The sequence below is a fragment of the Nonomuraea sp. NPDC050643 genome (assembly GCF_040654715.1).
Lineage (GTDB): Bacteria > Actinomycetota > Actinomycetes > Streptosporangiales > Streptosporangiaceae > Nonomuraea.
Map to the genome: position 1 here is coordinate 1 of NZ_JBFAIM010000020.1, position 55,229 is coordinate 55,229.

Annotated in this window: 59 protein-coding genes and 2 pseudogenes (1 of these 61 running past the window's edge); 22 read left to right on the top strand and 39 right to left on the bottom strand. The window is 70.8% G+C overall.

Going from position 1 to position 55,229, the window contains the following annotated elements; translation table 11 throughout:
* The 3 genes from AB0I15_RS26715 to AB0I15_RS26725 all read left to right on the top strand — a co-directional run.
* Nucleotides 1-192, top strand: a 192-nt coding sequence (locus AB0I15_RS26715; protein ID WP_358100903.1) for a cytochrome P450, incomplete at its 5' end; no start/stop codon positions are given.
* 250 nt (nt 193-442) lie between these two features.
* Complete coding sequence (locus tag AB0I15_RS26720; protein WP_358100906.1) at nt 443-1,489, top strand: sulfite oxidase; 1,047 nt, start codon at nt 443-445, stop codon at nt 1,487-1,489.
* A gap of 143 nt (nt 1,490-1,632) precedes the next feature.
* Nucleotides 1,633-3,246 carry a wax ester/triacylglycerol synthase family O-acyltransferase gene (locus AB0I15_RS26725; RefSeq protein ID WP_358100909.1) on the top strand — a complete coding sequence of 538 codons (1,614 nt, stop codon included), beginning with the start codon at nt 1,633-1,635 and terminating at the stop codon, nt 3,244-3,246.
* Here AB0I15_RS26725 and AB0I15_RS26730 read toward each other — a convergent pair.
* Nucleotides 3,184-3,729 (bottom strand): TetR/AcrR family transcriptional regulator, encoded by a 546-nt coding sequence (locus tag AB0I15_RS26730; RefSeq protein WP_358100911.1) that lies wholly within the window; start codon nt 3,727-3,729, stop codon nt 3,184-3,186. The genes AB0I15_RS26725 and AB0I15_RS26730 overlap by 63 nt on opposite strands.
* A 151-nt stretch (nt 3,730-3,880) precedes the next feature.
* Between AB0I15_RS26730 and AB0I15_RS26735 the strand changes: the two genes are divergently transcribed.
* Nucleotides 3,881-4,453 carry a helix-turn-helix domain-containing protein gene (locus tag AB0I15_RS26735; protein ID WP_358100914.1) on the top strand — a complete coding sequence of 191 codons (573 nt, stop codon included), beginning with the start codon at nt 3,881-3,883 and terminating at the stop codon, nt 4,451-4,453.
* Complete coding sequence (locus tag AB0I15_RS26740) at nt 4,450-5,964, top strand: MFS transporter (RefSeq protein ID WP_358100917.1); 1,515 nt, start codon at nt 4,450-4,452, stop codon at nt 5,962-5,964. Before AB0I15_RS26735 ends, AB0I15_RS26740 begins: the two co-directional genes overlap by 4 nt.
* 8 nt (nt 5,965-5,972) lie before the next feature.
* Here the strand turns inward: AB0I15_RS26740 and AB0I15_RS26745 are convergent, their stop codons facing one another.
* The gene (locus AB0I15_RS26745) at nt 5,973-6,407 is read right to left on the bottom strand and encodes a helix-turn-helix domain-containing protein (protein ID WP_358100920.1); all 435 of its coding nucleotides are present in this window, start codon (nt 6,405-6,407) and stop codon (nt 5,973-5,975) included.
* 140 nt (nt 6,408-6,547) lie between these two features.
* Here AB0I15_RS26745 and AB0I15_RS26750 point away from each other — a divergent pair.
* Nucleotides 6,548-6,886, top strand: a pseudogene (locus AB0I15_RS26750) (STAS domain-containing protein); the annotation flags it as partial.
* A 107-nt stretch (nt 6,887-6,993) separates the two neighbouring features.
* On the opposite strand, the gene AB0I15_RS26755 reads toward AB0I15_RS26750, so the two are convergent.
* On the bottom strand, nt 6,994-7,923 hold the full coding sequence (locus tag AB0I15_RS26755) for an aldo/keto reductase (protein WP_358100923.1): 930 nt from the start codon (nt 7,921-7,923) through the stop codon (nt 6,994-6,996).
* 35 nt (nt 7,924-7,958) lie between these two features.
* On the opposite strand from AB0I15_RS26755, the gene AB0I15_RS26760 reads away from it, so the two are divergent.
* Entirely contained in the window at nt 7,959-8,897 is a 939-nt protein-coding gene (locus AB0I15_RS26760) for an alpha/beta hydrolase family protein (protein ID WP_358100926.1), read from the top strand.
* Between the two features lie 6 nt (nt 8,898-8,903).
* Here the strand turns inward: AB0I15_RS26760 and AB0I15_RS26765 are convergent, their stop codons facing one another.
* A complete protein-coding gene (locus tag AB0I15_RS26765; protein ID WP_358100929.1) occupies nt 8,904-9,962 on the bottom strand; it encodes a polyprenyl synthetase family protein in 1,059 nt (352 codons plus the stop codon).
* A 175-nt stretch (nt 9,963-10,137) separates the two neighbouring features.
* Between AB0I15_RS26765 and AB0I15_RS26770 the strand changes: the two genes are divergently transcribed.
* The 8 genes from AB0I15_RS26770 (at nt 10,138) to AB0I15_RS26805 (ending at nt 18,145) form a co-directional block, all read left to right on the top strand.
* Entirely contained in the window at nt 10,138-11,427 is a 1,290-nt protein-coding gene (locus AB0I15_RS26770) for a cytochrome P450 (protein WP_358100932.1), read from the top strand.
* Nucleotides 11,424-12,263, top strand: a complete 840-nt coding sequence (locus tag AB0I15_RS26775; RefSeq protein ID WP_358100935.1) for a terpene synthase family protein — start codon at nt 11,424-11,426, stop codon at nt 12,261-12,263. Before AB0I15_RS26770 ends, AB0I15_RS26775 begins: the two co-directional genes overlap by 4 nt.
* Nucleotides 12,260-13,780 carry a prenyltransferase/squalene oxidase repeat-containing protein gene (locus tag AB0I15_RS26780; protein ID WP_358100938.1) on the top strand — a complete coding sequence of 507 codons (1,521 nt, stop codon included), beginning with the start codon at nt 12,260-12,262 and terminating at the stop codon, nt 13,778-13,780. Before AB0I15_RS26775 ends, AB0I15_RS26780 begins: the two co-directional genes overlap by 4 nt.
* Before the next feature lie 196 nt (nt 13,781-13,976).
* The gene (locus tag AB0I15_RS26785) at nt 13,977-16,328 is read left to right on the top strand and encodes a nitrate- and nitrite sensing domain-containing protein (RefSeq protein ID WP_358100941.1); all 2,352 of its coding nucleotides are present in this window, start codon (nt 13,977-13,979) and stop codon (nt 16,326-16,328) included.
* A complete protein-coding gene (locus AB0I15_RS26790) occupies nt 16,325-16,744 on the top strand; it encodes a roadblock/LC7 domain-containing protein (RefSeq protein ID WP_358100944.1) in 420 nt (139 codons plus the stop codon). Before AB0I15_RS26785 ends, AB0I15_RS26790 begins: the two co-directional genes overlap by 4 nt.
* On the top strand, nt 16,741-17,112 hold the full coding sequence (locus AB0I15_RS26795) for a DUF742 domain-containing protein (protein ID WP_358100946.1): 372 nt from the start codon (nt 16,741-16,743) through the stop codon (nt 17,110-17,112). The genes AB0I15_RS26790 and AB0I15_RS26795 overlap by 4 nt, the downstream gene beginning before the upstream one ends.
* Nucleotides 17,093-17,680 carry an ATP/GTP-binding protein gene (locus AB0I15_RS26800; protein ID WP_358100949.1) on the top strand — a complete coding sequence of 196 codons (588 nt, stop codon included), beginning with the start codon at nt 17,093-17,095 and terminating at the stop codon, nt 17,678-17,680. Before AB0I15_RS26795 ends, AB0I15_RS26800 begins: the two co-directional genes overlap by 20 nt.
* A gap of 63 nt (nt 17,681-17,743) precedes the next feature.
* Nucleotides 17,744-18,145 carry a hypothetical protein gene (locus tag AB0I15_RS26805; RefSeq protein WP_358101406.1) on the top strand — a complete coding sequence of 134 codons (402 nt, stop codon included), beginning with the start codon at nt 17,744-17,746 and terminating at the stop codon, nt 18,143-18,145.
* Here AB0I15_RS26805 and AB0I15_RS26810 read toward each other — a convergent pair.
* Nucleotides 18,111-18,833: a DUF6882 domain-containing protein gene (locus tag AB0I15_RS26810; protein WP_358100952.1), complete on the bottom strand. Its 723-nt coding sequence runs from the start codon at nt 18,831-18,833 to the stop codon at nt 18,111-18,113. The genes AB0I15_RS26805 and AB0I15_RS26810 overlap by 35 nt on opposite strands.
* A gap of 33 nt (nt 18,834-18,866) precedes the next feature.
* Complete coding sequence (locus AB0I15_RS26815; protein ID WP_358100956.1) at nt 18,867-19,394, bottom strand: hypothetical protein; 528 nt, start codon at nt 19,392-19,394, stop codon at nt 18,867-18,869.
* A 143-nt stretch (nt 19,395-19,537) separates the two neighbouring features.
* On the opposite strand from AB0I15_RS26815, the gene AB0I15_RS26820 reads away from it, so the two are divergent.
* Nucleotides 19,538-20,041 carry a 2'-5' RNA ligase family protein gene (locus tag AB0I15_RS26820; protein ID WP_358100959.1) on the top strand — a complete coding sequence of 168 codons (504 nt, stop codon included), beginning with the start codon at nt 19,538-19,540 and terminating at the stop codon, nt 20,039-20,041.
* Between the two features lie 43 nt (nt 20,042-20,084).
* On the opposite strand, the gene AB0I15_RS26825 is transcribed toward AB0I15_RS26820, so the two are convergent.
* Nucleotides 20,085-20,789 carry a TioE family transcriptional regulator gene (locus AB0I15_RS26825; RefSeq protein WP_358100962.1) on the bottom strand — a complete coding sequence of 235 codons (705 nt, stop codon included), beginning with the start codon at nt 20,787-20,789 and terminating at the stop codon, nt 20,085-20,087.
* Nucleotides 20,790-20,878: 89 nt separating this feature from the next.
* Between AB0I15_RS26825 and AB0I15_RS26830 the strand changes: the two genes are divergently transcribed.
* Nucleotides 20,879-22,141, top strand: coding sequence for an erythromycin esterase family protein (locus AB0I15_RS26830; RefSeq protein ID WP_358100965.1), 1,263 nt, complete (start codon nt 20,879-20,881; stop codon nt 22,139-22,141).
* Here the strand turns inward: AB0I15_RS26830 and AB0I15_RS26835 are convergent.
* From AB0I15_RS26835 to AB0I15_RS26905, 15 genes and pseudogenes are all read right to left on the bottom strand, one after another.
* Nucleotides 22,112-23,029, bottom strand: a complete 918-nt coding sequence (locus tag AB0I15_RS26835) for an NAD(P)-dependent oxidoreductase (RefSeq protein WP_358100968.1) — start codon at nt 23,027-23,029, stop codon at nt 22,112-22,114. The two genes, AB0I15_RS26830 and AB0I15_RS26835, sit on opposite strands and share 30 nt — an antisense overlap.
* Nucleotides 23,030-23,209: 180 nt before the next feature.
* A complete protein-coding gene (locus tag AB0I15_RS26840) occupies nt 23,210-23,482 on the bottom strand; it encodes a hypothetical protein (protein WP_358100971.1) in 273 nt (90 codons plus the stop codon).
* A 380-nt stretch (nt 23,483-23,862) separates the two neighbouring features.
* Complete coding sequence (locus AB0I15_RS26845) at nt 23,863-24,252, bottom strand: hypothetical protein (protein WP_358100974.1); 390 nt, start codon at nt 24,250-24,252, stop codon at nt 23,863-23,865.
* A complete protein-coding gene (locus AB0I15_RS26850; RefSeq protein WP_358101423.1) occupies nt 24,249-24,497 on the bottom strand; it encodes a hypothetical protein in 249 nt (82 codons plus the stop codon). The genes AB0I15_RS26845 and AB0I15_RS26850 overlap by 4 nt, the downstream gene beginning before the upstream one ends.
* The gene (locus AB0I15_RS26855) at nt 24,457-24,861 is read right to left on the bottom strand and encodes a hypothetical protein (RefSeq protein WP_358101426.1); all 405 of its coding nucleotides are present in this window, start codon (nt 24,859-24,861) and stop codon (nt 24,457-24,459) included. The genes AB0I15_RS26850 and AB0I15_RS26855 overlap by 41 nt, the downstream gene beginning before the upstream one ends.
* Nucleotides 24,862-24,913: 52 nt before the next feature.
* A pseudogene (locus AB0I15_RS26860) lies at nt 24,914-25,438 on the bottom strand (ROK family protein); the annotation flags it as partial.
* A gap of 27 nt (nt 25,439-25,465) precedes the next feature.
* On the bottom strand, nt 25,466-26,509 hold the full coding sequence (locus AB0I15_RS26865; RefSeq protein ID WP_358100977.1) for a LacI family DNA-binding transcriptional regulator: 1,044 nt from the start codon (nt 26,507-26,509) through the stop codon (nt 25,466-25,468).
* Nucleotides 26,506-28,353: an MBL fold metallo-hydrolase gene (locus tag AB0I15_RS26870; protein ID WP_358100980.1), complete on the bottom strand. Its 1,848-nt coding sequence runs from the start codon at nt 28,351-28,353 to the stop codon at nt 26,506-26,508. The genes AB0I15_RS26865 and AB0I15_RS26870 overlap by 4 nt, the downstream gene beginning before the upstream one ends.
* 112 nt (nt 28,354-28,465) lie before the next feature.
* Complete coding sequence (locus tag AB0I15_RS26875) at nt 28,466-28,873, bottom strand: hypothetical protein (protein ID WP_358100983.1); 408 nt, start codon at nt 28,871-28,873, stop codon at nt 28,466-28,468.
* Between the two features lie 167 nt (nt 28,874-29,040).
* A complete protein-coding gene (locus tag AB0I15_RS26880) occupies nt 29,041-30,639 on the bottom strand; it encodes a cation acetate symporter (RefSeq protein ID WP_358101409.1) in 1,599 nt (532 codons plus the stop codon).
* 17 nt (nt 30,640-30,656) lie between these two features.
* Nucleotides 30,657-30,986, bottom strand: coding sequence for a DUF485 domain-containing protein (locus tag AB0I15_RS26885; protein WP_358100986.1), 330 nt, complete (start codon nt 30,984-30,986; stop codon nt 30,657-30,659).
* A gap of 165 nt (nt 30,987-31,151) precedes the next feature.
* Nucleotides 31,152-31,976: a carbohydrate ABC transporter permease gene (locus AB0I15_RS26890; RefSeq protein WP_358100989.1), complete on the bottom strand. Its 825-nt coding sequence runs from the start codon at nt 31,974-31,976 to the stop codon at nt 31,152-31,154.
* Nucleotides 31,973-32,866 (bottom strand): sugar ABC transporter permease, encoded by an 894-nt coding sequence (locus AB0I15_RS26895; RefSeq protein WP_358100991.1) that lies wholly within the window; start codon nt 32,864-32,866, stop codon nt 31,973-31,975. Before AB0I15_RS26895 ends, AB0I15_RS26890 begins: the two co-directional genes overlap by 4 nt.
* Nucleotides 32,863-34,119 (bottom strand): sugar ABC transporter substrate-binding protein, encoded by a 1,257-nt coding sequence (locus AB0I15_RS26900; protein WP_358100994.1) that lies wholly within the window; start codon nt 34,117-34,119, stop codon nt 32,863-32,865. Before AB0I15_RS26900 ends, AB0I15_RS26895 begins: the two co-directional genes overlap by 4 nt.
* 49 nt (nt 34,120-34,168) lie before the next feature.
* Entirely contained in the window at nt 34,169-35,335 is a 1,167-nt protein-coding gene (locus AB0I15_RS26905; RefSeq protein ID WP_358100997.1) for a PLP-dependent aspartate aminotransferase family protein, read from the bottom strand.
* Nucleotides 35,336-35,346: 11 nt separating this feature from the next.
* Here AB0I15_RS26905 and AB0I15_RS26910 point away from each other — a divergent pair, with 11 nt between their 5' ends.
* Nucleotides 35,347-36,348 (top strand): LacI family DNA-binding transcriptional regulator, encoded by a 1,002-nt coding sequence (locus AB0I15_RS26910; protein WP_358101000.1) that lies wholly within the window; start codon nt 35,347-35,349, stop codon nt 36,346-36,348.
* A gap of 70 nt (nt 36,349-36,418) precedes the next feature.
* On the opposite strand, the gene AB0I15_RS26915 is transcribed toward AB0I15_RS26910, so the two are convergent.
* The 10 genes from AB0I15_RS26915 to AB0I15_RS26960 all read right to left on the bottom strand — a co-directional run bounded on the left by AB0I15_RS26915 (nt 36,419) and on the right by AB0I15_RS26960 (nt 43,240).
* Entirely contained in the window at nt 36,419-37,906 is a 1,488-nt protein-coding gene (locus AB0I15_RS26915; protein ID WP_358101003.1) for a cation acetate symporter, read from the bottom strand.
* 40 nt (nt 37,907-37,946) lie between these two features.
* Nucleotides 37,947-38,399 (bottom strand): hypothetical protein, encoded by a 453-nt coding sequence (locus AB0I15_RS26920; RefSeq protein ID WP_358101005.1) that lies wholly within the window; start codon nt 38,397-38,399, stop codon nt 37,947-37,949.
* Nucleotides 38,396-39,145 carry a LytTR family DNA-binding domain-containing protein gene (locus AB0I15_RS26925; protein WP_358101008.1) on the bottom strand — a complete coding sequence of 250 codons (750 nt, stop codon included), beginning with the start codon at nt 39,143-39,145 and terminating at the stop codon, nt 38,396-38,398. The genes AB0I15_RS26920 and AB0I15_RS26925 overlap by 4 nt, the downstream gene beginning before the upstream one ends.
* Before the next feature lie 33 nt (nt 39,146-39,178).
* Nucleotides 39,179-40,357 carry a histidine kinase gene (locus tag AB0I15_RS26930; RefSeq protein ID WP_358101011.1) on the bottom strand — a complete coding sequence of 393 codons (1,179 nt, stop codon included), beginning with the start codon at nt 40,355-40,357 and terminating at the stop codon, nt 39,179-39,181.
* A 16-nt stretch (nt 40,358-40,373) separates the two neighbouring features.
* A complete protein-coding gene (locus AB0I15_RS26935) occupies nt 40,374-40,778 on the bottom strand; it encodes an HIT family protein (RefSeq protein WP_358101014.1) in 405 nt (134 codons plus the stop codon).
* Entirely contained in the window at nt 40,775-41,482 is a 708-nt protein-coding gene (locus AB0I15_RS26940) for a DUF1838 family protein (RefSeq protein ID WP_358101017.1), read from the bottom strand. Before AB0I15_RS26940 ends, AB0I15_RS26935 begins: the two co-directional genes overlap by 4 nt.
* A 9-nt stretch (nt 41,483-41,491) precedes the next feature.
* Entirely contained in the window at nt 41,492-41,923 is a 432-nt protein-coding gene (locus AB0I15_RS26945; RefSeq protein WP_358101020.1) for a protease inhibitor I42 family protein, read from the bottom strand.
* A 71-nt stretch (nt 41,924-41,994) separates the two neighbouring features.
* Nucleotides 41,995-42,636: a DUF3618 domain-containing protein gene (locus AB0I15_RS26950; RefSeq protein ID WP_358101023.1), complete on the bottom strand. Its 642-nt coding sequence runs from the start codon at nt 42,634-42,636 to the stop codon at nt 41,995-41,997.
* Entirely contained in the window at nt 42,633-43,013 is a 381-nt protein-coding gene (locus AB0I15_RS26955) for a phage holin family protein (RefSeq protein ID WP_358101026.1), read from the bottom strand. The genes AB0I15_RS26950 and AB0I15_RS26955 overlap by 4 nt, the downstream gene beginning before the upstream one ends.
* 62 nt (nt 43,014-43,075) lie before the next feature.
* Entirely contained in the window at nt 43,076-43,240 is a 165-nt protein-coding gene (locus AB0I15_RS26960; RefSeq protein WP_358101029.1) for a hypothetical protein, read from the bottom strand.
* Between the two features lie 56 nt (nt 43,241-43,296).
* Between AB0I15_RS26960 and AB0I15_RS26965 the strand changes: the two genes are divergently transcribed.
* Nucleotides 43,297-43,869, top strand: coding sequence for an SRPBCC domain-containing protein (locus tag AB0I15_RS26965; RefSeq protein ID WP_358101412.1), 573 nt, complete (start codon nt 43,297-43,299; stop codon nt 43,867-43,869).
* Here AB0I15_RS26965 and AB0I15_RS26970 read toward each other — a convergent pair.
* On the bottom strand, nt 43,814-44,596 hold the full coding sequence (locus AB0I15_RS26970; RefSeq protein WP_358101032.1) for a methyltransferase domain-containing protein: 783 nt from the start codon (nt 44,594-44,596) through the stop codon (nt 43,814-43,816). The two genes, AB0I15_RS26965 and AB0I15_RS26970, sit on opposite strands and share 56 nt — an antisense overlap.
* An 83-nt stretch (nt 44,597-44,679) precedes the next feature.
* Between AB0I15_RS26970 and AB0I15_RS26975 the strand changes: the two genes are divergently transcribed.
* From AB0I15_RS26975 to AB0I15_RS26985, 3 genes are all read left to right on the top strand, one after another.
* Complete coding sequence (locus AB0I15_RS26975; RefSeq protein WP_358101035.1) at nt 44,680-47,685, top strand: DEAD/DEAH box helicase; 3,006 nt, start codon at nt 44,680-44,682, stop codon at nt 47,683-47,685.
* A 2-nt stretch (nt 47,686-47,687) separates the two neighbouring features.
* A complete protein-coding gene (locus AB0I15_RS26980) occupies nt 47,688-48,458 on the top strand; it encodes an SWIM zinc finger family protein (protein ID WP_358101038.1) in 771 nt (256 codons plus the stop codon).
* A gap of 95 nt (nt 48,459-48,553) precedes the next feature.
* Nucleotides 48,554-48,997, top strand: a complete 444-nt coding sequence (locus AB0I15_RS26985) for a hypothetical protein (RefSeq protein ID WP_358101041.1) — start codon at nt 48,554-48,556, stop codon at nt 48,995-48,997.
* On the opposite strand, the gene AB0I15_RS26990 is transcribed toward AB0I15_RS26985, so the two are convergent.
* The 6 genes from AB0I15_RS26990 to frdA all read right to left on the bottom strand — a co-directional run.
* Nucleotides 48,998-49,936, bottom strand: coding sequence for a diacylglycerol kinase family protein (locus tag AB0I15_RS26990; protein WP_358101044.1), 939 nt, complete (start codon nt 49,934-49,936; stop codon nt 48,998-49,000).
* A gap of 48 nt (nt 49,937-49,984) precedes the next feature.
* On the bottom strand, nt 49,985-52,639 hold the full coding sequence (locus AB0I15_RS26995; RefSeq protein WP_358101048.1) for an immune inhibitor A domain-containing protein: 2,655 nt from the start codon (nt 52,637-52,639) through the stop codon (nt 49,985-49,987).
* Between the two features lie 212 nt (nt 52,640-52,851).
* A complete protein-coding gene (gene frdD / locus AB0I15_RS27000) occupies nt 52,852-53,193 on the bottom strand; it encodes a fumarate reductase subunit FrdD (protein WP_358101051.1) in 342 nt (113 codons plus the stop codon).
* Nucleotides 53,190-53,600, bottom strand: coding sequence for a hypothetical protein (locus tag AB0I15_RS27005; RefSeq protein WP_358101054.1), 411 nt, complete (start codon nt 53,598-53,600; stop codon nt 53,190-53,192). Before AB0I15_RS27005 ends, frdD begins: the two co-directional genes overlap by 4 nt.
* Nucleotides 53,597-54,358 carry a succinate dehydrogenase iron-sulfur subunit gene (gene sdhB, locus AB0I15_RS27010; RefSeq protein ID WP_358101057.1) on the bottom strand — a complete coding sequence of 254 codons (762 nt, stop codon included), beginning with the start codon at nt 54,356-54,358 and terminating at the stop codon, nt 53,597-53,599. Before sdhB ends, AB0I15_RS27005 begins: the two co-directional genes overlap by 4 nt.
* Nucleotides 54,351-55,229 carry the 3' portion of a fumarate reductase (quinol) flavoprotein subunit gene (frdA, locus tag AB0I15_RS27015; protein ID WP_358101059.1) on the bottom strand. 855 nt of this gene lie beyond the right edge of the window, so only the last 879 of its 1,734 coding nucleotides appear in the window; its start codon lies off the right edge, out of view — the gene reads right to left on this strand; it ends in the stop codon at nt 54,351-54,353. The genes sdhB and frdA overlap by 8 nt, the downstream gene beginning before the upstream one ends.

Sequence of the window (55,229 nt, forward strand, 5' to 3'; positions counted from 1 at the left end):
GCCTTCAGCCACGGCATCCACCAGTGCCTGGGCCAGCAACTCGCCCGCGTCGAACTGCGCGTCGCACTCCCCGCGCTGCTCAACCGCTTCCCCACCCTGCGCCTGGCCGTCCCCGCCGACGAGGTCGCCCTGCGCCCGGAGACCGCCGACATCTACGGGGTCAAGAGCCTCCCGGTCACCTGGGACACCTGATCGCCCCAACCCGGAGAGCATCCGCGGCACGGCGGCCGGGGGTTCGGGATGGCGGCGCGCGCCTGCCGTGGCCCGGAACCCCACTGCCCCTTTCCCTCGTACGCGGGCCGCCCTCCGGGTAGGGGTCGGGTAGCGGCATGGAACGTTCCCTCGCCGATCACCCGGATTTCGGCAAGGAAGCGTGCGCCGGGACAGCGAAAGGAGATTAAATGGTTTCCAGGTAGGAAATAGGTACTAGGAGGTGATGTCCATGAAGCAGGTCATGGCGACGATCATCAAGCCGCTGCCCGATCATCTGTTCAGGGTGCACGGCAACAGCGCCGAGATGCGCTGGGAAGCCATGTCCGGGGTCGGCTACCACACCCCCACCGACCGGTTCTTCGTACGGAACCACACCGTCACCCCGCTCATCGACGTCACCACCTGGCGGCTGCGGATCCACGGCGCCGGAGTGCGATGTCCGCGCGACTTCGGCTACGAGGAGTTGCGCGCCATGCCGTCGCGGACGTTCGACGTGGCGATCGAGTGCGCGGGCAACGGCCGCCGCTTCTACCGGACTCAGCAGCACGACGGCGCGCCCGGCACGCAGTGGGGGCTCGGCGCGATCGGCGTGGCCCGGTGGCGAGGGGTGCCGCTGAAATACCTGCTCAAGCAGGTCGGTGTGTCGCCCTCGGCCGTGGACGTGCTGCCCACCGGACTCGACGAGCCGTTCGAGGACTACGGCCACGTACGCCGGCCGCTGCCCCTCGACAAGGCCATGGACGACGTCCTCGTCGCCTACGAAATGAACGGCGAACCGCTTCCGCCCGATCATGGATTCCCGGTGCGACTGGTGGTGCCGGGGTGGGTGGGAATTGCCTCGATCAAATGGCTCGGCGACATAGAAATTTCAACGAAGAAGCTCCTCACCCCCTGGAACAGGGTCTTTTACCCGGACGTCACGACGCAACCGGTGAAGAGCGCTTTCGAGCTCGCCTGGAATGCGCGCCTCCCCGTCACGGGCCCGCACATCCTGCGGGGGCGCTCCTGGTCGGGGCGGGGACGGATCGTCCGGGTCGAGGTCAGCTTCGACGGCGGACTGAGCTGGCGTCAGGCAGAACATCACGGACAGCACCTGGTCAGCGCGTGGCTGCCCTGGCACATAGCATGGGCGCCCCGCCATACGGGAGCCCGCGTCCTCATGGCACGCGCCACCGACGAGACCGGCGTCACCCAGCCCCTGACCACGCCCCGAAACCCCTTCGGATATCATTTCGACGCGGTCGTGCAACACCCCATTCACGTTGTCAATGGATAGGATAATGTCACCGATCCCGGCTGGGCCGGCCATTCCCTAAACGCCGGTACGGTCGGCCGGAATTCATCTGAAAGACTCGCGCAGAAACCTTCCGGAAATCCCCCCGTGTGATGCTGCCCAGACCACGGGAAAAAGGAGAGCCGATGCGCCAGCTGACCGCACTCGACGCCCAGTTCCTCAATGTCGAGACGGCGACCACCGCCGCGCACGTCGCCGGGCTGGCGCTCCTCGACTCGGCGGAGGGTTCGGTCAACAGGGACGCGCTGGCGCAGCTCCTGCTGGAGCGCGTCCATCTGTCGCCCGCGCTCAGCCTGCGGCTGGCGCAGGTGCCGCTCGGCCTGGACCACCCCTACTGGGCGGCCGATCCCGATTTCGACATCGACAACCACCTGTTCGAGATGACCTTGCCCGCGCCGGGCGACGACTGGCAGCTCGCCGAGGCGGTAGCGGAACTGCACGCCCGCCGGCTCGACCGTGCGCACCCGCTGTGGGAGATGCACCTGATCCACGGGCTGCCCGACGGCCTGGTGGCGGTCTACACCAAGGTGCACCACGCCGCCATCGACGGCATCTCGGGTGCGGAGACCCTCGCCACCCTGCTCGACCTCACCCCGGACGGCCATCTCGAGCGCAGAAGACTCCACGGCGCCCGCACGACCGCCAGGGCCGATCAGGCGGCGGAACCGTGCATCCTCGCCCAGGGCGATGAGCGGCCTTCGAGCGGAGGCGCCGAAGAGATCGGTCATGGGCCCGGCGGTGCCGCCGCTCCCGTTCCGAGGCGGGCCGGCGATGACGCTCCGGGCCTGTTCGGGATGCTGACCGGCGCCGCCGTACGCACGGCGACCCATCCCGTGCGCGCCGCGCACTCGGTCGTCAAGGCGGCGGGAGACCTCGACGCCATCCCGCTGGTCGCGAGCCTGCCCGGGGCGAAGCTGATCGCCAGGGCGGCCCGCGTGGTCACCCGCGACCAGCACCGGCGAACCGAGCTGCCCAGCCTGGCCGTCCCCCGCACCCCGTTCAACGGGCCCATCAGCGCCCGCCGTCACCTGTCGTTCGGCTCGCTGTCCCTCAAGGACGTCAAGAACGTCGCCAAGGCCAACGGCATGAGCGTCAACGACGTCGTCATGACCCTCTGCACGTCCGCCCTGCGCTCGTGGTTGCGGGAGCGGGACGCGCTGCCCGAGGAGCCGCTGATCGTGGCCGTTCCGGTCGCGGTCCGTACGGCGAAGGCCAAGGACCTGGTCGGGAACCAGATCTCCGCCATGGTCACCCCCATGCCCACGAACGTGCCCGACCCCAAGGAGCGCCTGCGGGCCGTCGCGAACGCCATGAGCCGGGCCAAACGGCGCTTCGCGCTGGCCCCCGCCACCTGGCTGAGCGAGTTGTGCTCGCTGCTGCCCGCCCCGGTCACGAGCCTGGCCACGCCGGCGATCTTCCGGCTGGCGGGGGTGGCGTTCCCGCCGATCAACCTGATCATCAGCAATGTGCCGGGGCCGCAGTTCCCGTTGTACCTGTGCGGTGGCAGGGTGTTGTCGTATTACCCGCTGTCGGTCCTGACGGACATGAGCGGCGGCGTCAACATCACCTGCTTCTCCTACGACGGCATGCTCGACTTCGGCATCGTGGCCTGCCCTGACCGGATGGACGACGTGTGGGGGCTGCTGCGCCACCTGCGTACGGCGCTCGATGAGCTGCTAGACGAGCGAGTGGGCGATGAGTTCCGCGACCGCGTCGGGGTCGATCTGGTGACCGGTTAACTGGCAGAGGTTCTCCTGGTAGAGCAGGACGGCGGCGAACGTGGCCGCCGCCACCTCCAGCCTGGCCGCGTCGCCGCGCGCCCCGGGCAGGGCCAGCTCGAGTGCGAACCTGGCGCGGCTGATCAGCTCACCGTTGAGGCGGCCCAGGCGCTCCTTGACCGAGCCGTGCGTGTCGGCCTCGCGGAACAGGATGCGCCGCATCGCCGGTGAGGCCCGCAGTGGCAACCCGCGGGCGAGGCGGGACAGCGTTCCGGCGGGGTCGCCGGGCACCGCGTCGATCTCGTGCCCCTCCTCGACCAGCGTGCGCTCGTCGACGAGGGCGACCAGGACGTCGATCTTTCGGGGAAAGTAGTGAAAGATCAGCCCCTTGGGGACTTCGGCCAGTCTGGCGATGACCGCGGTCGGGGTGGCCTCATAGCCGCCGCCCGCGAACAACTCCTCCGCCGCATCCAGGATGCGCGTGCGCGCGTCACCGATCACCACAGCTCGCACCCTAGCGCCACCAGCGACTTCCTCACCATGACGAGACGGCGAGAGCCCCGTGCCGAAAAGGGGCCGGACAACAAACCGGGCGAGTCGACCATGTAGCATATGAGACGAAAATGTCGCAAACGATACGAGGGTGTGCAGACGAATGACCAGCCGCGAGCAGATCATGAAGGCGGCGATCCAGCACCTCAACGAGAACCCGATCGCCTCCATGGCCCAGTTGGCCGAAGCCGTCGGCATCAGCCGGGCGACCCTTCACCGCCAGTTCAGCAACCGTGACGAGCTCATGCTCGCCCTGGGCCACCGCGCCCACGACAAGTGGGAGCAGGTCCAAAGCAGCACGGGCATGGTCGAGGCGACCGGCTCCGCGGACCCGGCGGTGATCGAGCGGACGTTGCGGGCGCTGATGACCGGCCTGATCGAGGTGGCCGACGAGTACGGGTTCGGCCTGACCGACTACGCCATGGCCGTACACCCTGAGCTGCAGCGTCGCGTCGACGAACTGGAGGAGCGGGAGATCGCGTTCTACGCCGCCGCCCAGCGTGCCGGACTGCTGCGGTCCGACATGCCCGCCCGCTGGGTGAGCAACGTCGTGTACGGCCTGCTCGTGAGCGTGCGCGAGAGCCTGCGGCGTGGGGACGTCGCGCGCCGCGACGTGTCACGGCTGTTCCTGGTCACCTTCCTGAACGGCACCGCCGAACCCCGGGAGAGATCATGACGATCACCGATGCGACGGCCGTCCCGGCGCGGCGGCGCTGGGCGGGGCTGGCCGTGCTGTCGGCCAGCGTGCTGCTCGTGGTCATGGACATGACCGTGCTGAACGTCGCCCTGCCCGCCATCTCCGAGGACCTGCGGCCCGACTCGATCGAGTTGCTGTGGATGGTGGACGCGTACGCCCTGGTGCTGTCCGGGCTGCTGGTCACCGTGAGCGCGCTCGGCGACCGGTGGGGGCGCAAGCGCATGCTGCTGACCGGGTTCGGGGTGTTCGGGGCGGCCTCGCTGGCGGTGCTGGCGGCCGACAGCCCGCTGGAGGTCATCGCCGTGCGGGCGCTGCTCGGAGTGGGCGGGGCGATGATCATGCCGTCCACGCTGTCCATGATCCGGAACCTGTTCACCGACCCCGGCGAGCGCGCCAAGGCGCTGGGCGTGTGGGCGGCGATGGCCGCCGTCGGGGCCGCGCTGGGGCCGATCGTGGCCGGGTTCCTGCTGGAGCACTTCAGCTGGCACTCGGCGTTCCTGGTCAACGTGCCCGTCATGGTGGTCGCGATCGCCGCCGGGCTGTTCCTGCTGCCGGAGTCCAGGAACCCCGACCCCGGCCGATGGGACGTGCTCGCCACGGTGCTGTCGATGGCGGGCATGGTGGCCCTGCTGTACGCGGTCAAGAACTTCGGCAAATACGGCCTGGCCGACCCCGGCGCCCTGGTGGCGGCCGTGGTGGCGGTGGTGGCGCTGGGCTGGTTCGTGGCGCGCTGCCTGAGCAGGCCGGATCCGCTGCTGGAGATCAGGCTGTTCCGCAGCGCCCCCTTCTCGGCGGGCGTGGTGACGGCGCTGACCACGTCGATCGCGATGGCGGCGGTGTTGCTGCTGCTCGCCCAGTGGATGCAGCTCGTCCAGGGCTACCCGCCGCTCGAGACGGGCCTGCGCCTGCTGCCCGCCGCTGCGGCCGCCATCATCGCCTCTCCCCTGGCCCCGGTCCTGGCGGCGCGCATCGGCGCCCGTACGGTGCTCGCGGGCGGGCTGGCGCTGACCGGCCTGGGGTTCCTGCTGGTGTACCTGGCGCCGGCCCCGCTCGGCTACGGCCCGGTCGCGGGCGCGCTGGTGCTGATCGGCGCGGGCAACGGCTCGCTGGCGATCGCCTCCGCCGCCATCATGTCGGGTACGCCCGCCGCGAAGTCCGGCAGCGCGGCGGCCATCGAGGAGACCAGCTACGAGATCGGCGGCGCGCTCGGCGTGGCCGTCCTGGGCAGCGTCGCGGCGGCCGTCTACCGGGGAGAGCTGGCGTACGCGGGCCCGGCGGCCGGCGTCGTACGGGAATCGCTGGGCGGGGCGCTCGGCGTGGCCAAGGAGCTCGGCCCGGCGGCCGGGCACCTGGCCGCGCAGGCCAGGCGGGCGTTCACCGAGTCGCTGATCCTGACCAGCGGAGCGGGGGTCGCGCTGATGCTGGCCGGCACGCTGATCGTCTGGTTCCTCACCCCACGCGTACTCGACGTCACGGCACAGCACCACTGAGCCGGGGGTCAGCCCTCGGGGCCGGCCACCTGTTCGGCCACGCGGCCGATCCGGGCCAGGCGGGCCAGGGCGGGGCGGGAGAGCACCTCGCCGATGTCGTGCAGGGCGACGATCAGCTCCTCCACCCCGTCCAGCGGCATGTCCCGCTCCCTGTGCAGCAGGATCTGCCGGTACTCCTCCCGCGACACCACCCGCCCCGGCAGCTCGATCGGCTCGTCCTCGGCCCGGAACAAGGCGGGCACGGAGGTGTCGAGGGCCAGGGCGAGGGCGGTCAGCTCGGCGGCGGTGAACGAGCGCTGGCCGCGTTCGGCCTGGTGGACGGCCTGGCGGCTCCAGGGCCGGTCGAGATAGCCGCCCAGCGCCTCGCCCAGCTCGGTCAGCGACAGCCGGCGCTCCGCCCGCAGGCGCGCGATCTGCAACCCGATGGCCTCTTCGACCCTCATCCGTCATCCCCCACCCTGTCATTCCCCACAGTGACGCCGACAGCCACCCATTGACAACTCTCCGCGGCCGACGCTAAGGTAAATGTACAGATTTCCCCGTCAACGTGGCCAATGACACGTGGCCGATGGTGAGGCGCGAGATGCAGGACATCGTCCTTGAGGTGCTCGGACCGGCCGGTGACTGTGCGGTGATCCGGATCGGCGGAGAGGTCGACGTGTTCACCGCCCCCAAGCTCCGCGAGCAGATCGTGGACCTCGCGGCCAAGGGCGTGGTGCACGTCGTCGCCGACCTGAGCGGCGTGGAGTTCCTCGACTCGACCGGCCTGGGCGTGCTCGTCGGGGGCCTGAAGCGGCTCCGCACGCACGACGGCTCGCTCGCGCTGGTCATGAACACCGACCGCATCTCACGAATCTTCCGGATCACCGGGCTCACGGCCGTCTTCCCCTCCCACCCCTCGGTGCGGGAGGCGATCGCGGCGGATCCGCACTGGGTGCGGGAGACCGAGCGCGCGGCCGGAAGCGTCGAGGAGTGGTGCGGGCAGCACGACCTGGCCTGATCCTGGTCTGATCCCGGTCTAGTCCCGGTCTAGTCCCGGGAGGCCTCGTCCAGGAGGGTCAGCTCTTCGGCGCTGAGCGTCAGCGCCGAAGCCTCCAGCAGCGGGCGCAACTGCTCGACGTCGCGGGCGCTGGCGATCGGCGCCGTGACCGTCGGCTGGGCGGCGAGCCAGGCCAGCGCCACCGAGGCCGGCGCGACCTGGTGCCCGTCCGCGATCCTCGACAGCGCCTTCAGCGTCCTGGGGCCGCGCTCGGTCTCCAGGTACCGGGCCGCCATCCCGGCCCGCGGGCTGTCCACGGTGACGCCGGGGGCGTACTTGCCGGTCAGGAAGCCGCGCGCCAGCCCGAAGTACGGCGTGCTCGACAGCCCCTCGGCGGCCACCACGTCGCGCAGCTCGCCCTCGTAGCCGCGCTCGACCAGGTTGTACGGCTGCTGCAGCGCCACATACCTGACCAGCCCCTCCGCATCGGAGATCTTGAGCGCCTCCGCCAGCCGCGCCGCGCCGTGGTTGGACGCGCCGACGTAACGGACCTTGCCCTCCTTGACCAGCGCGTCGAACGCGGACAGCGACTCCACCATCGGCGTGTCGTGGTCGTCCACGTGCGCCCAGTAGAGATCGATGTAGTCGGTACGCAGCCGCCGCAGCGAGTCCTCGACCGCCGTCCTGACCGTCGCGGGAGCCAGCCCCTTCAGCCCCTCCAGCATGCCGACCTTGGTGGCCAGCACGAGTGAGTCACGGTTGCCGCGCTCGGCCAGCCACTCGCCGATGATCGTCTCGGAGGTGGACTCCCCCGTCGCCCAGTACGGGTAGACGTCCGCGGTGTCGATGAAGTTGCCGCCACCCTCGACGTACGCGTCCAGGACCGCGAACGAGGTCTCCTTGTCCGCCGTCCAGCCGAAGACGTTGGTGCCGAGCGATATCGGGAAAACGGACAGAGCCGTGGTGCCTATTGATCTCATCCCGCTATTATCCGCGCATCCAACAAGGAGGCTCGATGCGGCCCCGGTTACGTGGATGCCTGGTCGGCGCGCTGATCGCCGCCGGACTGTTCGTGCTCGGCGTGGTGGCCCTGTGGCCCGACGCCCCCGAGCGGGAGAGACCGAAACCCTCGGCCCCGGCGGTGGAGGAGCGGCGGCTCGACGAACGCAGGATGGAGCTGGCGATCCGGTCGGAGGCGCTCGGCGCCACCACGAAGGTCCGCCTGCTGCTCCCCCGCGGCTGGGAGTCGCGTACCGACTGGCCGGTGTTGCTGCTGCTGCACGGCGGGCTGGACGACCACACCTCCTGGACCGCCAAGACCGACGTCGAGGCGCTCACCCGCGACACCGGCGTGCTGGTCGTGATGCCGGACGGCGGCAGGTGCGGCAGCTACTCCGACTGGTGGAACGGCGGCGAGGGCGGCCCGCCGCGCTGGGAGAGCTACCACCTCAAGGAGTTGCTGCCGCTGCTCGAGTCCCGCTACCGGGCGGGCGGGCGGCGCGCCGTGGCGGGCTACTCGATGGGCGGCCAGGGCGCCATGCTGTACGCCGCCAAGGGCCGTTTCGAGGCGGCGGCCTCGTTCAGCGGCGCCGTGCACATCCTGGCCCCGGGCGTGCCGCAGGCGGTGATGGCCGGGACCACGATCGGCTGCTTCGGCACCGACTGGAAGCGCGTCTGGGGCGACCCGGAGGCGCAGCGCGACGTCTGGCGCGCCCACAACCCCTACGACCAGGCCGACCGGCTCGAAGGCGTGCGGCTGTACGTGGCCGCCGGGGAAGGCGACCTCGTCGAGGACCTGGCGAACAGGGCGGCCAGGGCGTTCATTGGGCGGCTCAAGGAGCTGAACATCCCGGTACGCACCCACTTCTACCGAGGCGGGCACAACCACACGTACTGGCAGCGGGAGCTGCACCGCGCCTATCCGATGCTCATGGCGGCGATCGGAGCGCGGTGAGGCCGCTCAACTGACCCGGTTCACCAGCGAGTCGCACAGGGCGCGCAGGTCCACCGCGCCCGGCAGGCACATGTCCATGAGGTGGACGGCAGCCGAGAGGTGCCGCTCCGCCAGCATCTGAGCGGCCTCCCTGCCTCCGGCCTCCTCGGCGAGGCGGGCAGCGTGCCGTACGGTGGCGTCGTCCGCCGTCCCCGAGACGAGGAGGGCCGACAGCTCGCGGGCGGCCGTCCCCTGAGAGCCCAGGGCGGCGAGGACCGGGTACGTCTTCTTGTCACGGCGAAGGTCGCTGTGCACGGGCTTGCCGGTGATGCCGGGGTCGCCCCAGATACCCAGCATGTCGTCCACGATCTGGAACGCCACGCCGAGGTGACGGCCCATCTCCCACATGCGGTCGGCGAGTTCGGGAGCGCCTCCGGTCGCGACGCCGGCCGCCGCGGCGGCCCCCAGCAGACCGCCGGTCTTGGCCGTGACCATCTCGACGTACTCGGCGGTGGAGACCTGGTCGGGGCCGTCCCAGGGGCGCTGTTCGAAGGCCATGTCGGCGGTCTGCCCCTGGACGAGCTCGACGAGTGCCGTCGACAGGTAGCCCATGGCCTCCGGCCGGTCGGCGAGCTGCCTGACGGCCAGGGCCAGGAGCGCGTCGCCGGTCAGCAGCGCGGGGCCCACGCCGTACGCCTTCCAGAGAGCCTCGCGGTGCCTGCGCCGTTCGTCATTGTCGATGATGTCGTCGTGTACCAACGAGAACGCGTGCACCAGCTCGACGGCCACCGCCACCGGCAGCGCCGACTCCGCGCCGCCCCCGGCCGCCTCCGCGCTGAGCAGCGCGATCGCGGGCCGCAGGCCCTTGCCGCCCCCGTGATCATGAGACCCGCCGTCGATGTCGGACCAGCCGAGGGTGAACGCCGCCATCTTGGCGCCCCAGGGATGCAGGACGGAGACGGCCTCGCGGAGCGCGGGATCGAACAGCCTCCGGCAGCGGGCGATGACCTCGCCGCCGACAGCCCCGCCGACAGCCCCGCCGGCCTCTCCGCCGGGCCGGACGGGGGCCGGGTGGCCGACATCCATGCGCTCTCCTACGTTAGTACGATCTTGAACTTACACGGAGAGTCGTGTGATACTCCACGGACAGTTTAACTTTTGTCAGGAAATGTCCGTCATGTGAGACGGATGTGATGGAGGTCCGGTGTCGTTCGGCGGCGTGCCGACCCGTCAAGCCCCAACTCTTCCCTTTCTCCGCTCGTTGACGAGACACGTACGCGTCCCCTTACGCGCCTTCGAGGAGGCCAGTGACCGGGCGAACGGCGAGCTGGTCAGGCTCAACATGGGCCCGTTCCGCCCGTACCTGGTCACGCACCCCGACCACGTCCAGCACATCCTGAAGACGAACCAGCCCAACTACATCCGGGCGGGCATGTTCTGGGACCCGCTCGGCCCCCTCCTCGGTCAGGGCATCCTGTCCGACGGCGCAGGCTGGACGGCCAGCAGGAGCATCCTTCAGCCGATGTTCACCGCCCGGTACGTCGACTCGCTGACCCAGCGCATGGCCCAGATCGTCACCGAACTCATCGACACGACCGTGGCGCCCGGCCGCCCCATCGACATCGCCGAGACCATCTCCGCCCTGGTCCACCCCACGATCGTCCGGCTGTTCCTGGGCGCCACGATCTCCGACTCGGACATCGAACGGCTGGCGCCCGCATACGACACCGGCGTGACCTCCCGCTCGATCCGGCTGCTGCTGCCGTTCGTGCCCCAGGGATTCCCCATGCCCGGCGACAGCGCGTTCCGGCAGGCGATCAAGACCATCGACGAGGTCGTCTACCCCCGCATCCGGTACGCGAAGGCGCGCGGCGCGGGGGCGAACGACCTGGTCTCCCTGCTGTGCCAGGCGAGAAGCGGCGAGCCGGACGCGGACCGGCTGATCCGCGACGACATGGTCGCCATCCACGGCGCCGCCACCGAGACCTCCGTCACCGCGCTGACCTGGGTCTGGCCGGTGCTGGCCGAGCGGCCGGAGATCGCCGCGAAGGTGTACGAAGAACTGGAGCGGGTGGTCGGACCCGGCCCTGTCACCATGGCGCACCTGCCCGAGCTGACCTACCTGCGCATGTTCGTGGACGAGCTGATCCGCCTCTACCCGCCGGGCTGGATCCTGCCCCGCACGGTGGTCCAGAGCGACACCGTCGGCGACGTGAGGATCCCGGCCGGCGCCACGGTGGTGCTGAGCCCGTTCCTGACCCAGCGGCTGCCCGCGTTCTGGGAACGTCCGCTGGAGTTCGACCCGGAGCGGTTCGCGCCGGAGAACGGGCGCCGCCGACACCGGTACGCCTACTTCCCGTTCGCGGCGGGACCGCACTCCTGCCTGGGGCCGCGCCTGTTCCTGATGGAGGCGCTGCTGCTGATCGCCGGAATCCTGTGCCGCTACCGGCCGGTGCTGCACGCCGACGGCCCGGTCGTCCCCCGGCTGGCCTCGACGCTGCGCCCGCCCGCCGGGCTGTCCATGACACTCGTCCCCGTGAGACCGACGTGAGCGGCCTCACCACGGCGGCGGACCTCGGCCGGACCTCGGCGCTGGGCGTGGAGTCCGCGCGCGACCTGGCCCGGCACGCCGCCGCGCACCCCGGCCTCTTCCCCGCCAGACCCTTCGACCCCGGCTTCTTCCACTCGCTCGGCCTGGCCGGCGCGTTCGGCTCGCCCTGGGCCACAACGCGGGAGCTGCGGACGGTCAACCGCGCGGCACTGTGGGTCTTCGCCGCAGACCTGCAGATCGACCACGTCGCCACCTCGCGGGACGAGGTCGCCGCGCTGGTCGCCGGCTGCCTGGCCGTGGCCGGCGGGCAGGACCCGGACTGCCCGCTCACCCGCTTCCTGTCCGAACTCCGGGACGATCTCGATGGCGACCCGCGCTGGCGCGACCAACTCCGGCGCATGCTCACCGCGATGGAGCGGGAATGGGCCTGGCGCGAGTCCGGGGCCGTGCCCGGCCTGGACGACTACCTCGCGAACGCGGACAGTTGCGGCTCCTCCTTCGTCAACCTCTCGCACTGGCTGTCCACCGGCGACCCGTGGACACTGGCCCACCTGGACCGGGTACGCGCGGCGGGCGACGAGGTACAGCGTTATCTGCGGCTGCTGAACGACCTGAGCACGTACGACAGAGAAGCCCGTTGGGGCGACGCCAACGCCCTGACGCTGGGCGCCGACCGTACCGAAGTGACCGGGCGCATGGCCCGGCACTCGCGCGCGGCGGCCGAGCTGATCGCCCCGCTGTTCACCACCGCGCCGAGGACGGCGCTCTACCTGGAGCGGCAGATGGGCTTCAACACCGGCTTCTACGGCATCGCCGATTATTGGGGAGAGTTGTGAACGTCACCCGCGAGGCCGGCAGCCTGGTGGCCACGCTGATGTTCAAGCCGTGGGGCCAGGTGTCGGCTTCCGTGTACGAGACGGGACGGCTCGTCACCCTGGCTCCGTGGCTGACCGGGCATCGGGAGCGGGTCGCGTACCTGCTGCGCACCCAGCGCGCGGACGGGTCGTGGGGCGGCCCTGGCGGCTACGGCGTGGTGCCGTCGCTCAGTGCCACGGAGGCCCTGCTCACCGTCGCCTCCGGCGCCTGCCGGGAACTCAAGGCCCTGGAGAGCGTGGCGGAGGCCGCGCGGAGAGGGCTGGCGGCGCTGCACGAGCGGCTGCCCGAGACCACCGACCTGCCCGACATGCCGGCCGTCGACCTGATCGTCCCCGCGCTGGTCGGCCTCATCAACGCGCACGGCGCGAGCACGCCCCTCCCCCTGCCGCCCGGCCTCGACCACAGCCGTCTCGAACGGGTCCGCCGCGCGGTCGAGTCCGGCGCGGAGCTGCCGGAGAAGCTGCTGCACGCCCTGGAGGTGACAGGTCTGGCCGCGGGCGGCGCGCGATCCGTGCGGCCGACGGTGATCGGCACGATCGGCGCCTCGCCGGCCGCGACCGCCGCCTGGCTGGCCAACATCACCTCGCTCGAGGCCGACTTCGCGCGCAACCACCTGGAGGCCGTCGTCAGCCGGTACGGCGGCCCGGTCCCCGTGGGGCTGCCCATCACGGTGTTCGAGCGAGGCTGGGTCCTGACCTGGCTGGCGCGGGCGGGCATCCCCGTCGAGGTGCCTCCGGAGATGGTGGCCGACCTCAGGGCGGCGATCGGACCGACCGGCACGCCCGCGGGTCCCGGGCTGCCCGCGGACGCCGACACCACGTCCGTCGCGTTGCACGCGCTGGCGCTGCACGGGATGGCGCGCGATCCGGAGAGCCTGCTGGCGTTCGACACCGGGGAGCACTTCTGCACCTGGCAGGGCGAGGACGGCTTCTCCATCAGCGTCAACGCGCACGTGCTGGACGCGTTCGGCTCGTACGCGGCCACCGACCCGGCCAGGGCGGGGGCGTACCGGGAGGTGCGGACGCGGCTGGCCGGGTTGCTCGCCGAGCGGCAGCGGCCGGACGGGAACTGGGCGGACCGGTGGCACGCCTCGCCGTACTACGCGACGCTGAGCTGCGTGCTCGCGCTCGGCGAGTACGGCGGCCCCGAGTACGCGAGGACCCTGGCCAGGGCGCGGGAGTGGGTGCTGGGCACGCAACGCGCGGACGGCTCGTGGGGGCGCTGGGACGGCACCCACGAGGAGACGGCGTACGCGGTGAAGACGCTGCTGCTGCCCGAAAGGACGCGAGGGCTCCCGGTCGACGGACGGTACGCACGGGCGGCGGCACGAGGCCAGGAGTACCTGCAGCGTAGAGGTGAAATGTTGGACTATCCGTCGCTATGGCATGACAAGGACCTTTACACTCCTATAGCCATCGTACGAGCTGCGATCCTGGCGGCCCTACACCTGGAAGCCCAGGTAATAGAATACCGGTAAATCCGGACTTAATACCACGTATTAGGATTTACCCGCCTTGAGCAGGCTATGCGGCATTGCTAGGGTAGCCCGGGTGCCGAATCTCAGAAATACCCGCGTGAGTCTTGACATCCGACTTAACGCGACCCTCTGACCTGGACGGTTAAATATGCGTTTGCGCAACTCAAGCGTGCGGGCAAAGGTGACAGCCCTGCTGGTGTCACTGGTCGCACTGTGGGGTTTCGCCGCCTGGGTCACTCTGCGCGAGGGCGTGAACCTGGTCGGAGCCACCACTGTCGACAGCGGCGCGGTGCAGCCCAGCGAGCGCCTCCTCGCGGAGCTCCAGCGCGAGCGGCGCCTCACGCTGGAGTCCCTCGGCAGCTCGGCGCGGCTGCCTGACAAGTCCCTGCGTGACCAGCGGGCCAAGACCGACGCGGCGAACGATGTGCTCGTGGAGTCCGCGACGAGCGCCAGCATCCGGTTCGCGGCCGACGCCGCGCTGGAGCGCCGCATCGACGAGGCGATCCAGACCGCCACCGGGCTCCGCGCGGCCAGGAAGTCGATCGACGGCGGGCGGCTCGACCGTGCCGAGGCGGCCATCGCGTACAACAAGGTCATCGACTCTCTCTACCGGTTGTTCGACTCCGTGGCCTCGCTGGACGACAAGGAGATCGCCAAGGACGCGCGTACGATGCTGGCGATCAGCCAGTCGAGCGAATATCTGGCCCGTGAGGACGCCCTCGTCGCCGGAGTGCTGGCCAAGGGCGGGTTCACGCGGGCCGAGCACACCGAGTTCATGCAGCTTTCCGGGTTCTACCGCATCTCTCTGGACAAGGCGGCGGCCCACCTCGTGCCCGAGGACTCGGCGGCGTACCAGATCTGGGCGAAGAGCCGCGCGGTGGCGCAGTTGCGCGGGCTGGAGCAGCGGCTGGCCCAGCAGCCGGACATCGGCGTCATGCCCGCCGTGACCAGCGCCGAGTGGCGCGCCGCCACCGAGCCCGCCCGTGCCTCGCTGGAGAAGCTCATCGCCGACGGCGGTGACCGGCTGGTCGATCGGGCCATACCCGGCGCCGTGGGCGTGATCATCCGGCTCCTGCTGGCCGGTGGCCTGGGCCTGGTGGCCGTCGTCGCCTCCATCGTCTTGTCGATCACCACGACCCGGCAGTTGCTGGCGCAGCTCAAGAAGCTGCGTGACGCGGCGCACGAGCTGTCGGACGACCGGCTGCCCGGCGTGGTCGAGCGCATCGGCCGCGGCGAGGAGGTGGACCTGGCCAAGGAGGTGCCGGCGCTGGACTTCGGCGACGACGAGATCGGCCAGGTGGGCCAGGCGTTCAACACCGTGCAGCGCACCGCGATCAGCGTCGCCGCCGAGCAGGCCGAGCTGCGCCGCAGCATCCGCGACATCCTGCTCAGCCTGGCGCGCCGGACGCAGGGCCTGGTGCACCGGCAGCTCACCGTGCTGGACGTCATGGAGCGCCGCGAGACCGACCCCGAGGAGCTGAAGGAGCTCTTCCGGCTCGACCACCTCGCCATCCGCATGCGCCGCAACGCCGAGAACCTGATCGTGCTGTCCGGCTCCTCCCCCGCCCGTACGTGGCGGCGCTCCGTCCCCATGGTGGACGTGGTCCGCGGCGCCCTGGCCGAGGTCGAGGACTACACGCGCGTCACGCTCATGCCGATGGGCGAGGTGGTGCTGGTCGGCCGGGCCGTCGGTGACGTCATCCACCTGCTGGCCGAACTGATCGAGAACGCCGTGTCGTTCTCGCCGCCCTACACGAACGTGCAGGTCAGCGGCCAGCTCGTGGCCAACGGGTACGTGATCGAGATCGAGGACCGCGGTCTGGGCATGAAGCCCGAGGACCTGGACACGGCCAACGAGCGCATCGCGGACCCGCCCGAGTTCCGCATCACGGGCACCGCCCGCCTCGGGCTCTACGTGGTCAGCCAGCTCGCCAGGCGCCACGAGATCCAGGTCGTGCTCAAGCCGTCGCCGTACGGTGGCACGACGGTCGTGGTGCTGCTGCCGCAGGAGCTCGTCCAGCTCGACCCGACGCCGGAGCCGCGTGACGGCGACGGCAGGGACCGGCTGCCGCGCAGGCCCACGTCCGTGGCGACGGCGACGCGGCCGTCCACCGCCGAGAACGTGCGCACGCTCAAGCCCGCCCGCCCCACCTCAGTGCCGGCGCCCACCCCGCTGCCGGTGCCGCCCCAGCTTCCCACCCCGCTGCCCACCCCGCTGCCCACCTCGCGGCCCGCGCCGGCCCCTGCCTCCCAACCCGAGCCAGAACCCTCGCCCGCACCAGAACCACGAACCACCGAACCACCGGCCGAACCGGAGCGACCTGTGGCCGAGTTCACACCCTCTGGGCTGCCGCTCCGTGTGCCGCAGGCCAGCCTGGCGCCAGCGCTGCGTGACGACATGCCCACGCAGCCCGACCTCGAGGAGGACGATGAGGAGCGCTCGCCGGAGGAGATCCGCGCGATGATGGGATCTCTTCAGTCAGGCACCCGTCTTGGCCGGTCCCAGGCTGCCAAGATGTTGGACGAGCAATCGGGAGGTGAGGCATGACCCCTACCTCGGGAACCGACCTGAACTGGCTGCTCGATGACCTTGTCGGCCGGGTCAAGGAGGCCGACCACGCCATCGTGCTGTCCTCGGACGGCCTGCTGATGGCCTCGTCCGCCGGGTTGCAGCGGACCGACGGCGAACATCTGTCCGCCGTCGCCTCCGGGCTGCAGAGCCTGGCGAAGGGCGTCTCGGATCACATTTCGGCAGGCCAGGTCCGCCAGACGGTCGTGGAGTGGAAGAACCAGTTCCTCATCGTGACCAACGCCGGCGAGCGGGCGTGCCTGGCCGTGCTGTGCGCCCAGAACGCCGACATCGGGCTGATCGCGTACGAGATGGCGATGATGGTGGCCCGGGTGGGTCAATATCTCACCTCGGGTGCGCGCAACGCCGAGGCCATCGCCAGGAGCGACCGGTGAGAGACGAGCCCACGGACGAGCACTGGGTGGATCCGGAGATCATCCGGCCCTATGTCGTGACCCGTGGCCGTACCCAGCCTGCGCACGGCAGGTTCGACCTGATCTCCATGGCCTTGGCGGTGGGCCCGCCGCCCGGCCCCGACGCCGGGCTGGACCCCGAGCACCTGCGGATCCTCCAGCTCTGCCGCGAGCCCAAGTCCGTCGCGGAGATCGCCGCTTACCTGAACTTACCCGCAGGCACGATCCGGGTGCTGCTCGGCGACCTGTTCGACCGCGAACTCGTCTCTGCCCAGGAACCACAATCCGAGGTGGACATGCATGACATAAAGATGTACAGGGCGGTGCTCGATGGTCTTCGCTCGCTCTGAGCGCCCGCGCCTGCCGACGGCGATCAAGATCCTGGTCGCCGGCGGGTTCGGGGCGGGCAAGACGACGATGGTGGGGGCGGTCTCCGAGACCCGGCCGCTGCGTACCGAGGAGGTGCTGACCGACCGCGGGATCGGCGTCGACGACCTCACCTCCGTGGAGGCCAAACGGACCACCACCGTCGCCATGGACTTCGGCCGCATCACGCTGGGCAACGACTATGTCCTGTACCTGTTCGGCACGCCGGGGCAGGAGCGCTTCTGGTTCGTGTGGGACGAGCTGGCGGAGGGCTCCCTGGGCGCCGTCATCCTGGCCGACACCCGCCGCCTGGCGGACTGCTTCCCGTCGGTGGACTACTTCGAGCGGCGCGGCACCCCGTTCGTGGTGGCGGTGAACTGCTTCGAGGACGCGCCGACGTTCGAGCTGGACGAGGTACGCCTGGCGCTGCAGCTCAGCCCGTCGATCCCGATCATCATGTGCGACGCCCGGAAGCGCGATTCGAGCCGGGAGGTGCTGATCGCCCTGGTCAAGCACTCGGCCCGGCTCCGCGCGGAGCCGGTCGGCAGCTGAGGAGGCCCGGCTCCCACAGGCCCGGCTCCCACGCGCCCGGCGCTGATCCGCGTCAGGCGTCGCCTGGGAGCCGGGCGCGGGCGGTATCGGGGGGACGCCGGGCTCGCGGCGCACGTCGAGCGCCTGCGGGAGCTGAGCGCGGACTTCGCGCGGCTGTGGGCGGAGCATCCGGTCGCGCGGATCCGGTCCCGGGTGTACGTGCTGCACCACCCGGTCGCAGGCGAGCTGACGCTGCACGGAGAGCTCGTCGCGCTGCCCGAGGGGCCGTCGTGCTGCGGGCTCGACCTGTCCGCCGCCGAGCCGGGCCCGTCGTCCGAGCAGGCGCTGCGACGGCTCGGCGGCGGGTGGCCCATGGGTGGCTCGGCGGCGGTGGTGGTTTGTCCCCCTCCTGAGCCGGTTCCCCGTCGGGCCGGGAAGCGGCGGGGGTGGGTCAGGAGCCGTGGGGTGAGGAGAGGCCGGCCTTGATGCCGATCACGCGGCCGTACTCGTCGAATTCGATCAGCGCCTCGAAGCCGGGCCCCGTGAGCCGGGCGTGGTCGCGCTCGAAGCCCACTCCGAGGCCGCGCTTGACGGCGTAGCCGTGCAGGGCGCGGCGGTGGTCGGTCAGGCGCAGGCCGGTGAGCGCCTGCTGGATGACGCGCATGACGCGGGCCGGCTCGGGGGGCGGGAGCTGGAAGCTCGGGTGTTCGACGAGGAACGCCACGCGGGTGCCGCCGCCGGCGTCGCCGTTGTACGAGGTCCAGCTCCCCGTCACCGCCTTGGCCGCCTCGGTGAGGAGGCCGGCGACCAGGTGCGGCTCCGAGGGCGAGCCGGGCAGCGCGCCGAAGGGGACCTCGGCGGAGGCGAGTTCGGGGATGCCGTACTGCTGCCCGAAGTCGCGCAGCCGGGTGGACGTCTCGGTCAGCGGCTGGGGGAAGCCGGACGGGTTCGCCCAGGCCCAGAGCCACGAATCCGGCCCGGGGGCGGCGCTGCCGAGGAGCTGGAAGCGGGTGCAGGTGATCGTGCCGCGGGAGGTGACGAACTCGAAGTGCTGCCGTTGGAGGTCGACGTTCCAGTTGTGGTCGGCGAGGACCTCTTCGAGGTGCAACTGGTGCTCGAGCGAGAGCAGGGCCGCGTCGTCGAGGAGGTTCGCGAAGGTAAGCGGATCTGACACGTCCCGCAGACTACGGGGTGAAACGGACAAAAGTCAGTTAATCGCCTCTGTGAGCATCGTCAGGCCGCCCGCCACGAGACCGACGACGAGGATCAGCGGGCTGCCCTTGAGGGCCTCGACGGCGTGGAAGCGCAGGTCCCGGTACTCCTTCATGCCCTCCGTCCCGGGCAGGACCATGAGGCTCGGGCGCAGGCCGGCGATGACGAGCCAGTCGAGGACGACCAGGTCGTACAGCGACATGGTGGCGAACGCGGTCGCGGCGCAGGCGGCGGCCTGCCAGAAGCCCAGGTCGCCGCCGCCGAGCGAGGCGCGCAGGTCGAGCAGGGCGACGGTGAGGAGGGGGAGGAAGACCGCGCCCCAGAACAGGGCTCCCACCCAGACCGCCACCTTCCGCCCCCGGGCGCTCCTGGGCCGGCCGTAGCGCTCCTGGATGGCGGGCGGGTAGTCGCCGAGCAGGAAGTCCTTGCTGACCGCGAACCCCGCGAGCAGGGCGGCGGTGAACAGCAGGCTCATGACCAGGCCGTAGCCGGCTCCGTGGCTCAGGATCGCGTTCCAGTGCATGACGATGCCCCTTCGGGAGGTGGGTCGGGCGTGCCTGAGATCGGCCGCGCTCCACCTTAAAGTCAACGGTGTGTGAAGTTCAAGGCGCGTGGTTAGGATGAGCCGGACGGAGGCCGACGACGGCGGATCAGATGACGGGCCAGATGACGGACCAGGCGGGTGACACGGCGCTCGTCGTCACCGTGCCGGAGGCCGAGCCGCTGGTGCGGCGGTGGCGGGTGCGGGACATCGGCTTCATGGCGCACGTCACGGTGCTGGTGCCGTTCCTGCGGGTGGACCGGGTCGACGATGGGGTGCGCCGCGAGCTGCGGGAGCTGTTCGGGCGGCACCCGGCCTTCGAGGTGACCTTCCGCGAGGTCGGGCGCTTTCCCGGGGTGGTCTATCTGGCGCCGGAGCCCGCGGAGCCGTTCGTGCGGATGACCGAGGCGGTGGTCGGCCGCTGGCCGGAGGCGCCGCCCTACGGCGGGCGGCACGACGAGATCATCCCCCACCTGACGGTGTCGGACGAGGGCGCGGTGGAGCCGGCGGCCTTGGTGGGCGAGCTGCCGCTGACCGGCCGGGCCGCGGCAGTGACGCTGCTGGTGTGCGACGACCGCGGGCGCTGGGGCGAGGTCACCGCCTTCCCCCTGAGCCCTGCGGGGCCGTGAGCGAAACCCGTCGCGGGCCGGCCTCGAACGCCTGGGGAGCAGGCTAGGAAGCGATGTCGCGGTCGCTCAGGTACGTGTCCAGCGCCGCGGCCCCGCGCAGCATGGCCCGCCCGCGTACCGACAGCCGGCCGTGCCAGTCGCGCAGAGCCGTCTCCAGCGGCGCCAGCCCACCGGCCGCCCGCACCTGCGTGAGCAGCGGGGCGATCTGCTCCAGCAGGTAGCCGCCCCGCCGGAGCTGGTGCGCGAGCAGCACGTCACGCACATCGGCGGCGGCGTAGACGCGGTAACCGGTGCGCCGGTCCCGCCCCGGCCGTACCAGCCCGGCCCGCTCCCACTTGCGCAGTGTCGCGGGCCGGAGCCCGAGCCTCCTGGCCAGCGGCCCGATGAAGGTCACGGCGTCCTTCCCGGGCGGCTCCGGGGACTCCGGCGGCTCCAGGTCGCGGAGCGCGCGCTCGACGGCCAGCAAGGTGCTGCGGTCTTCGAGGAGCTGGGCGTGGCTCTCGTCGAGCAGCCGCAGCGCCTCGTCGAGCGCCCCCTCGTTGACCGCCCGCATGATCGAGGTCGCCGTGCGGTGCCCGTGCGCGGGCAGCAGGGCGGAGAACGCGCGCAGCGCCTGTGCGTGCAGCGGGGTGTAGGTGCGGTAGCCGCTGGCCGTGCGGGCGGCGGCCGGGAGGATGCCGGCCTCCTCGTAGTTCCTGATCGCCTGGGTGGACAGCCCGTGCTCACGCGCGAGGTCGACCGGCCGCATCGCCACCTCCATATTGAGGGTTCCGCCCGGGAGAACAGCCAAGAGGCGGCCAAAGTTTACACAATTGGTTCAACGATATCGTTGAACCCATGACCTCATTATCGATCCAGGACGCCGTCCGGGTGTTCGGCGACGAGGGTGCCGCCGCCGTCATCGACCTGCTCCGCTCCTTCCCCGCCCGGCCGCGCCTGCTCGGCCTGGGCGAGCCCACGCACGGCGAGGAGGTGTTCCCGGAGCTGCGCAACGAGATCTTCCGTGAGCTCGTCGAGCAGGAGGGTTACCGGTCGATCGCGATCGAGAGCGACGCCCTCGCGGGCCTGCTCGTGGACGACTACGTCGCCACGGGCAGGGGCTCGCTCGACGACGTCATGGAGCGCGGCTTCACCCACGGCATCGGCGCGAGCGAGTCCGGCCGCGAGCTCGTCCGCTGGATGCGCGCCTACAACGCGGACCACCCCGGCGACCGGCTGCGCTTCTACGGCTTCGACGCCCCGCTCGAGATGATGAGCGCCGCCAGCCCCCGCCGGGCCCTCACCGCGCTCCACGGCTATCTCGCGCCCCGCGTCAGCGCCGGGCTCCTCCCCTGCGACCTGGACACCATCGACCGGCTCGTGGGCGACGACGGTCGCTGGACCAACGAGGCGGCGGCCATGGACCCGTCCCAGTCGGTGGGCGGCGCGCCTGAGGTGACCGAGCTGCGCATCCTGGCCGACGACCTGATGGCGCTGCTCACGGCCGAGTCGCCGCACCTGATCGCGACGACCTCGCACGCGGAGTGGCGGCGCGCCCGCCTGTACGGACGCACCGCGACGGGCCTGCTCCAATACCACGCCGGCATGGCCGACTCGTCCCCGGCGCGCGTGTGGCGGCTGATGGGGCTGCGCGACGCCATGATGGCCGAGAACCTGCTGGCCGTCGCCCGGCAGGAGGCCCGCCGCGGCCCGGTGCTCGTCTTCGCCCACAACAGCCACCTGCAGCGGGAGAAGAGCACGTGGCAGCTCGCCGACATGGCGCTGGACTGGTGGAGCGCGGGCGCGATCACCGCCGCCCGGCTCGGCGACGAGTACGCGTTCCTGGCCATGGCCCTCGGCACCGCCCACCGCCACGGCATCGGCGCACCCGCCCCGGGCACCGTCGAGGGCCTGCTGTCCACGCTCCCCGGCAACCGCTACGCCATCGACTCCCGCGCCCTCGCCGAGGCGCTCAAAGGCACCGGCCTGACCGCGCGCACGGACACGTCGGTGCCCTACGGCTATTTCCCGCTGGACCCCGAGCGCCTCGACGGGCCCGACGGGATCATCTTCGTCAAGGACGTCCCCGGCTCAGCGACCCAGGACGCGGGCCGTGGCTAGCCAGCCCTCGCGGGCGCTGCGGTGACGCGGCGCCCACCCGGCCGCGGCGCGGAAGCGCCCGTTGGCGACCCGCAGCGAGCGGGTGAGCGAGGTGAGCCGGTCGCCGAAGAGGTAGGCCGCCCGGCCGGGGCCGCGCACCCACGCGGTGGCGCCGGCAGCCTGGGAGAGCGCGAAGGAGTAGGCGCGCTTGGTCAGCGGCTCGTCGTCCACGACGTTGTACGTCCCCGCCGGCGCCTCCAGCGCCGCCGCCACCGCCGAACCCGCGTCGGCCATGTGGATCGAGGAGACGTAGCCGCCGGGGCGGCCCAGCACCATGCCCACGTGGTGGCGGGCCATGGCGAACAACTGCTCGCTGTGGGCGGCCCCCGGCCCGTAGAACCAGCCGAACCGCAGCACGACCCCCGCCCCGCCCCCGGTCCGCGCGAACCGGCGCGCGCTCGCCTCGGCGGCGAAGTTGCCCCGCGTCATCGGATAGTCGTCCACCGGCGAGCCCTCGTCGATCCAGGCCGCGCCCTGGTCGTGGTAGACCATGCTGACCGACTCCTGCACCATCCGGCCCACGCCGGCGGCGAGGGCGGCGTCGGCGAGCGCGGCCGAGCCCTCGGAGCGGACGCGGTAGGCGGTGCGGAGGGCCTCGGCGTTCATGAAGCGGTCCATCGACGGGATCGCGGTCGCCAGGTTGACGACCGCGTCGTGACCGGCCAGCACCGGGGTGAGCGCTTCCCGGTCGAACAACGACGCTTTCACGGGGCGGGCGCCCTGGGCCTTGAGCGCGGCTGCCTTGTCGGGGGTGCGCGCGAGCGCGGTCACCTCGTGCCCGGCTTCGAGCAGTGCCGGGATCGCGTGACCGCCGATCGCGCCCGTGCCGCCGGCGACGAATACTCGCATGATCCGACCGTACCCGGTCACCCCTCCGGTCCCGTCACGGCCCGAGGCGGGTGGTCGCCGTGGACCCTGCCCGCTCCCGTGTGAGGCGAGCAGGATCATGCACCTACGACCCGCACGGGCGCGGGCCGGAGGGACGCCGCCGCGTGGTGATCGCTGAGAGCGCACCGCCTGGGGTCCTGGTCAGGTCCGCAGCGCGACGCGCGCCAGCACCTGCTCGCACGCCAGCAGCAGCACGCCCGCGCTCCAGGCGTGCGACAGCGTCAGGTACATGCCCTTCGGCTGGAAACAGGCCGTCTGGTAGTAGCGTTCGGTGATCATGCCGCGGTAGGCGTTGAAGTCTCCGTCGGCGGCCGGGAGGAGCTGGCGGAAGCAGGCGAGGGTCTCGTACGCGCGCTTCGCGTAGTAGGGGTCGCCGAGGGCCTCCGACAGCTCGATCAGCTCGGCGGTGCACACCAGCCCGTACGCGTGCCGTCTCCAGCAGCACGCCCGGGTCGGGGTCGTAGTGCCACCGGTACAGGCCCTCGGCCGCGATCCCGGCCGCCTCCTCGACGTCCTCCCACGGCTCGACGGGCGCGCCCGGCAGGCGCAGCTCGCGGTCCTCGCGCAGCAGCGACGCGTACGCGTGCCGGTCGCCCGCCGGCAGCGGGCACGTCGCCAGCGTGAGGGCGCGTGTCTCGCCGGGCCGCCACACGTACGCGGCGGCCTCGGCGGGCAGCGCCGCCGCCGACCCGTAGTACGTGACCGGGAACTCCCGGTACGGGAACAGCAGCGACACCGTCGCCCGGCCCCGATCGTGCTCGATGGCCAGCCCGGTGGTGCCGAGCGCGGACTCCTCATCCGCGATCAGCGCGGCGCCGGCCTCGTCGCCCCACACCATGACGGCGGGGGGCCGCCCGGTCCGCGCGGAAGCCCCACCTGGCCGACACCATCTCCCCGGGCCGGTCGGCGCCCGCCTCGAAGCGGGGGAAGACGCGCTCGCAGGCGGCGGGCCGGTTCTCGCCGTAGAACAGGCCGGGGATCAGCCACCACGGATCGGCGGCGGCCACGGACCTGCTCACGCGCACGGTCCCGGCGGCCGGCTCGGCGCCGTCGTACCGGAGGCTCAGGAGCAGCTCGCGGCGACCGGTCGGGAGCCGCTCGCCCCACCGCCACTCCACCGCGTACGGCCCCGCCCCCAGCACCTCGACGACCAGCTCACCCCCGTCGGGATCACCGACGATCACCACGGCTCCACCCGGAACGCGCCCTTGCGGACGCCCAGCTCGATCAGATCCGTCTCCACGGCGGACAGCGGGTCGTCGAGCGGGATCCGGAACGTGCGGATCTGGCTCGGCCCGAAGTCGGCCGTCAGCCTGATCCCGGCCACCGGGATGTCCAGCGTGGCGGTGGTGGCCCGGCCGGTGCTCTCGACCGCGCGGACCACCAGGTCACGCGGCTCGACCTCGTGCAGCTTGACCGCGGTGACCATGACCTGGCCGCCTCCGTCGTCCAGGTGGCCGCGCGAGCCGGGCAGCGGGCCGTCGTGGAAGCTTTCGAGCATCGCCCGCACCGAGCAGCGCCGCCCGCCGGGTGAGCCCGGCCGCCCGCCAGTCGCCCGCGTGCGGCACCAGCAGGTACGAGAACCGCTGCGTCCCCTGGTCCTGGTAGGAGTAGTAGCCGTCGGGGTCGAGCAGCCGGGGGTCGTGCCAGGCGTGGACCGGGCTGCGGACGGCGGTGATGCCGATGCTGGGAGCGCGCCCCGGGCTCGCCGGGGAGACGTCGTAGCCGTGCTTGGCGTTGTTCACCACGGCCAGCCCGGCCCGCGTGCCGCGCACCGAGCCCGACAGGTCCACCCACGACTGCGCCGGCTCCTCCGCCCCGTCGACCGGCCTGGTCAGATGCGATGACGGAGCCGCCGCCGACGCCCGTGGAGATCGTGAGGTAGAGCATCGTGCCGGTGCCGCGGCCGGCGCCGTGCCGGAACTCGCCCAGCGCGGCGGCCGTGGCATCGTTCTCAAGCACCGACGGCACGCCGTACGCCTCCGAGGCCAGCGCGCCGATCGGGACGTCGATCCACCCGGGCAGGTGCGGCGGGCACTCCAGGACCCCGGTCCTGGTGTCGAGCGGGCCGCCGCAGGAGATGCCGACGGCCGCCACATCGGGCAGCCCGGCCTCCGCGACCGCCTTCCTGCCCAGGTCGAAAAGCCCGCTCAGGACGGCCTCCGGCCCCTCTTCCCTGCGGGTCGGGGTGACCTGCCAGCCGTGGACGCGGCCGTCGCCGGTGACCACGCCGGCGGCGAGCTTGGTGCCGCCGATGTCCAGCGAAAGGACAGGGGGAAGATCGTGCTCCATGGGGCCTCCGTCGGAACGTCCGCCACCTAGGGGATGTGACATCGTTCCCACACGGGTCCTAGGGCGACCTTTCCCCATGGGTCAACGCGCCGGCGAGGTGAAATGTCAGATCGTGGGGGGCGGCGCGGTGGATTCGCGCTGGACGAGCCCCACGTTGAGCACCGTCGTCACGGAGTCGGCCTCGGGCATCGCGATCCGCGCGTCGAGCCTGCGTACGGCGGTCGCGCCCAGGTTGAAGGTGTCCTGTGAGACGGCGCTGACCGTGGGCGAGACCATGCTCATCCAGGGCGCGTCGTCGAAGGCGACGAGGCTGATGTCCGCGGGCACCTTCAGCCCGAGCTCGCCGATCGCCCGCCAGACGCCTTCGGCGAGCACGTTGTTGGCGGCGAAGACGGCCGTGGGCCGGTCGGGGCCGCGCAGCATGTCGAGGGCCCTGCGCCGCGAGTCGGCGACGTCCCAGCCGGAGGAGACGACCAGCTCGGGATCGACCTTGATGTCTCCCCCGGAGAGCGCCTCCAGATAGCCCTGGTAACGCTCGTAGCCGGTGATCCAGTCGGTCTCGTCGATGAACAGCGCGATCCGGCGGTGGCCCAGCCCGACCAGGTGGCCGGTCGCGGTGCGGGCGCCGACGCGGTTGCCGACCACGACGCCGTCGGTCGAGCCCGCCGCGAACTGGCGGTCGACCTCCACCACCGGGATGCCGTGGGAGGACAGGTAGGTGGACACGGCCGAGGAGTTGGGCGTGACGATCACCCCGGCGACCCGGAGCGCCACGAGGGCCTCGGCCGCCTCGCTCTCCGCCTCTGCCGACAGGCTCGTGTCGGCCAGCACCATGGTGTAGCCGCGCTCGCGGGCCTCCCTGCTGGCCCCGGCGGCCAGCTCCGCGTAGAACGGGTTGCGCAGGTCGCTCACCAGCACCCCGACCGACCGGCTGACCTGCTGCTTGAGCGTGCGGGCCATGATGTCGGGGACGTAGCCGAGCTCGTCGGCGGCGCGCAGGACCCGCTCGCGCACGTCGCTGGCCGCGTACCCCCGCCCGGTGAGCGCCCGGGAGACGGTGGAGCGCGAGACGCCGGCGGCCTCCGCCACGTCCTTGATCGTGGGGCGCCGGGAACGGCCGTGGGGGGCGCTGCGCCGCTCTATGGTCATCGATTCCCTTCCGCGACCACATCGACCAGCGCCTCGGCGTGCTGCCCGAGACGCAGGTCGCCGATGGTCAAGTCGACTGCGAGGCGAACCCGGCGGCGCGGCACGGCGTCAGCGCCGAGTCGGAGGTGCACCTGCTCCATACCCCCTCCGGGAAGCGTCAGCGTGAGCGAGCCCTGTTCGCGCTCCCATCCTGGCGGAAGGATCGGCTCGATGGTCACCACGGCCTTGTCGGGCCACGGGTTGCGCACGGTGGCGGTCAGCGTGAACTCCCCGCCCGCGGGCACGCTCGAGTGGTAGGGGGTCAGGCGGCACAGCACTCCGTCGGCGCCGAGGTCGTAGCGGTCGAGCGGGAGCAGGTCGTGGTGCAGGGCGACCAGCTCCTCTCCTTGCCGGGTCAGCAGGTGCAGGTAGTCGTCGTCCACCCAGCGGGGGCGCCAGTGGCCGCTGACCATGAGGTCGGGGCGCAGGCGCCGGTAGAGTGCGGCGCTCTTGCGGTAGTCCTCGATCCGGAACCTATTCTTGTACTGAAAATTCAGGATTTCTCGGCGTTCGTCCGGGATGCCCATGCCATCCTGCTGATCGCCGGTCACCAGCACCCGGTGCCCGTCCACCTCGAACTCGTACGCCGCCGCGAACAGCGTGTGTCCCGGCAGGTCGTGCACGGTGATCTCGTACTCGCGCCACCGTACGGTCTCCCCCAGCCGCAGCACCCGGTCGGCGGGGATCGGGTCGAACCACTGGCAGGGCAGGTCGTGGTGGAGCGGCGCGGCCAGGATGGGGGCGATGTGGGACGGCGCCCAGATGGCGGTGCCCTCGACGTCGCGCAGCAGCGGCATGCCGGCCACGTGGTCGTCGTGGTAGTGGGTGGGCAGGGCCACCTCGACATCGGTGACGCCGTAGTGCTCGCGCAGCGCAGGCATGGAGGCCAGCCAGGGGCGGCGGGCCTCGCGGGCGGTGCTCCTCACCAGACCGGTGGACATGTCGTAGCCGAAGTCGAACACCATGGCCGCACCGGACTCCGACAGCAGCAGGTAGCTGTAGGACTGGCTGCTCCTGTTCATCAGCAGGTGGGGTGTGACCTGGACGAACGGGTTGTCCAGCAGGCCGCGCACGTCCCAGGGGTGGGGGCGGCGGAAGTCCACGTAGCGCTGCATGGCGGTGGACAGGCGGGCGAGCGCGGCCCTGGGCTCCGTCATGGGCTCGCCGTGTGACGGGAGTAAGAGGTCGAGCTCCTCCCGCCGGAGCAGCTCGGAGCTGATGAGGACCATGGCGGGGCCCTCGTTCTCGGTGTAGGACCACTGGGTGGCGGCCAGGGACCACACCTTTCCCGGGGCGTAGATCAGGTCACCGGTGAAGGCCACGGCGCCGACCACGTAGGTGACCGAGCCCGGGGTGTGTCCCGGTGTGGGCAGGACCCGCACGTCCACCCCGCCGTAGCGGGCCGTCCGGTATTCGGGCACCACGCCGGTGACCGGCACGGGATCCAGGAGCGAGAAGCGGTCGTCGCGCAGGTCGTAGTCGTTGAGGAGCGGGCGGCCCGACCACATCTCGTCGACCTTCTCGAACAGGTCGCGCTCGACCGGCGGCACGTGGATCTCGACGCCCGCCTCGGCCGCCCGCCACAGGCCCTGCGCCTGGTCACGGTGGTGGTGGGTCATGAGGACGTGGGTCAGCCGGTCGATGCCGAGCTCGGGCAGGAGGTCGAGCGCGCGCCCCGAACCGAAGTCCACGGCGATGCCCGTGCGCTCCTCACCCGGCCGCGCGGGAGCCTGGACGACGTAGACGTGACAGGTGTCCTCGACGCGGAACACCCCGGGTGCGACTGCGGTGACTTCCTTACCCACGAGGCCGGATTCTATCCGGCATCGTTCCCACATAGGGGGGCCTTGGAGTGGTTTGTTCCCTTTCCGAACAAGGCGGCCTCGGCCCGCTCGCCGAACACCACCTCGGCCCGCCTCACCGCCGCCACCACTCCGCCACCTGGCGCAGGTCGTCGCCGGTGATCGGCTCACGGGTGCCGTCGATGGCCTCCGCGTAGTACAGGGCGGGTACGCCGAGCGACGGCTGCGCCCGCGCGTACGCCAGCCAGCCCGCCCGGCTCGGCATGGGCCACTGGTCGGTGTCGATCAGGTGGCCGGGCATGGCGTGGGCGGCCACGGCGTGGCGGAAGCGGAGCTGGTCCACGGCCGGCACCGCGTCGCCGGCGACGTCGACCTCGAGCACGTCGTTGAGCCTGACCATGTCGGTGACGTCGTCGAAGGCCGGGTGCGGGGTGTGGGTGACCATGAGGGCGTCGGGTTTGACGGCCTTGGCGGCCTCGTACATGGTGGCCAGCAGTTCGTGCAGGAGGGCGAGACCCCTCACCGTCGTTAAGTACGGGCCGCGGTGTGGGACGTCCACTGGGACGCCCACATCCCCGCCCCCGCCGGTGATCCCGCGCACGCGAGAGGGCCCGGCCTTGGTCAGGCCGGGCCCTCAGGTGGCAGGCGCCCTGGGGCAGGGGGGTGGGCGCCTTCCGGTGGGAGCAGGTTCTAGTGCTCCGAGGCCTTCTCCGCGCCGACGCCGGTGAGCGAGCGGACCTCGATCTCGGCGTACTTGGCGGCGTTGTACTCCTTGCTGAGGATCGTGCCGATGTAACCGCACAGGAAGCCCAGCGGGATCGAGACGATGCCGGGGTTGCTCAGCGGGAACAGGACGAAGTCGGCCGTCTTGAACAGCGCCGTCTCCCCGCCGGACACCACCGGCGAGAAGATCACCAGCACCAGGGCGGAGACCAGACCGCCGTAGATGGCCGAGACCGCCCCGGCGGTATTGAACCTCTTCCAGAACAGGCTGTAGAGGATCGCGGGCAGGTTGCCCGAGGCCGCCACCGCGAACGCCAGCGCCACCAGGAACGCCACGTTCTGACCCTGGGCGAGGATGCCCAGGCCGATCGCGACGGCGCCGATGACCAGGGCGGAGATGCGGGCCACCACGACCTCCTGGCGCTCCGTGGCCTGGCCGCGCTTGAAGACGTGCGCGTACAGGTCGTGGGAGAAGCTGGAGGAGGAGGCCAGCGTGAGCCCGGCCACCACGGCCAGGATCGTGGCGAAGGCCACGGCTCCGATGAGGGCCAGCAGGATCGTGCCACCGACGGGACCGAAGATGTCCGCGCCGATCTGCTGCGCCAGCATCGGCGCGGCCGTGTTGCCCGCCTTGTCACCCGCGACGATCGCCTCCTTGCCGACCAGGGCCGCCGCGCCGAAGCCGAGGACCAGGGTCAGCAGGTAGAACGTGCCGATGATGCCGATGCCCCACAGGACCGACTTGCGGGCGTCCTTGGCAGTGGGGACGGTGTAGAAGCGGATGAGGATGTGCGGCAGGCCCGCCGTGCCCAGCACGAGGGCCAGGCCCAGGCTGATGAGGTCGATCTTGCCGGCCAGGCCCTGCGCCTCGGTGCCGTACTTCTGGCCGGGGCTGAGGAACGCCTCGGGGTTGGCCTTGGGGCCGCTGACCGTGGCCGCCTGGCCGAGCAGGCTCGACAGGTTGAAGCCGAACTTGGTCAGCACCAGAACCGTCACCAGCGCCGCGCCGCTCATCAGCAGCACGGCCTTGACGATCTGGACCCAGGTGGTGCCCTTCATGCCGCCGAACACCACGTAGACGATCATCAGCGCGCCGACGCCGACGATGGTCCACGCCTTGCCACTCGGACTCGTGATGCCCAGCAGCAGGCCGACCAGCGCCCCCGCGCCGACCATCTGGGCCAGCAGGTAGAAGATGCTGACCACGATCGTGGACACACCGGCCGCCGTACGCACGGGGCGCGGGCTCATCCGGAACGCCAGCACGTCCGCCATCGTGAACTTGCCGGAGTTCCGCATCAGCTCGGCCACCAGCAGCAGCGCGACCAGCCACGCCACCAGGAACCCGATCGAGTACAGGAACCCGTCATATCCAGACAGGGCGATGATGCCCGCGATGCCGAGGAAGGAGGCGGCCGACATGTAGTCGCCGCCGATCGCCAGGCCGTTCTGCACGCCCGTGAACGAGCGGCCGCCCGCGTAGTAGTCGGCCGCGGTCTTGGTCTGCCGGCTCGCCCAGAAGGTGATTCCGAGCGTGCCGGCCACGAAGGCGAGGAAGAGGATCATCCCCAGGGTCGTCGAGCTCACTGGGTCTTCTCCTCAACCTCGTGGCGGAGCTTGTCGGCGATCGGGTCGAGCTTCTTCTCCGCGTGCCTGGAGTACGCCCACGCGATGAGGAAGGTGGAGACGAACTGCAGCAACCCGAAAACCAGCCCGACGTTGATGTCTCCGACCAGCTTGATCGCCATGAAGTCGCGCGCCCACCCGGACAGCACCACATACAGCAGGTACCACGCGAGGAACGCCACGGTCATGGGGAACGTCCAGCGTCGGAAACGCCGTTTCAACTCCTGGAACTCACTGCTCTCCTGCACTTGTTCATAGACCGACGCGTCATGTTCTCTTGTCGTCACGAGACCTCCACTGTGATGCGGATCACGCCCAACGTAAGAGCGCAACCTACCTGTCGTGGAGATCCGTAGGAGGGTTGTTCGGCGAGCCGCTGTCGTCCGGCGCTTAGTTGGGTATGGCCTGCGGTGAAAGGTCTGTATAGCGCGACGAGCGGTCGGCTATCCCTTTCACCCCTTGACCGCCCCCGCGGTGAGCCCTTCGACGATGTAACGGCGGATGACGGCGAACAGCACCAGGGTCGGCAGCACCGAGAGCACCGTGGCGGCCGCCATGGAGCCCCAGTCGATGTCGTACTGCGTGATGAAGGAGTTCATGGCCACCGGGATGGTCTTGGCGTCCTCGCTGTCGATGAACGTGATCGCCAGGAACAGCTCGTTCCAGCACTGCACGAACGCGAAGATGAAGGTCGCCGCGATCCCCGGCAGCATGACCGGGATCACCACCCGCACCATCGCCACCAGCCGCGAGGCCCCGTCCACCTGGGCGGCCTCCTCCAGCGCCACCGGGATCCGCTCGTAGAAGCCGCGCATGATGATCGTCGCGAAGGGCACCAGCATCGCCACGTACACCAGCATCAGCCCGGCCAGCCGGTTGAGCAGGTCGAGGTCGGACATCAGCAGGTAGAGCGGCCCGAGCGCGATGAACAGCGGGATCATCTGGGTGACCAGGAACGCCAGCATCAGCGCCGCGCGCCCGGGAAAGGCGAACCGGGCCAGGGTGTAGCCGCCGAGCACGCCGATCGCGGTCACGGCCGCCGCGGCGGCGAGGGAGACGAACAGGCTGTTGAGCAGGTACGTGCCGAAGTCGGCGAACGAGAACAGCTCGGCGTAGTGCTCGAACGTCACCGTGCCCGGCCAGTATTTGAGCGGCACCGAGAAGATCTCGGACTTGGGCTTGAGCGAGGTGACGACGATCCAGTAGAGCGGGAAGAGCGTGATCAGCAGCCAGGCGGCCAGCACGACGGCCTTGGCCACGGTCGCGAGGCGTCTCATCGGGCCTTCTCGAAGCGGGTGGCGTTCAGGTAGAAGATCGTGAAGGCCAGCAGGAGGGCGAGGATGAGCAGGCCGACCGCGCCGCCCCGGCCGTAGTCGCCGCCGATGACCTGCTGGATGAGGAACGTCGTGATGATGTCGGTGCTGCCGGCCGGGCCGCCGCCGGTCATCGAGTAGATCAGGTCGGGGAAGTTGAGGATCCAGATGATGCGCAGCAGCACGATGAGGGCCAGGGTGGGCCGGATGTGCGGCAGCGTCACGTGCCAGAACTGGCGCAGCCGCGAGGCTCCGTCCACGGCCGCCGCCTCGTACAGGTCGCGGGGCACCGACTGCAGCGCGGCCATGATCATGATGGCGAAGAACGTGACGCCGTACCAGATGTTGGCCACGATCACCGACGTCATCGCCCAGCCCGGGGTGGCCAGGAAGCCGATGCGCTGGTCGATGATCCCGGTCTTGAGCAGCAGATCGTTGATCACGCCGAACTGGCCGTTGAACATCCACCGCCACAGCAGCCCGATCAGGAACCCCGACATGGCCCAGGGGAAGAACACCCACGCCTGGTAGAGCCCCCGGCCGCGGAAATGCCGCCGCAGCAGCAGCGCCAGCCCGAAGCCGAGGAAGAACTGGAAGAACAGCGACACGGCCACCCACGTGCCGGTGTTCCGCAGCGCCGTCCAGAACCGCTCCTCCGCCAGCACCGCCCGGAAGTTCTCCAGCCCGACGAAGGGCGTGGAGGTCAGGTCGAACAGGTTGTAGCGCTGGAAGGCGATCACCGCGCCGCGGATCATCGGGTAGTACGTGAACAGGACCACGAACACCACGCCCGGCAGCAGGCACAGCGCGATGAACCTGGCCCTGCGGACCGTGAAGGTGCGTGGGGTGGTCAAGAGACCTTCTTGGCCTGGTCGGTCCAGAAGGCGTCCCACGACTTGAGCACGTCGGCCGTGGTCTTCTTGCCGGTGATCAGGGCCTGGACGTCACGGTCGGAGTCGACGAGGAACTGGCTCCAGCCCGGATAGTCCACCGGCCTGATCGTGATCACCTGCTTGGGGTCCTGCTGGGCCTGCAGGTACGCCTTCCACGCGCCCTGCGAGAACTGCGGGTCGCTCTGGGCCTGCTTGGAGATCGGGATGAGCGAGTTGCCCTTGGCGAAGGCGATGCTCTGCTTGGACTCCGACAGGAACTGCACGAGCTTGACCGCCTCCTTCTGGTGCTTGCTGAAGGAGGTCGCGCCCCAGCCGGCGTAGCCGACGGGCTGGTAGGCGTACCCGGAGGGGCCCTTGGGGATGGGGGCGGTGGACCAGGCCGTGACGCCGCTGTCCTCGACCGTCTTGATCACTTCGGGGTCCTGGATGAGCATGCCGGTGACGCCCGAGGTGAAGCCCTGGACCATCTCCGGATAGCCCCAGGAGACGGAGTCGGGCGGCGAGGCCTCCTTGAAGATCTTGACGTAGAGGTCGAGGGCCTGGGCCGCCTCCGGGGTGGAGAAGATGGTGCGCTTGTCCTTCAAATAGAATGATTTTTCGGGATTCAAGGCTTCGCCGTTGTACGCGCTGATCATCTGCACCGCGTAGTCGGCGCCGCCCTTGCCACCCCTGAACGAGTAGCCGAACCGGTCGCCCGAGGTCATCTTCTTGCCGGCCTCGTACAGCTCCTGCCAGGTGGCCGGGGGCTGGGCCATGCCGAAGTCCGTACGGTAGAACAGGGTCCGCTGGTAGAACCCGTACGGGATCAGATACGCCTTGCCCCCGACCTCGACCGCCTTCTTCTGGGCCAGCTCGGTCAGGTCCGCCCAGCCGGCCCACTGGTCGGTCGGCAGTTCGGCCAGCCAGCCGTTGTTGGAGAAGGACTTGGCCGTGTGGTCGCGTACTTCCAGCACGTCCAGGTCCTTCTTCGTCTGCAGGATCTGGAGGATCTTCTGGTCGGCGCTGTCGAGGGGCGGCGAGATCAGCTCGACGGCGACACCGGGGTTGGCCTTCTCGAAGTCGGCGATGAGGGATTTGATGAGCTTCGTACGTTCGGGGCTGGTCAGACTTTCGATCATCCGCAGCCGTACCTCCCCCGAGGACGACGAGCCGGAGCCGCATCCCGCGAGCACCAGCGTTGCGGCGGCCGCGACCGCCAGGAAAGGCCTACTCATGACGAGCCTCCCGCGATGTTCAGACAGCGCGTTCAGACAGCGCTGTCAGTCACGCTAGGCGACCGACACCCTCCAGCGCTAGACCGAGGTCCTTGATCAGCGCATCCGCCGGCTCCAGACCCACCGACAGGCGTACGAGGCCCACGGGGATACCCATGGTGGCCCGGACGCTCTCCTCGGTGGAGAGGGCGGGCGCGTTCACCAGGCTCTCGAATCCACCCCAAGACACCCCGATCCTGAAATATCGCAACTTGTCGATGAAAGTTGCGACCTCCTCCCGCGACTCCGTGTCGAGCACCAGACTGAACAGACTCGAGAACCCGGCCATCTGCCGCATCGCGATCGCGTGCCCCGGATGCGACGGCAACCCCGGATGGTTGACCGACCGGACCCCCGGATGATCGTTCAGGAACGAGGCCACCGCCAGCCCCCGCTCCTGGTGCGCCGCCATCCGCACGGGCAGCGTCCGCAGGCCCTTGATCACCTTGGCCGCGTCGTGCGGCGACATGGCGGCCCCGTAGAGCTGGTACTCGGTCAGCGCCAGCGGCCGGATCAGCCGGGCGGGCCCGATGACCACGCCGCCCACCAGGTCGCTGTGCCCGCCGATGTACTTCGACAGCGAGTGCACCACCAGATCCACGCCCATGGTGAGCGGCTTCTGGAACAGCGGCGTGGACCAGGTGTTGTCCATCACGCTCACGAGGCCCCGCTCCCGCGCCCACCCGGTCACCTCGGCGATGTCGACCACGGCGTAGGCCATGTAGGAGGGCGACTCGAAGTAGAGTAGGCGGGTGCTGTCCCTGATAGCGCTGTCACATCCTGCGAGGTCATCGACGTGCGTATGCGTGACCCCGAACTTCTCCAGGTAACGCAGGAACTGGGTGGTGGGCCCGTAGACGGCGCCCAGCACCAGCACGTGGTCGCCGGCGGAGACGAGCGAGGAGATGGTCGCCGAGATGGCCCCCATTCCCGACCCGAAACATTTGGCCCGCTCTCCCCGCTCGAGCGCGGCCAGCTTACGCTGGGCGAGATCGACCGTCGGGTTGGTCCCCCGCCAGTAGACGTACCGCTCGTCCTCGTCCCTGATGGCCTCGCCCAGCTCCTCCGCCGTCGCGAACGTGAACAGCGAGTTCTCGAACACCGGCGGGTTGACCGCGCCCAGCATCCAAGGCTCGTCCTCGCCCAACCGGCCACAGATCCATTCGTCTTCATCCATGGGGGCACAATATGCCAGCTCGCAAACCCACCATGGCGGACGTGGCGCGGCAGGCGGGTGTGAGCTTGAAGACCGTCTCCCGGGTCGTCAACCAGGAGCCGCACGTCAGGGAGTCGCTGCAGCAGCGGGTGCAGGCGGCGATCAGCGCGCTCGGCTACCGCCGCAACGAGGCCGCCGCCCGCCTGGCCAGGGGCGCGACGATGCTGACGCTCGGCCTGGTGATGGAGAACATCTCCAACGAGTTCTACTCGCGCCTGGCCGCCGCGGTCGAGGCCGCCTCCGCCGAGCACGAGGCGCTGGTGGTGTTCGGCTCGTACGAGGAGAGCGCCGACAAGGAACGCATGCTCATCGAGTCCATGTACGCCCGGGGCGTCGACTCCCTGATCATCGTCCCGTCGGCGGCCGACCACGGCTGGCTGGCCGAGCACGCGAGCCTGACCACGGTGTTCGTGGACCGCGTGCCCCTGGGCCTGGCGGCGGCCGACGTGGTGCTGCTGGACGACGTGTGGGGCGGCCGGACCGCGACCGAGCACCTGCTGGCCCGCGGTCACCGGCGGATCGCGCTGATCTCCGACGACCATGGGCTGAGCTCGGTGCACGACCGCGCGACCGGTTACCGCACGGCGCTGAGCTCGGCCGGGGTGCCGGTCGACGAGGCGCTGGTGGTGTGCGGGGTGTTCGATCCGTGGCGGGTCTCGCGGGAGGTCACCAGGCTCCTCGACCTGCCGTCGCCGCCCACGGCCTTCTTCGCCACCAACAACCGGGCGGCGATCGGGATCCTGCAGGCACTGCGGGAGCGGCCTGAGCGGCCCGCGTACGTGAGCTTCGACGACTTCGCGCTGGCCGACGTGTTCAGCCCCGGGGTGACGGTGGTCCGCTACGACGTGGCCCGCCTGGCCCGCAGCGCCGTCGACCTCCTGCTCAGCCCCTCACCGGCGCCGCGCCGCGTGAAGGTGCCCGTGGAACTGGTGATACGCGGCTCCGGCGAGCTGCCACCCGCCGGCGACCGCTGAACCCTCACACACCCACGACACCGCTCCAGCGGCGGGTCAGGCCGGTGCCTCAGGCCGGCGCGTCAGGCCCTCAGGACGAGCGGGGCCGCCAGTCGCCGCGGTCGAGGTCCAGGTCCTCCGGGGTGTGCAGCCTGACCATGGTCCTGGCCACGCCGGACGGCACCCGGTGCGGGGTCAGGAACGACACCGACACCATCACCGCGAACGCGATCGGCACCGTCCACGCCGCCGGCTGGGCCAGCAGCGCCCCGGCCAGTCCCGCGTACGGCCCTCCGGTGATCGTGGCGAGGACGGCGGCGCAGGCCAGCCCGCCCCCCACGAAGAGCCCGGCCAGCGCCCCCGTCGTGGACAATCGCCGCCACCAGATGCCCAGCACGAGCAGCGGGCAGAACGACGAGGCCGCCACCGCGAAGGCCAGCCCCACCACGTCCGCCACCGGCAGCGCCCGCGCCCACAGCGCCAGGGCCAGCGGCACCGCCACGGCCATCAGCGTGGCGATCCTGAACGAGCGCACCCCGCCCTTGAGCAGGTCCTGGGCGATCACCCCGGCCACGGACACGGTCAGCCCCGAGGAGGTCGACAGGAACGCCGCGAACGCGCCCGCCGTCACCAGCGCGGTCAGCAGGTCGCCGAGCGTGCCGCCGATCATGCGGGCGGGCAGCGTCAGCACGACCGTGTCGGTCCGCACGAGGTCGGGCGCGTACATCCGGCCGAGCCAGCCGTAGACGGCCGGCAGCAGGTAGAACGCCCCCAGCAGCGACAGCACCACCAGCGTCGTCCGCCGGGCGGCCCGCCCGTCCGGGTTGGTGTAGAAGCGCACGAGCACGTGCGGCAGCCCCATGGTGCCCAGGAACGTGGCCAGGATCAGCGAATACGTCGAATACAGCCCGTACTCCTTGCCCCCGGCCAGCGGCACCTGCCAGATGGCCGCGTCCTGCGCGCTCACGCTGGGCGCGCCGTCGGCCTGCCAGGCCATCAGCAGGAAGATCAGCGGCACGGCCAGCGCGGTCAGCTTGAGCCAGTACTGGAACGCCTGCACGAACGTGATCGACCGCATGCCGCCCGACAGCACGTTGACCGCCACCACGACCGCGACCAGCAGCCCGCCCACCCACACGGGCGCGCCGGTGATCGTGCGCAGCACCAGCCCGGCGCTCTGGAACTGCGGCATCAGGTAGAGCCAGCCGATCAGCACGACCAGCACGCTCGCCGTACGCCGCACGGCCATCGACTCGAGCCGGGCCTCGGCGAAGTCCGGCAGCGTGTACGCCCCCGACCGCCGCAGCGGCGCCGACACCAGCACCAGCAGCACCAGGTACCCGCCGGTCCAGCCGACGGGCAGCCAGAGCATGTCCACGCCGAACGACAGGATGAGCCCGGCGACGCCCAGGAACGAGGCGGCCGACAGGTACTCGCCGCCGATGGCCGAGGCGTTCCACAACGGGCTGACCGTGCGGGAGGCGACGTAGAAGTCGGAGGTGGTCCGCGAGAACCTGATCCCGAACGCCCCGATGAGCACGGCCGCCACCACGACGACCAGCACCGCCGTCAGGCTCATGCGACCGGCCCCGCAGCGCCCGCCCGTGCCGTGTGTGCGCTCATCGGCGTTCGACCAGCTCGGCGAAGTGGCGCTCGTTGCGCTCGGCCTGGCGCACGTACAGCCAGGCGCCGATCACGAAGGCCGGGTAGATGAGCCCGGCGAGCACCGCCCACGGGAGCGGCACGCCCAGCAGGTGCACCTCGCGCAGGTCGGGCATGAGCAGGAACAGCAGCGGCAGCCCGCCGATCACGCACGCCAGCACCGTGCACACGAACAGCGCCAGCCGGAACTGGGTGCGCAGCAGCGAGCGCATGTAGACCTCCCCGAGCCCCGTCTGCTCGTCGATCTCCCGGGTGGCGGGGAAGCGGGGCCGCCGGGCGGCGGCGGTGCGCGGGCTCGTCACGGTGACGCGGCGCGGGACGTCGGCGCGGCGGGCGAGGTCGGCCCTGCGGGGCGGGTCGACGCGCTGCGGAGGCGTGCGCCGCGCCGGGCGTGGCTGCTCGGGGCTCATTCCTGCCTGCCCTTCCTGGCCCGGCGCACCAGCAGGTCGCGCAGTTCGCGCGTGTGCCTGCGGCTGACCGGGAGCTCGGTGTCGCCGACCCGTACGGTGCACTTGCCCGAGTCGATGTGCAGCTCCTCGATGTGCTTGACGGCCACCAGGTGGCTGCGGTGCACCCGGACGAACCCGGCCGAGGCCCAGCGCTCCTCGAGCGTGGCCAGCGGGATGCGGACGAGGTGGCTGCCCGCCGCCGTGTGCAGCCGCGCGTAGTCGCCCTGCGCCTCGACGTAGATGACGTCGGCGCTGGACACGAACCGGGTGACGCCACCCAGCTCGACCGGGATGGTGTCGCTCTCGTCGCCCTCCGCGGGCACGTCGGCGGAGACCGCGACCCGCCTGATCGCCTCCGCCAGCCGCTCTGGTCGTACGGGTTTGAGCAGGTAGTCCTCGGCCTTGATCTCGAACGCGTCCACCGCGTGCTCCTCGTACGCGGTCACGAACACCACCCTGGGCGGGTTCGCGAACTGTGACAGCAGCCGCCCGAGCACGACGCCGTCGAGCCCGCGCATCCTGATGTCGAGGAACACCGCGTCGATCGGGCGTCCGTCGGCGATGGCGCGGTCGAGCAGCCGCAGCGCCGCGGCGCCGTCCCTGGCCGTGGCCACCTCGCCGATGCGGGGGTCGGCGCGGAGGAGGTACGACAGGTCTTCGAGCGCGGGCAATTCATCATCGACCGCGAGGACCCGGAGTTGTGCCATAGACAGTGATGAAACCGACAACAAAGATCGAGGTCAACGGGCAGAGACGCCTGGGTGATATTTCGGCAATCTGACGTTGACCTTGGTGCCCGCGCCGTTGGCCGTTTCGACGACGAGGCCGTACTCGTCGCCGTAGACCTGACGCAGCCGTTCGTCCACGTTCGCCAGCCCGACGCCGCCCGCCGGAGTGACCTCACCTGCGAGAATGCGGCGCAGCCGGTCGGGGTCCATGCCGAGCCCGTCGTCCTCGACGCTGATGCTGCACTCGGCGCCCGCGTCCTCGGCGATGATCGTGATGCGGCCGACGCCGTTCTTGCTCTCCAGGCCGTGCCGCACGGCGTTCTCGACCAGCGGCTGCAGGCACAGGAACGGCACCGCGACCGGCAGCACCTCGGGCGCGATGCGGAGCGTGACCTGAAGCTGGTCGCCGAACCTGGCCCGTTCGAGGATCAGGTAGCGGTCGATCGAGCGCAGCTCCTCGGCCAGCGTGGTGAACTCGCCGTGCCGGCGGAAGGAGTAGCGGGTGAAGTCGGCGAACTCCAGCAGCAGCTCCCTGGCCCGCTCGGGGTCGGTGCGGACGAAGGAGGCGATCGTGGTGAGGGAGTTGTAGATGAAGTGCGGCGAGATCTGCGCGCGCAGCGCCCGCACCTCGGCCTCCATGAGCAGCGTGCGCGAGCGGTCCAGCTCGGCCAGCTCGAGCTGTGAGTCCACCCAGCCGGCCACCTCCTGGGCGGCCCTGACCAGGCCGGCGGAGGCGCTCTGCCCGTAGGCGGCCAGCGCGCCGACCACGCGGTCGTCGGTGGTGAGCGGCACGACCACGGCCTGCCTGATCGGGCACTCCAGCAGGTCGCACTCGATGCTCAGCACCTGGGTGCGGCCGTCCTTCAGGGTGGCCGCCGCGTGCTCGAACGCCTGCCCGGCATGGTGGTCGCCGGCGCCGTCGTAGACGAGCAGCCGCTCCCCGTCGGTGATCGCGACGGCGGCCGAGCCGAGCAGCGCGCGCAGGTGCCGCGAGGCGCGCTCGGCCCCGTCGGCGGTCAGCCCGGCCCGCAGCGGCGGCCCGGCCAGCGAGGCGGTGTGCAGGGTCTCGAACGTGGCCCGCTCCGCCGGGCTGGTGCCCAGCTCACGGCGGCCCCGCATGACCCGCCAGAGCACGATCGCGGGCACGCCGACGAGCACGGCCACCACTGCGGTCCCGACCAGGTACTCCACGCCGCCAGAGCTTAGCTCAGAGCGCCTTGGCGATCCGCTCGGCGTACGACTGGGCCTCCTCGGCGGACTCGTACGTCGTCCGCGGCCAGAAGAAGCCGCGCAGCCCGTCTTTCTTGTGCCGTGGCACCACGTGCACGTGCAGGTGGGCCACGCTCTGGCTGACGCGGTTGTTCATGGCCACGAACGTGCCGCCCGCCTCCAGGCCCTCCTCCACGGCCCTGGCCATGGCCTTGACCCGCTCGAAGAACGGGCCGACGTCGTCGAGGCCGGTCAGCGTCTCGACGTGCGCCCTCGGCACGACCAGCACGTGCCCCTTGAAGACCGGCCGGGCGTCGAGGAAGGAGACCGCCACCTCGTCGGAGTGCACCACGTGGGCGGGCCGCTCCCCGGCGATGATCTCGCAGAACAGGTCAGTGCTCACCGCCCGACCCTATCCGCGAAGTCCGTCCAGCTCGTCACGTTGGGCGCCGACCACTCGGCCGGCGCGTGCAGGAAGTGCTCCCCCACCCGCTCCCGCAGCCGCTCCGGCACCTCGCCCACCTTGGCGCCGCGGCAGTGGTAGACCAGCCCGCCGCCGCGCTGCCCCATCGCCATCCACGGCAGCCACGGCGAGACCCGGCACCACGAGAACACGCACGGCACGTCGGGCACCCTCGACCCGAGCGCCTGGGCCGAGACGAAGAACTGGAACAGCTCCAGCGCCCGGTAGATGTCGCTCGCGGAGTTCTCCGGGTAGTCGGCCACCTTCAGCGGCGAGGGATAGGCCAGCCGGATGTCGACGTTGTAGACCACCTGGTCGCCCAGGCGGGTGGTGGGCACCGGGTAGGCGCCGAGCCGCTGGTTCACGGGGTCGTTGAAGACGTGCCGCACCTCGGCCGCGCACCCGGTGAACGGGTTGTCCCAGGAGTCGAGCACCTCGCGGGTCCGCGGGTCGAGATAGAGGGCGGCCTCCCTGGTCAGGAGGTGCCAGCCGCCGTCGGCCTCGACGGCCCTGGCCACGTTGAGGCCCTCGAATCCGAACAGGTGGTGGGGCCCGTCGTCGTCCTGCCAGCCGTAGACGTCACCGGTCCAGTAGGAGATCGTCTCCGCGCCGTCGGCTGACGCGCGTACCCGGATGAAATCCATGATCTGAGCCTAACCGGCCGGCTTGATCACGGTCACTGTGAAGATCGCCTCACCCGACTCCCGCCTGCTCTCCTCGGTGGACGGCGTCTTGTCCTGGCCGCACCGCCAGCAGTTGCGCAGCCTGATCTCGGTCGAGCCGGGCTGCTTGCCGTTGAAGACGAAGTAGGTGGTGCCGCCGGACCCGGGGGCGTCGCCGTCACTCTCGCGCTCCTCGCTGATGTAGGAGGCCACCTTCGTGTCCGGCACCGCCACCAGGTCCCAGTTGTCGCCCACCGACGGGTTGTCGGAGACGGCCAGCGAGAACCGCTGCCCCGGGCGCACCTCGACCGGCACGGTCGCGCCCTTGGCACCCTTGATCACGGTGCCGTAGTCGCTCACCGCGGAGCCGCCCCCGCACCCCGTCAGCAGCAGGGCGATCAGGGCGGTTGCCGTTCGACGCATCACTCCGGCAGGCTATCGGCCCGGGGCCGATCCCGGGGGCACCGGCCACGGCTCCCGTGGCGCCCCGCGGGTCACCGGCTGCGCTTGCGCCGCTTCATCATGCGGCGCAGCACGAACATGGTCAGCGCGCCGGCGGCCGCGATCAGCAGCACGGGCCGCTTCCTGGCCTCCGCCGCGGCGTCCTTCGCGGCGTCCTTGACCTGGTCGGGCGTGCCCTCGCGGACTCTGCCCGCGACCTCGGACGCCTTGTCCTTGACGATCTCGGCCGCGTCGGCGGCCTTGTCCTTGGCCATCTCGGCCGCGTGCGCCGCCTTGTCCTTGGCCATCTCCGCCGCGTGGCCCGCCCTGGCCTTCACGTCGGCCTTGTCCGCCAGCGCGCTGACGGTCTCGCCCAGCTCTCTCCGCGTTTCCTGGATGTCCTTGCGCACGTCGTCCTCTTCCTCGTCGTCTTCCCCGCGTACCCCCTTGACGGATTCCTCCTCCGTCTTCGCATGCTCGGCCGCCTCGGACCGCTCATCCTGAACAGGGGGTTCGGGGATGAATGTCTCGTGCTCCCGCCGGGCGGCCTCCGCCTTGCGGGCGTTCTCGGCCGCACCCGGCCTGGTAGGGGGAACGTTGATGGATTCGCGCTCCGTCGGCGTGCCCACCGTCGCTCTGCGGGCGCCGACGTCCCCAGCGTGTTGTTCGCTGTGTCCGGGATCGGTCTCGCTCATCGCCGCGCCCTCTCCTTGACCATGTCGATATCGGCCTTGACGCTCGCGATGGTCTCCTCCGGGACCGGCGGCGTGGCCTGTTCCACCTGGTTCTTACCGGTCAGCCCGAGCACCGCGGCCACGATGAACAGCACTCCCGCCACGATCGCGGCGGCCGCCCACGCGGGCATGACCAGAGCGAGGAGCATGACGACGGCGGCCACGAGGGCCGCACCGCCGAAGAACGCGGCGATTCCCGCCGCACCGAACAGGCCCGCGCCGAATCCCGCGCGCTTGCCCTTTTCCGTGAGCTCCATCCGGGCCAGGCGAAGCTCATCCTTTACGAGCCTGGAGACCTGCTCGGAGAGATCGTTGACCAGTTTGTGGGTGTCGTTCACGATGTCCGCCTCCTCTGCTGAGGAGCCGACTACCCAGACAACTGACCTTCTATCACCCGCTATTACCGCTTGGCGGTCCTGAGGATGAACCTGAGGACGGACACGACGGGGTCCTTCTGGACCTCACACCAGTTGTCGGGCTGCTTGGGCTTGCTCCACGGGGACGGGAGCTCGCACGAGGGAGCCTGAGGGCTGGGCCGCTCACACCACGATCCGGGAGTGTTCATGCCCTTTATCCTACTACCTCAGGTAGTGCTTATATAAGCTTCCCCGCATGACAGACATGTCCGACTGGCTCGCCCGCAACCACCGCGAGATCGGCCGTCGTGACGGTGCCAGGAGCGTGGTCCTGCGCCGCGGCTACGACGCGCCCATCGAGGACGTATGGGAGGCCTGCACGGAGCCCGACCGGCTCAGCCGCTGGCTCCTCAAGGTCAGCGGGGACCTGCGCCCCGGCGGCACGTTCGCGCTGGAGGCAACGCCCGGGGCGAGATCCTCCGCTGCGAGCGCCCCCACCTGCTCGCGGTCACCTGGCGCTACGGCGACCTGCCCGACAGCCAGGTGGAGCTACGCCTGTCGGCCGGCTCGGACGAGGGCACCACGCTGGAGCTGGAGCACTTCCTGCTGCCGGACGACGGCGTGGTCGGCGTGGGCATCGGCTGGGAGCTGCCCCTGTCCATCGCCCTGCCCCTCTACCTGCGCGGCGAACTGCCCGAGACGCCGGTCGGCGAATGGTACGAGCCGGGCGAGGAGCAGCAGCGCCTGGCCGGTGTCGCCGCCGGGGCGTGGATGTCGCTGGCTCAGGCCGAAGGGCTGCCGCTGCCGCCGCTGCCACCGGACTGGGCCTGACAGATGAGGTGGGTCAGGGCGGCCACCCCGCGGTATGGGTCGGTCCTGCCCGCCCGCTCCTCGGCCGCCAGCAGGTCGTCGAGGTTGTCCGGCACGGGTTCGCCGTCCGGTACGGCGTCGCTGAGCACGCGTACGCCGTACCAGCGGCGTACTTCCAGGCCGTGGCCGGCCAGCCGCCGGGTCAGCTCACCCAGCCGGTCGGCCCTGGCCGGGACGCCGAGCCTGTTGACGTAGCCCGTGCCCTCGAACGCCCGCCGCGCCCGCGCCCAGTCGCCCTGCAGCCCCGGACGCATGGCCAGGGCGTCGCCGTTGCGCACGAGCAGGGAGAGCAGGCCACCGGGGGCGAGCATGCGGGCCATGCCGGCGAGGAGGGGGTCGGGGTCGTCGAAGTACATCAGCACGCCGTGACACAGGACGGCGTCGAAGCCGCCCGGCTCGAACAGCTCGTCCAGCCGCCCGGCGTCGGCCTGCACGGCCTCGATGCGCATGCCCGGCTGGACGCCGGCCTCGAGGAGGTCGAGCAGCTCGCGGGAGGCGTCGAGCGCGGTGACGCGGTGGCCCCTGGCGGCCATCCTGAGGGCCTGCGTGCCCTGGCCACAGCCGACGTCGAGAATGCGGCAGGAGGTGGCGGTGAGGTGCTCGGTGAGCTGCCGGGTGACGAGCTCCTGCCGGACGACGTCACGCAACGTCCCGAGCCGTTCCCGCCATCGTCCCTCGGCGCCCGAAAACCTCATGACAAGATCCTAATCCGCCCCGTCAACAGGCTCCGGCCCCGGGACGGGACCTGATCTTCCGCTGGTCGCGGTAGCCTTCCGGAGTGCTGGTACACGGGGTTTGGGCGGCCGACGGACTCGCCTTCTGGGCAGAGTCCACCGACCCCCGCCCGGCCACCCCGACACGCGGGGCCGGCGGGGCCCGGCCGCACCCTTGGGCCGCCGCCGCCGCGGACGTCGCCGCCGCGCTCGGCCTGGCAGACCCGCCCGCGCGCCCGCTGGAGCTGCTCCTGCCCGGTTCGGCCGCCGAGCCGCTGCCCTCGCCGGAGACCGGCCGCCTGACGGAGACGACCAGGCCCCGGCTGCGGCTGTGGCAGGTGCCCGCCGTCGTCCCGCCCACCGTCCAGGCGCTGCGCGTGCTCGACGAGCACGCGGGCACCGCGACCGTCCGCCACTGGGCCGCCGTCGCCGCCTTCGCCCGCGACCTGGTCCGCCACGGCCGCGTCCTCCCCGACCTCGTCCCCGCCGTCCCCGCCGTCCCCGCCGTCCCCGAGGCAGCGCCGTCCCGGCCCAGCGGTTCCATGGACATGTGGGCGGTGCCGCCGGACGATGCGCGAGCCGTGTGGCGGCCCGTCATCGCCGGGGCCGACGCCGCGTACTTCCGGGAGCTGGCCCTGGCCATGCCGCCCGCCTGCCGCACCTCCCGCACCGAGCGCCCGTCGGCGGAGGTCCTGCGCGAGGCCCTTGAGGCGTTCACCGACGCGCTCGTCCGGCAGGCGGTCACCGAGCCCCTGGTCACCAGGCCGCCCAGGACGCCCGGCGAGCGCTGGCTGGCCGCGCTGACCGGCCCCGCCCCCGCCTGCCCCGACGACCCCGAGCTGCGCCGGGAGCTCGCGAAGTGGCACGAGTCCGTGGCTGCGGCCGAGGGCGCGACGCGCGTGTGCTTCCGCCTGCTGGAGCCGGCGGAAAGCGACGACTGGCGCGTCGAGCTGGCGCTGCAGGCCGCCGACGACCCCAGCCTCTACGTCCCGGCCGCCGTGGTGTGGGACGAGGCGGAGGTCACGGGGCTGCCGGGCCGGCCGGAGCGCGAGCTGCTCGCCGGGCTGGGCCGCGCGGTCAGGCTCTACCCGGAGCTGGACCACGCGCTGCGCGTCCCCGAGCCGCGCGAGCTGGCGCTGGACACGGCGGGCGCGTTCGGGTTCCTGCGGCAGGCGGCGCCGCTGCTCCAGGCGGCCGGGTTCGGGGTGCAGCTCCCCCGCTGGGCCGGGCGCACGCGGCTGGGCCTCAAGCTCACCACCAGGACCAAGACGCAGACGGCGGCCACGAGCCAGGGGTTCGGGATGCGGGAGCTGGTCGACTTCCGCGTGGACCTGGCGGTGGGCGGCGAGACGATCAGCGAGGAGGAGCTGGCCGAGCTGGCCCGGCTCAAGGTCCCGCTGGTCCGGGTGCGCGGCCAGTGGGTGGAGCTGGACGACCGGCAGCTCAAGGCGGCGCTCAGGGCCGTGGAGGGCGGTCGCGCCGGTGAGGCGAGCGCGGCCGACCTGCTGCGCGAGGTCGTCCAGGGCAACGACGAGCTGCCGCTGCTGGAGATCGACGCCGACGGCGTGCTCGGCGACCTGCTGTCCGGGCAGGCCGAGCGGCGGCTCACCCCCCTGGCCACGCCGCCGGGCCTGGACGCCACGCTGCGGCCCTACCAGGAGCGGGGGCTGGCCTGGCTGAGCTTCCTGTCGGAGCTCGGCCTGGGCGGGGTGCTGGCCGACGACATGGGGCTGGGCAAGACGATCACCACGCTGGCCCTGCTGGTCCACGAGCGGGCGCAGGACCCGACGCCGGTCCACGAGCGGGCGCAGGCTCCGACGCTGCTGGTGTGCCCGATGTCACTGATCGGGAACTGGCAGCGCGAGACGGCCAGGTTCGCGCCGGGGCTGCGGGTCTACGTGCACCACGGCAGCGGGCGCGACGCGGCCGAGATCGCGGGCGCCGACCTGGTGATCACCACGTACGGCACCGCCTATCGCGACCTGGAGACCCTCAAGGAGCACGAGTGGCGCCGGGTCGTGTGCGACGAGGCCCAAGCGATCAAGAACAGCGGCACACTGCAGGCCCAGGCCGTACGGTCGATCCCCACGGGCACCCGGCTCGCGCTGACCGGCACGCCGGTCGAGAACCACCTGGCCGAGCTCTGGTCGATCATGGAGTTCGCCAACCCGGGCCTGCTGGGCCCGCGGTCGCGGTTCAGGACCCGGTTCCAGGAGCCGATCGAGGCCCGCCAGGACGAGCAGGCCGCCCAGGCGCTCAAGCGGGCGACGGGCCCGTTCATCCTGCGCCGCCTCAAGACCGACAAATCCATCATCTCCGATCTGCCGGAGAAGCTGGAGGTCAAGGAGTGGTGCCCGCTCACGACCGAGCAGGCCACGCTCTACCAGGCCGTCGTGGACGACATGCTGGCCAAGATCGGCAGCAGTGAGGGCATCGAGCGGCGCGGCCTGGTCCTGTCGGCCATGGCCAAGCTGAAGCAGGTCTGCAACCACCCCGCCCACCTGCTCAAGGACGGCTCCCGCCTGTCCGGGCGCTCCGGCAAGCTGGCCCGCCTCGAACAGTTGTCGGAGGAGATCCTGGCCGAGGGCGAGAAGGCCCTGCTCTTCACCCAATACGCGGAGTTCGGCACGATGCTCCAGCCCTACCTCGCCCAGCACCTCGACCGGCCGGTCCTGTGGCTGCACGGCGGCCTGCCGAAGAAGACCCGTGACCGCCTGGTCGACAGGTTCCAGCACGACCCCGAGCCGATGTTGTTCGTGCTCTCGCTCAAGGCCGCCGGCGTCGGGCTCAACCTGACGGCCGCCAACCACGTCATCCACGTGGACCGGTGGTGGAACCCGGCCGTCGAAGACCAGGCCACCGACCGCGCGTTCCGGATCGGGCAGCGCAAGAACGTCCAGGTCCGCAAGCTGATCTGCGCGGGCACGCTGGAGGAGCGCGTCGACCAGATGATCGAGCGCAAGAAGGCCCTGGCCGAGCGGGTGGTCGGCACCGGAGAAGACTGGCTGACAGACCTGTCCACCGAGGAGCTGCGCCAGGTGTTCGAGCTGACCGCCGAGGGGGTGGGCTGACCGTGCCGAGCTGGTACGACGGCGGCGGGCCGATCAAGGTCGAGGGCGGTCTCAAGGCCCGCAGCAGGCGCGGCAGCATCGGCTCCACCTGGTGGTCGCGCCGGTTCATCGACATCCTGGAACGCATCTGCGACAAGGGCCGGCTCTCGCGCGGGCGCGCCTACGCCCGCCAGGGCCAGGTCCTGTCCATCGACCTGGCCGCGGGCGAGGTCAGAGCCGCCGTGCAGGGGTCACGGCGAGACCCGTACGAGGTCGTCATCCGGATCGAGGCCTACGACGAGGGCCGCTGGAGCACCATCGAGGAGTCGATCGCGGCGCAGGCCGTCCACCGGGCCAAGCTCCTGGCGGGCGAGATGCCGACGGAGATCGAGGAGCTGTTCGCCGCGCTGGGGATCGACCTGTTTCCCCGCGACCTCGACATGGACTGCTCGTGCCCCGACTGGGGTTTTCCCTGCAAGCACCTGTCGGCCGTCCTCTACCTGCTGGCCGAGTCGTTCGACGATGACCCGTTCCTGGTGCTGGCCTGGCGCGGGCGCACCCGCGAGCAACTGCTCGGCTCGCTGGCCGACGAACCGGCGGCCGACCCGTTGCGGGTGGCCGACGTGCCGTTCGCCGACCGGCTGGCCGACTTCTACGCCCCCGGCGCCACGGCCCACCGGCCCGAGCGCCGCCCCTCGGCGACCGCCCCCGACCTGCTGCTGCGCGTCTTCCCGCCGCCCGGCGACCTGGCGCGCACGCTCGGCCCCGCCTACCGGGGGCTGGCGGACGTCTGACGCACGCCCCCGCCGCACTTTCCGCTCCCGTGACTCTGAGCATTCATTCAGTTACCTTGAGTGTGCAGCAGTGCACGGCGACGAAGGGCGGGAGCATGGGATTTTCCTGGGCGCACAGCGGCGCGGCGGCCCTGACGGCGGCCTGGACGGTCACCCTCACGGCGGCGGCCCTGACCGCGGGGCCCGCGCAGGCCCGCGTCGATCACGATCCGTGCGACCGGGAGTTCCAGAAACGCGTCGGCGGCGTGTGGCACACCGTCCAGATCTGCCGCGAGTGGGGCGACGGGGGAAAGATCCCGGTTCACGCGAACACGTCGCTGGAGAGCCCCGTCGTCGGGTGGATCTGGATAGCCGGCGACGACTGGTACGAGTGCGGCCTCAAAGGCGGCCTCTACAACATCGGCGGCGGCGAGTTCGTCCATGACTGGTGGGCCAGGACCATGGCCGACAACGACCGGTGGGGCTACGTCAGTCAGATCTACTTCACAGGCCAGGGGCAGATGGAGGCCGACGCCGGGCTCCGGCTCTGCGACCCCTGATCAGCGGTCCTCGAACGCGGAGGGCACCATGACCCGCACCCCGTTCGGGACCACGCGGAGCCTGATCGGGGTGCGCAGGCGCACCTCGCCGTCGACGTCGGCGGCCATCGGCGGGTCGGTCTCCAGCAGCATCTCCCGGCCCACCACGAACGGCCCGCCCGCCATGCTGCGCCAGCGGCCGGTGGTCGCCCTGATCAGGGTCTCGCCGAGCAGCCGCAGCTTCTTGCCCGAGCCGAGCTGGTAGGCCACCAGCATGCCGTTGTCGATGCTGATGTCCCTGGCCACCTGCCAGCCGCCGTGGAAGCGGCCGTTGGCGATGTTGAGCTGGTGGGTGAGCAGCTCGTGACGCTGGCCCTCCACCGTGATGTACGCACGGAACGGCCGGTGGTTCGGCAGGATCGTCAGCGCGGTCAGCGGATAGGCCGGGCGGCCCACGACGCGCTTGAGCCACGGCTTGACCTTGCCCGCCACCTCGACGGACACCCCGAAGCTGGCCAGGTTGGCGAACGGCCGGTCGTCGGCCATGCCGAGGTCGATGTCGGCCACCTTGCCGGTGAGGAACACCCCGATCGCCCCCGCCAGGTCGAGCGGCAGGCCCAGGCTGCGGGCGAAGTTGTTGGTGGTGCCCAGCGGCAGCACGCCGAGCGCCACGTCGCGGTGGGCGACGTGGCGCACGGCCGAGGAAAGGGTGCCGTCGCCACCGCCCACGATGAGGAGGTCGGGATTGGTGGCCAGCGCCGTGTCGAGCAGGTCGCGCAGCTTCTTGGGGTTGTAGACCGACAGCTCCACCAACGGCTCGAAGCCGAGATTGTGGATGTGGTCGATGACCTCGAAGTAGTGGCGCCGGCCGCGGCGCGAGCGAGTGTTCACCACCACCGCCACCCGGCGATCCCTCCGGATCGCCTCAGTGTGCTCCTCTTTGGTGCGCAGTTCGCTCATGGTCATCAATCGTAGGGGCCGCCGGACGTCCCGGCGGCCCCTACGGACTCAGTTCTTCGGCGGGACCACGTCGACCACGGCCCCCAGGTTGTTGAGCAGCGGCTTCACCAGCTTGAACTGCACGCCGAGCGCCTTGCCCTCGTCACCGGGATTGCCGGTGCCGAGCACGGAGCCGGCGGCCACCTGGCCGTACAGCTCGGTGGCCGGGGTGCCGTTCTTGTTGACCACGCGGGTGGTGTACCTCTGGTCGCCCTTCGACGGCACGACCACCGAGGCGTCGGAGTCGCGGTAGTAGAGCGATCCGTCGATCACCTCGAGGCCCGGGTACCAGGTCTTGGCGTCGGTGAAGGCCGAGACGGCCCGGCCGCCGACGAAGTCCGTGCAGTACTCGCTGAACGGCTCGTCCGCCGCCTCCAGGCACTCCTTGAACGGGTACGGCCGGCCGAAGCCGAACGCGGCGTCGGAGGTCTGGACACGACCCTGGAGGTTCTTGTTGAGCGTCGGGTCCTTCTCGGCCGCGACCCCGGTACGGCGGAACGGCTCGTAGTGGGAGTCCACGACCAGCAGGCTGCCCTTCGGGCCGAGGCTCGGCGGGTTCCTGAGGGTGTCGGCGACGTTGTTGTTGATGTACGTCGAGTCGCGCAGCCACACCAGCAGGCCCGGCGCGTTGTAGGCCAGCTTCTGCACCTTCCACGCCCCGTCGCGGGAGTAGTCGGTGTCGTAGGCGTACTTCAGGCCCTGGTCGAACCCGTCGAAGTTCCGCCACTCGGCGAGGTAGAAGCGGGAGATCTCGCGCTCGCCGTTGTTGCGGGTCCAGCCCTGGCCGCTCGTGTTGGTGAACGTGCCGCCGACGGCCACCCAGCCGTTGTCGCCGCCCTCGACGTCGTCGCTCCACACGGCGGTGCCGCCGTTGGTGAGCTGGAAGTCGTCGACGTGCCAGCCGCGCATCTGGAAGGCGGCGTCGGTGTTGTACGACAGCCGCAGCTTGACCGTCTGCCCGGCGTACGGCGTCAGGTTGACGTAGTCGTGCCGCCAGGCGCCGCCGGTGTCACCGGTGAGGCCGTACTTCTTGTTGCCGAAGGTCGCGAGGTTCTTGTTCGGGTCCGGATAGTCGTCCGGTGTGCTGACCTCGTTGCCGGCCTCGTCGTGGACCTTCTGCTGGGTCCACGTCTCGCCGCCGTCGGTGGAGACCTCGACGAAGCCGTAGTCCCAGTCCACCTCGATCTCGTAGTTGTTCCACATCCACAGCTTGAGATCGGTCCCGGCAGGGACGGGCAGGTCGCGGGTCAGCGAGAGGTTGGCCCAGTCCTGGTCGAGGCCGCTCCACCAGGCGTTCGCGCCGCTGTGCACGTCGATCATCTTCAGCGGCGTGGACGTCAGGTTCACCCGGACGCCGTCCTCGGTGTCCTTGGGCGTGCGCGACGTCTGGCCGACCGTGACGCGCTGACCGGCGTCACCGGGGTTGAACGTCTTCGGGTTCGCCCAGCCGAGCACCCACTTGTCCCACAGGCCCATGTGGCTCGGCATCGACTGGAAGATCGGGCCCGAGTGCGAGCCGCTCGACATCAGGTCCCAGAAGTCCACGGCGGAGCTGGCCTGGCCCGAGGTGTCGTACAGGTCGGGCAGGCCGAGGTCGTGGCCGTACTCGTGGGCGAAGACGCCGACGCCGGAGTCCTCGGGCTGCACGATGTAGTTGGAGATCTTCTTGTCGGTGCCGGGGACCTTGTAGCCGCCGGCGACCGCGCTGGAGTGCGCCCAGATGGCGTAGGTGCCCTCGGCGCCGCCGTCGGCGGACTTGTCCTTGCCGGCGTGCACGAGCACCAGGTGGTCGATGACGCCGTCGGGCTCGACGTGGTTGCCGTCGCCGTCGGAGTCGGAGATGTCCTCGAGGTCGTAGTCAGCCCACGGGAAGTCGGGCTGGGCCTGCGCCAGGGCGTTCACCGAGTCGATGGCGAGCTGCTGGGCGCCGAGCTCGTTGTCCGGGTGGCCGGACATGTCCTGGGGCGCGGCCCCGCAGGCTCCGGCGCCGTACCAGGCCTCGGAGTGGGGGACCTTGATCCAGCCGACGGCCGAGCCGGTGACGGAGTAGGCGCCCTTCGACATCTCCTCGTACATCTTCTTCATCGTGAAGCCGGAGATGTCGATGCCGGGCTTGCCGTCGCGCGGGTCCTTCAGGTCGGGGCGGACGCGCTCAGTGATGCCCGTGTCCGTGTAGAGCATCTTGTTGAAGTGCTCGGTGCTGAAGTTCTCGACCCAGAAGGAGTTGTTGTCCTTGTGCGGCAGCGTGGCCGGGTCGGGGATGTTGTTGTGCAGCGGGCCGTTCTTGAGCGTGCCCGGCGGCTCGGTCACGCAGTCGTTGGCGCCGCTGTTGGTCGTGCGCGGCCGCCTGAACCCGGAGAAGTCGTCGTTGGCCTGGTCGTTGAACTCGACGAGGACCGTCAGCAGCTTGGCCGTACGGGTCTGGTCGGCCTTCTTCATCCACTCGGCGGGGTTGCGGCCCGTCTTGACCGCCTGCGCCTCGCGGGCGGCCAGAATGCGGCCGGCGGCCGGGTTGCCGCTGGTGAACTTCCGGTCGAACTTCTCCGCCGGCGTGAGCGAGCGGGACTTCTGGTCGGTGACCTTGGGGTCCGCCGGGTCCTTCTCGTCGCGCGGCGGAGCGTAGTTGATGTAGAAGTCCGAGGCCGCGGGCTCGTAGTTCGCCACGGAAGACGCATGAGCACCGGGAACGGACAGCGCGGCGCCAAGGAGGGCTACCGCGGGAAGTGTTGCTAACAGGCGCTTTGTGCTGGGCACCAGGAACCCTCTCTGCCCGGGATCACCGGGCGCAATGGCCATGGGGTGTGCAATGCCGGACGCTAGAGGTTTGGTAAAGGGATCGTAAAGTACGTTGTGGAAACGTAACTAAATCACGACATTTAGAACAACACGCCTGCGGCGAAAACCCCACCTGCGATAGCGCCGCCGTAACAGAGGATCGCGATCACCACGTCGAACCTGGCGATGCCGAACAACTCCTCGCTGGTGTGGCGGATCCGGTGCGCGGCGTGGAACAGGCACAGCACGGCGACCGCGAGCAGCGCCAGCCGTACGACGACACTGCCGAGCAGGCCCCGCAGGTGCTCGGCCGTCGGCCAGTCGAGCACGCCGAGCGGCATGAGCACCCCGAACAGCAGCACGAGCACCGGCAGCAGGAACGCCGCCACCACTCCCCCGCCGCTGAACAGCAGCCACAGGTACGGCTCCGGCGAGCGTCTCATTGAAACCCCCGCAGGACGAAGAAGGCGATGACCGCCGAGACGACCAGCCAGAGCGAGTGATTGCCGCCCTGGATCATCCAGGCCGGCAGCCGGTAGCCGTCCAGGCGGACGACGGTGGCCTTGGGCGCCAGGTTCAGGAACGTGATCGTGTGGAACGTGGTCGCGGCCAGGGCGACGACGTTGATCGCGATCATCCAGGGCCGGGCCGCCAGCGCGGCGAACGTCTCCAGGCTCCCGCCGAGCACCGCGTCGGCCAGCATCAGCGTGAACACGACCGACCAGGCCACGAAGACGCTGGTCAGCTCGCGCAGCACGAACAGGGTGTAGGCGCGGGTGCGGGTGAACCAGAGGGGGTCGCGCCGCGGCCGGTAGGCGGCCCCCGGGGTGGCCCGGTCGCCGGCCGTCATCGTTTGCTCCACGGCAGCACCGAGCGCAGGGCGGCGGTCAGCTTGTAGCGCTGGATGGCCTCGGCCGGGTCCACGTGCTTGGGGCAGGCCCTGGTGCACTCGCCGACGAAGGTGCAGCCCCACACGGCCTCCTCCAGGTTCAGCACGTCGAACCGGTCGCCCATGTCGCGCGAGTCCAGGTTGTAGCGCTGGGCCAGCGCGATCGCGGCCGGGCCGAGGAAGTCGGGGTCGAGCACGTAGACAGGGCAGGCCGAGTAGCAGAGCAGGCAGTTGATGCACATGCTGTACTGCTTGTACGCGTCGAGCTGCTCGGGCGTCTGGGCGTACTCCGTGGTCAGCGGCAGCTCCTCGCCCTCCCTGATGAGCCAGGGCCGCACGGACGACAGCTTGGCCAGGAAGTCGTCGATGTCCACGACCAGGTCCCGGATGACGGGGAAGCCCTTCAGCGGCTCGATCCTGACCGGGCCCTCGCCGTACTCGGTGAGGAAGGTGCCGCAGGTCAGCCTGGGCTCGCCGTTGACGGTCATGCCGCACGAACCGCAGACACCCATCCGGCAGGACCAGCGGTAGGACAGGCTGCCGTCGAGCTGGTCCTTGATGTAGTTGAGCCCGTCGAGCACCGCCCAGTCGGTCATGAGCGGCACGTCGTAGCCCTGGAACACCGGCTCGGTGTCCTCACCCGGCCGATATCGGGAGACCTCCACCCGGATCGTGCGCGTGGCCGCCGCCTGCCGTACCGCTTCGGTGGTGTCAGTCACGGCCATAGACCCTTTCTCCGGGAGGCCAGCGGGTGATCGTCACGGGCAGCAGGCCGACGGACGGCGTGCCGTCTGGTGCGCGGTGCACGAGCGAGTGCGCCAGGAAGGCGTCGTCGTCCCTGGCGGTGAAGTCGGTGCGCTGGTGGGCGCCGCGCGACTCCTGCCTGTTCAGCGCGCAGGCCACGATGGTCTGCGCGACCTCCAGCATGGTGTGCAGCTCCTGCAGGGTGATCAGTTCGGTGTTGAAGGCGGTGCTGGTGTCGTCGACGCGGGCCTCCTCAGCGCGCTCGCGCAGGTCCGCGAGCGTGTCGACGGCCTTGCTGAGCACGTCGCCCGTGCGGTAGATGCCGGCCGCCCCTTCGAGCGTGTGCTGCATCTCCTCGCGCAGGTCGGCGATGCGCTCGCCTTTCCCGCTGCCCTCGCGCGCGCGTTCCAACCGCCTGCGCTCGTCCTCCCCCTGGCTCCGCACGACGGCCGTCTCCGGCTCCCGGTGCGTCTTGGCGAACTCGGCGGCGGCGAGCCCGGCCCGGCGGCCGAAGACGAGGATCTCGGGCAGCGAGTTGGAGCCGAGCCGGTTGGCGCCGTTGATGCTGACGCAGGCCGTCTCGCCCGCGGCGTACAGGCCGGCGATCGGGGTGGCGCCGTCGATGTCGGTGTGGACGCCGCCCATCATGTAGTGCACGACCGGGCGTACCGGGATGAGGTCGGTGGCCGGGTCGAGGTTCTGGTAGCTCCTGCAGAGCTCGCGCACGAACGGGATGCGGGAGTCGATCTTGCGCTCGCCGAGGTGGCGCAGGTCCAGATAGACGACGGGGCCGTACGGTGTGTCCACGGTGCGGCCCTTGCGCTGCTCGGCCACGAACGCCTGGGA

Coding starts and splice junctions, on each gene's coding strand:
- AB0I15_RS26720 (WP_358100906.1), top strand. CDS start 443: ATGAAGCAGGTCATGGCGACGATCATCAAGCCGCTGCCCGATCATCTG.
- AB0I15_RS26725 (WP_358100909.1), top strand. CDS start 1,633: ATGCGCCAGCTGACCGCACTCGACGCCCAGTTCCTCAATGTCGAGACG.
- AB0I15_RS26735 (WP_358100914.1), top strand. CDS start 3,881: ATGACCAGCCGCGAGCAGATCATGAAGGCGGCGATCCAGCACCTCAAC.
- AB0I15_RS26740 (WP_358100917.1), top strand. CDS start 4,450: ATGACGATCACCGATGCGACGGCCGTCCCGGCGCGGCGGCGCTGGGCG.
- AB0I15_RS26745 (WP_358100920.1), bottom strand. CDS start 6,407: ATGAGGGTCGAAGAGGCCATCGGGTTGCAGATCGCGCGCCTGCGGGCG.
- AB0I15_RS26755 (WP_358100923.1), bottom strand. CDS start 7,923: ATGAGATCAATAGGCACCACGGCTCTGTCCGTTTTCCCGATATCGCTC.
- AB0I15_RS26760 (WP_358100926.1), top strand. CDS start 7,959: ATGCGGCCCCGGTTACGTGGATGCCTGGTCGGCGCGCTGATCGCCGCC.
- AB0I15_RS26765 (WP_358100929.1), bottom strand. CDS start 9,962: ATGGATGTCGGCCACCCGGCCCCCGTCCGGCCCGGCGGAGAGGCCGGC.
- AB0I15_RS26790 (WP_358100944.1), top strand. CDS start 16,325: ATGACCCCTACCTCGGGAACCGACCTGAACTGGCTGCTCGATGACCTT.
- AB0I15_RS26800 (WP_358100949.1), top strand. CDS start 17,093: ATGGTCTTCGCTCGCTCTGAGCGCCCGCGCCTGCCGACGGCGATCAAG.
- AB0I15_RS26815 (WP_358100956.1), bottom strand. CDS start 19,394: ATGCACTGGAACGCGATCCTGAGCCACGGAGCCGGCTACGGCCTGGTC.
- AB0I15_RS26820 (WP_358100959.1), top strand. CDS start 19,538: ATGACGGACCAGGCGGGTGACACGGCGCTCGTCGTCACCGTGCCGGAG.
- AB0I15_RS26825 (WP_358100962.1), bottom strand. CDS start 20,789: ATGCGGCCGGTCGACCTCGCGCGTGAGCACGGGCTGTCCACCCAGGCG.
- AB0I15_RS26830 (WP_358100965.1), top strand. CDS start 20,879: ATGACCTCATTATCGATCCAGGACGCCGTCCGGGTGTTCGGCGACGAG.
- AB0I15_RS26835 (WP_358100968.1), bottom strand. CDS start 23,029: ATGCGAGTATTCGTCGCCGGCGGCACGGGCGCGATCGGCGGTCACGCG.
- AB0I15_RS26850 (WP_358101423.1), bottom strand. CDS start 24,497: ATGGTCACCGCGGTCAAGCTGCACGAGGTCGAGCCGCGTGACCTGGTG.
- AB0I15_RS26865 (WP_358100977.1), bottom strand. CDS start 26,509: ATGACCATAGAGCGGCGCAGCGCCCCCCACGGCCGTTCCCGGCGCCCC.
- AB0I15_RS26880 (WP_358101409.1), bottom strand. CDS start 30,639: ATGATCCTCTTCCTCGCCTTCGTGGCCGGCACGCTCGGAATCACCTTC.
- AB0I15_RS26890 (WP_358100989.1), bottom strand. CDS start 31,976: ATGAGACGCCTCGCGACCGTGGCCAAGGCCGTCGTGCTGGCCGCCTGG.
- AB0I15_RS26900 (WP_358100994.1), bottom strand. CDS start 34,119: ATGAGTAGGCCTTTCCTGGCGGTCGCGGCCGCCGCAACGCTGGTGCTC.
- AB0I15_RS26905 (WP_358100997.1), bottom strand. CDS start 35,335: ATGGATGAAGACGAATGGATCTGTGGCCGGTTGGGCGAGGACGAGCCT.
- AB0I15_RS26910 (WP_358101000.1), top strand. CDS start 35,347: ATGCCAGCTCGCAAACCCACCATGGCGGACGTGGCGCGGCAGGCGGGT.
- AB0I15_RS26915 (WP_358101003.1), bottom strand. CDS start 37,906: ATGAGCCTGACGGCGGTGCTGGTCGTCGTGGTGGCGGCCGTGCTCATC.
- AB0I15_RS26920 (WP_358101005.1), bottom strand. CDS start 38,399: ATGAGCCCCGAGCAGCCACGCCCGGCGCGGCGCACGCCTCCGCAGCGC.
- AB0I15_RS26925 (WP_358101008.1), bottom strand. CDS start 39,145: ATGGCACAACTCCGGGTCCTCGCGGTCGATGATGAATTGCCCGCGCTC.
- AB0I15_RS26940 (WP_358101017.1), bottom strand. CDS start 41,482: ATGGATTTCATCCGGGTACGCGCGTCAGCCGACGGCGCGGAGACGATC.
- AB0I15_RS26945 (WP_358101020.1), bottom strand. CDS start 41,923: ATGCGTCGAACGGCAACCGCCCTGATCGCCCTGCTGCTGACGGGGTGC.
- AB0I15_RS26950 (WP_358101023.1), bottom strand. CDS start 42,636: ATGAGCGAGACCGATCCCGGACACAGCGAACAACACGCTGGGGACGTC.
- AB0I15_RS26960 (WP_358101029.1), bottom strand. CDS start 43,240: ATGAACACTCCCGGATCGTGGTGTGAGCGGCCCAGCCCTCAGGCTCCC.
- AB0I15_RS26965 (WP_358101412.1), top strand. CDS start 43,297: ATGTCCGACTGGCTCGCCCGCAACCACCGCGAGATCGGCCGTCGTGAC.
- AB0I15_RS26970 (WP_358101032.1), bottom strand. CDS start 44,596: ATGAGGTTTTCGGGCGCCGAGGGACGATGGCGGGAACGGCTCGGGACG.
- AB0I15_RS26985 (WP_358101041.1), top strand. CDS start 48,554: ATGGGATTTTCCTGGGCGCACAGCGGCGCGGCGGCCCTGACGGCGGCC.
- AB0I15_RS26990 (WP_358101044.1), bottom strand. CDS start 49,936: ATGAGCGAACTGCGCACCAAAGAGGAGCACACTGAGGCGATCCGGAGG.
- frdD (WP_358101051.1), bottom strand. CDS start 53,193: ATGAGACGCTCGCCGGAGCCGTACCTGTGGCTGCTGTTCAGCGGCGGG.
- AB0I15_RS27005 (WP_358101054.1), bottom strand. CDS start 53,600: ATGACGGCCGGCGACCGGGCCACCCCGGGGGCCGCCTACCGGCCGCGG.